Source organism: Acidovorax sp. SUPP2825, assembly GCF_030158995.1.
GTDB lineage: Bacteria > Pseudomonadota > Gammaproteobacteria > Burkholderiales > Burkholderiaceae_C > Paracidovorax.
Window position 1 is genome coordinate 1 of the sequence record NZ_BQXK01000018.1, and the last position, 57,215, is coordinate 57,215.

43 protein-coding genes and 1 riboswitch (1 of these 44 running past the window's edge) are annotated in these 57,215 nt (G+C 69.6%); of the genes, 21 read left to right on the top strand and 22 right to left on the bottom strand.

Annotation, left to right across the window (positions count from 1 at the left end; translation table 11 throughout):
* Positions 1-304: 304 nt before the first annotated feature.
* Positions 305-1,924: a methyl-accepting chemotaxis protein gene (locus AVAK2825_RS19350; RefSeq protein ID WP_284401912.1), complete on the bottom strand. Its 1,620-nt coding sequence runs from the start codon at positions 1,922-1,924 to the stop codon at positions 305-307.
* Positions 1,925-2,213: 289 nt separating this feature from the next.
* On the opposite strand from AVAK2825_RS19350, the gene AVAK2825_RS19355 reads away from it, so the two are divergent.
* Positions 2,214-4,139 (top strand): propionate--CoA ligase, encoded by a 1,926-nt coding sequence (locus AVAK2825_RS19355; RefSeq protein WP_284401914.1) that lies wholly within the window; start codon positions 2,214-2,216, stop codon positions 4,137-4,139.
* Positions 4,140-4,294: 155 nt separating this feature from the next.
* On the opposite strand, the gene AVAK2825_RS19360 is transcribed toward AVAK2825_RS19355, so the two are convergent.
* From AVAK2825_RS19360 to AVAK2825_RS19380, 5 genes are all read right to left on the bottom strand, one after another.
* Positions 4,295-8,143 carry an EAL domain-containing protein gene (locus AVAK2825_RS19360; protein ID WP_284402116.1) on the bottom strand — a complete coding sequence of 1,283 codons (3,849 nt, stop codon included), beginning with the start codon at positions 8,141-8,143 and terminating at the stop codon, positions 4,295-4,297.
* A gap of 207 nt (positions 8,144-8,350) precedes the next feature.
* Complete coding sequence (locus AVAK2825_RS19365; RefSeq protein ID WP_284401916.1) at positions 8,351-9,688, bottom strand: MmgE/PrpD family protein; 1,338 nt, start codon at positions 9,686-9,688, stop codon at positions 8,351-8,353.
* Between the two features lie 71 nt (positions 9,689-9,759).
* Positions 9,760-11,874 (bottom strand): acetate--CoA ligase family protein, encoded by a 2,115-nt coding sequence (locus AVAK2825_RS19370; protein ID WP_284401918.1) that lies wholly within the window; start codon positions 11,872-11,874, stop codon positions 9,760-9,762.
* A gap of 4 nt (positions 11,875-11,878) precedes the next feature.
* Positions 11,879-12,670 carry an enoyl-CoA hydratase/isomerase family protein gene (locus AVAK2825_RS19375; RefSeq protein WP_284401920.1) on the bottom strand — a complete coding sequence of 264 codons (792 nt, stop codon included), beginning with the start codon at positions 12,668-12,670 and terminating at the stop codon, positions 11,879-11,881.
* Between the two features lie 58 nt (positions 12,671-12,728).
* Positions 12,729-13,706, bottom strand: a complete 978-nt coding sequence (locus tag AVAK2825_RS19380) for a tripartite tricarboxylate transporter substrate binding protein (RefSeq protein WP_284401922.1) — start codon at positions 13,704-13,706, stop codon at positions 12,729-12,731.
* Positions 13,707-13,895: 189 nt separating this feature from the next.
* Here AVAK2825_RS19380 and AVAK2825_RS19385 point away from each other — a divergent pair, with 189 nt between their 5' ends.
* A complete protein-coding gene (locus AVAK2825_RS19385) occupies positions 13,896-14,687 on the top strand; it encodes an IclR family transcriptional regulator (protein ID WP_284401923.1) in 792 nt (263 codons plus the stop codon).
* 46 nt (positions 14,688-14,733) lie between these two features.
* Here the strand turns inward: AVAK2825_RS19385 and AVAK2825_RS19390 are convergent, their stop codons facing one another.
* From AVAK2825_RS19390 to AVAK2825_RS19400, 3 genes are all read right to left on the bottom strand, one after another.
* On the bottom strand, positions 14,734-15,669 hold the full coding sequence (locus AVAK2825_RS19390; RefSeq protein WP_284401925.1) for a DMT family transporter: 936 nt from the start codon (positions 15,667-15,669) through the stop codon (positions 14,734-14,736).
* A complete protein-coding gene (locus AVAK2825_RS19395; protein WP_284401927.1) occupies positions 15,666-16,262 on the bottom strand; it encodes a methylated-DNA--[protein]-cysteine S-methyltransferase in 597 nt (198 codons plus the stop codon). The genes AVAK2825_RS19390 and AVAK2825_RS19395 overlap by 4 nt, the downstream gene beginning before the upstream one ends.
* A gap of 71 nt (positions 16,263-16,333) precedes the next feature.
* Complete coding sequence (locus AVAK2825_RS19400; RefSeq protein ID WP_284401929.1) at positions 16,334-17,872, bottom strand: DNA-3-methyladenine glycosylase 2 family protein; 1,539 nt, start codon at positions 17,870-17,872, stop codon at positions 16,334-16,336.
* A 239-nt stretch (positions 17,873-18,111) separates the two neighbouring features.
* Here AVAK2825_RS19400 and AVAK2825_RS19405 point away from each other — a divergent pair, with 239 nt between their 5' ends.
* Genes AVAK2825_RS19405 through AVAK2825_RS19415 form a run of 3 tightly spaced genes read left to right on the top strand, consistent with a single transcriptional unit; the run spans position 18,112 to position 21,807 of the window.
* Complete coding sequence (locus AVAK2825_RS19405) at positions 18,112-19,500, top strand: phosphomannomutase/phosphoglucomutase (protein ID WP_284401932.1); 1,389 nt, start codon at positions 18,112-18,114, stop codon at positions 19,498-19,500.
* A 55-nt stretch (positions 19,501-19,555) separates the two neighbouring features.
* Entirely contained in the window at positions 19,556-20,392 is an 837-nt protein-coding gene (locus tag AVAK2825_RS19410) for a carbon-nitrogen hydrolase family protein (RefSeq protein WP_284401935.1), read from the top strand.
* Positions 20,389-21,807 (top strand): 3-deoxy-D-manno-octulosonic acid transferase, encoded by a 1,419-nt coding sequence (locus AVAK2825_RS19415; RefSeq protein ID WP_284401937.1) that lies wholly within the window; start codon positions 20,389-20,391, stop codon positions 21,805-21,807. Before AVAK2825_RS19410 ends, AVAK2825_RS19415 begins: the two co-directional genes overlap by 4 nt.
* Before the next feature lie 203 nt (positions 21,808-22,010).
* On the opposite strand, the gene AVAK2825_RS19420 is transcribed toward AVAK2825_RS19415, so the two are convergent.
* Positions 22,011-25,787 carry a hypothetical protein gene (locus AVAK2825_RS19420; RefSeq protein ID WP_284401939.1) on the bottom strand — a complete coding sequence of 1,259 codons (3,777 nt, stop codon included), beginning with the start codon at positions 25,785-25,787 and terminating at the stop codon, positions 22,011-22,013.
* A 752-nt stretch (positions 25,788-26,539) separates the two neighbouring features.
* Here AVAK2825_RS19420 and AVAK2825_RS19425 point away from each other — a divergent pair.
* The 3 genes from AVAK2825_RS19425 (at position 26,540) to AVAK2825_RS19435 (ending at position 30,831) form a co-directional block, all read left to right on the top strand.
* Positions 26,540-27,475: a hypothetical protein gene (locus tag AVAK2825_RS19425; RefSeq protein WP_284401941.1), complete on the top strand. Its 936-nt coding sequence runs from the start codon at positions 26,540-26,542 to the stop codon at positions 27,473-27,475.
* A complete protein-coding gene (locus AVAK2825_RS19430; RefSeq protein WP_284401943.1) occupies positions 27,472-27,957 on the top strand; it encodes a hypothetical protein in 486 nt (161 codons plus the stop codon). The genes AVAK2825_RS19425 and AVAK2825_RS19430 overlap by 4 nt, the downstream gene beginning before the upstream one ends.
* 180 nt (positions 27,958-28,137) lie before the next feature.
* Positions 28,138-30,831, top strand: a complete 2,694-nt coding sequence (locus AVAK2825_RS19435) for a bifunctional acetate--CoA ligase family protein/GNAT family N-acetyltransferase (protein WP_284401945.1) — start codon at positions 28,138-28,140, stop codon at positions 30,829-30,831.
* 18 nt (positions 30,832-30,849) lie between these two features.
* Here the strand turns inward: AVAK2825_RS19435 and AVAK2825_RS19440 are convergent, their stop codons facing one another.
* From AVAK2825_RS19440 to AVAK2825_RS19450, 3 genes are all read right to left on the bottom strand, one after another.
* Positions 30,850-31,422, bottom strand: coding sequence for a cytochrome b (locus AVAK2825_RS19440; protein ID WP_284401948.1), 573 nt, complete (start codon positions 31,420-31,422; stop codon positions 30,850-30,852).
* Positions 31,423-31,600: 178 nt separating this feature from the next.
* Positions 31,601-32,653: an ATP-binding protein gene (locus tag AVAK2825_RS19445; RefSeq protein WP_284401950.1), complete on the bottom strand. Its 1,053-nt coding sequence runs from the start codon at positions 32,651-32,653 to the stop codon at positions 31,601-31,603.
* Positions 32,650-33,387 (bottom strand): response regulator, encoded by a 738-nt coding sequence (locus tag AVAK2825_RS19450; RefSeq protein WP_284401952.1) that lies wholly within the window; start codon positions 33,385-33,387, stop codon positions 32,650-32,652. Before AVAK2825_RS19450 ends, AVAK2825_RS19445 begins: the two co-directional genes overlap by 4 nt.
* A gap of 147 nt (positions 33,388-33,534) precedes the next feature.
* Here AVAK2825_RS19450 and AVAK2825_RS19455 point away from each other — a divergent pair, with 147 nt between their 5' ends.
* The 3 genes from AVAK2825_RS19455 to xopAU all read left to right on the top strand — a co-directional run bounded on the left by AVAK2825_RS19455 (position 33,535) and on the right by xopAU (position 39,548).
* Entirely contained in the window at positions 33,535-34,671 is a 1,137-nt protein-coding gene (locus AVAK2825_RS19455) for an efflux RND transporter periplasmic adaptor subunit (protein ID WP_502870568.1), read from the top strand.
* An 18-nt stretch (positions 34,672-34,689) separates the two neighbouring features.
* On the top strand, positions 34,690-37,833 hold the full coding sequence (locus AVAK2825_RS19460; RefSeq protein ID WP_284401954.1) for a multidrug efflux RND transporter permease subunit: 3,144 nt from the start codon (positions 34,690-34,692) through the stop codon (positions 37,831-37,833).
* A gap of 176 nt (positions 37,834-38,009) precedes the next feature.
* Positions 38,010-39,548, top strand: a complete 1,539-nt coding sequence (gene xopAU / locus AVAK2825_RS19465; RefSeq protein WP_284401957.1) for a XopAU family type III secretion system effector serine/threonine kinase — start codon at positions 38,010-38,012, stop codon at positions 39,546-39,548.
* 54 nt (positions 39,549-39,602) lie between these two features.
* Here xopAU and AVAK2825_RS19470 read toward each other — a convergent pair whose 3' ends face one another.
* From AVAK2825_RS19470 to AVAK2825_RS19485, 4 genes are all read right to left on the bottom strand, one after another.
* Positions 39,603-40,934 carry a TolC family outer membrane protein gene (locus AVAK2825_RS19470; RefSeq protein ID WP_284401959.1) on the bottom strand — a complete coding sequence of 444 codons (1,332 nt, stop codon included), beginning with the start codon at positions 40,932-40,934 and terminating at the stop codon, positions 39,603-39,605.
* Positions 40,935-41,006: 72 nt separating this feature from the next.
* A complete protein-coding gene (locus AVAK2825_RS19475) occupies positions 41,007-41,351 on the bottom strand; it encodes a rhodanese-like domain-containing protein (RefSeq protein ID WP_284401961.1) in 345 nt (114 codons plus the stop codon).
* Between the two features lie 28 nt (positions 41,352-41,379).
* Positions 41,380-42,090, bottom strand: a complete 711-nt coding sequence (locus AVAK2825_RS19480; RefSeq protein ID WP_284401962.1) for a protein-L-isoaspartate O-methyltransferase family protein — start codon at positions 42,088-42,090, stop codon at positions 41,380-41,382.
* Positions 42,091-42,121: 31 nt separating this feature from the next.
* Positions 42,122-42,817 (bottom strand): TetR/AcrR family transcriptional regulator, encoded by a 696-nt coding sequence (locus AVAK2825_RS19485; RefSeq protein WP_284401964.1) that lies wholly within the window; start codon positions 42,815-42,817, stop codon positions 42,122-42,124.
* 107 nt (positions 42,818-42,924) lie between these two features.
* On the opposite strand from AVAK2825_RS19485, the gene msrA reads away from it, so the two are divergent.
* The 10 genes from msrA to AVAK2825_RS19535 all read left to right on the top strand — a co-directional run bounded on the left by msrA (position 42,925) and on the right by AVAK2825_RS19535 (position 50,694).
* Positions 42,925-43,464, top strand: a complete 540-nt coding sequence (gene msrA / locus AVAK2825_RS19490; RefSeq protein ID WP_284401966.1) for a peptide-methionine (S)-S-oxide reductase MsrA — start codon at positions 42,925-42,927, stop codon at positions 43,462-43,464.
* Positions 43,465-43,599: 135 nt separating this feature from the next.
* A complete protein-coding gene (locus tag AVAK2825_RS19495) occupies positions 43,600-44,058 on the top strand; it encodes a hypothetical protein (RefSeq protein ID WP_284401968.1) in 459 nt (152 codons plus the stop codon).
* A 5-nt stretch (positions 44,059-44,063) separates the two neighbouring features.
* Complete coding sequence (locus AVAK2825_RS19500) at positions 44,064-44,267, top strand: hypothetical protein (protein ID WP_284401970.1); 204 nt, start codon at positions 44,064-44,066, stop codon at positions 44,265-44,267.
* 137 nt (positions 44,268-44,404) lie between these two features.
* Positions 44,405-44,887, top strand: a complete 483-nt coding sequence (locus AVAK2825_RS19505; protein ID WP_284401971.1) for a Fur family transcriptional regulator — start codon at positions 44,405-44,407, stop codon at positions 44,885-44,887.
* Entirely contained in the window at positions 44,884-45,555 is a 672-nt protein-coding gene (locus AVAK2825_RS19510) for an ABC transporter ATP-binding protein (protein WP_284401974.1), read from the top strand. Before AVAK2825_RS19505 ends, AVAK2825_RS19510 begins: the two co-directional genes overlap by 4 nt.
* An 11-nt stretch (positions 45,556-45,566) precedes the next feature.
* On the top strand, positions 45,567-46,817 hold the full coding sequence (locus tag AVAK2825_RS19515; RefSeq protein ID WP_284401977.1) for an FtsX-like permease family protein: 1,251 nt from the start codon (positions 45,567-45,569) through the stop codon (positions 46,815-46,817).
* 80 nt (positions 46,818-46,897) lie between these two features.
* Positions 46,898-47,158 carry a hypothetical protein gene (locus AVAK2825_RS19520; protein WP_284401979.1) on the top strand — a complete coding sequence of 87 codons (261 nt, stop codon included), beginning with the start codon at positions 46,898-46,900 and terminating at the stop codon, positions 47,156-47,158.
* Positions 47,159-47,255: 97 nt separating this feature from the next.
* Positions 47,256-47,789 carry a DUF3299 domain-containing protein gene (locus AVAK2825_RS19525; protein WP_284401981.1) on the top strand — a complete coding sequence of 178 codons (534 nt, stop codon included), beginning with the start codon at positions 47,256-47,258 and terminating at the stop codon, positions 47,787-47,789.
* Between the two features lie 51 nt (positions 47,790-47,840).
* The gene (locus tag AVAK2825_RS19530; protein WP_284401982.1) at positions 47,841-48,260 is read left to right on the top strand and encodes a hypothetical protein; all 420 of its coding nucleotides are present in this window, start codon (positions 47,841-47,843) and stop codon (positions 48,258-48,260) included.
* 217 nt (positions 48,261-48,477) lie between these two features.
* A complete protein-coding gene (locus tag AVAK2825_RS19535) occupies positions 48,478-50,694 on the top strand; it encodes a TonB-dependent receptor (protein ID WP_284401984.1) in 2,217 nt (738 codons plus the stop codon).
* 260 nt (positions 50,695-50,954) lie between these two features.
* Here the strand turns inward: AVAK2825_RS19535 and AVAK2825_RS19540 are convergent, their stop codons facing one another.
* The 5 genes from AVAK2825_RS19540 to AVAK2825_RS19560 are packed head-to-tail and all read right to left on the bottom strand — an operon-like array spanning position 50,955 to position 56,913.
* Positions 50,955-51,734 (bottom strand): (2Fe-2S) ferredoxin domain-containing protein, encoded by a 780-nt coding sequence (locus tag AVAK2825_RS19540; RefSeq protein ID WP_284401985.1) that lies wholly within the window; start codon positions 51,732-51,734, stop codon positions 50,955-50,957.
* Positions 51,731-52,558, bottom strand: a complete 828-nt coding sequence (locus AVAK2825_RS19545; protein WP_284401987.1) for an ABC transporter ATP-binding protein — start codon at positions 52,556-52,558, stop codon at positions 51,731-51,733. The genes AVAK2825_RS19540 and AVAK2825_RS19545 overlap by 4 nt, the downstream gene beginning before the upstream one ends.
* Complete coding sequence (locus AVAK2825_RS19550; RefSeq protein ID WP_284401988.1) at positions 52,555-53,655, bottom strand: FecCD family ABC transporter permease; 1,101 nt, start codon at positions 53,653-53,655, stop codon at positions 52,555-52,557. Before AVAK2825_RS19550 ends, AVAK2825_RS19545 begins: the two co-directional genes overlap by 4 nt.
* Entirely contained in the window at positions 53,652-54,773 is a 1,122-nt protein-coding gene (locus tag AVAK2825_RS19555; RefSeq protein WP_284401990.1) for an ABC transporter substrate-binding protein, read from the bottom strand. Before AVAK2825_RS19555 ends, AVAK2825_RS19550 begins: the two co-directional genes overlap by 4 nt.
* A gap of 1 nt (position 54,774) precedes the next feature.
* Entirely contained in the window at positions 54,775-56,913 is a 2,139-nt protein-coding gene (locus AVAK2825_RS19560; RefSeq protein ID WP_284401992.1) for a TonB-dependent receptor, read from the bottom strand.
* A 105-nt stretch (positions 56,914-57,018) separates the two neighbouring features.
* Positions 57,019-57,215: riboswitch (cobalamin riboswitch) on the bottom strand; it runs 90 nt beyond the window's last position.

Genomic DNA, 57,215 nt, shown 5'->3' on the forward strand with positions numbered 1-57,215 from the left:
GGTCAGGTAAGGCGCAGCGAAGCTCCATTCTTCATCGCTGACGTCTGTTGGGTAGGGCTTGCGGGGCATCTGCAAACTCTACCCTTGGCTTCGCTCTCACGGAGCAAAGTTCATAACACGCTCTAGGCCCGGCGCCTCGATGGCGTGCGGTTTTGGCAAGGATGCTGTGACCAGGCCGGCATCGGCACCATGCGCCCCGAGCCGTGGAGAACCTTCACCGCAAGGAGGCCGACATTCCCTTGCCATGCGCTCCATCGCCGGCCGAGCGATTCGTGCGCCGATCTGAAACGGCCCCCGCGGTCCCTCATTGAAGCCGCGGCACGCCAGCCCCCGAGGGCGAACCAAGCGCCCCGCGCGCCACGCCCGCGCTGCCCATCGCATTGAGCCGGAACCGCGCCACCGTCGCCGCCAGGCGGCTGGCCTGGTCGTTCAGGCTTTCCGCGGCGGCTGCGGATTCCTCCACCAGGGCCGCGTTCTGCTGGGTCATCTGGTCGAGCTGGTTGACGGCGGTGTTCACCTGGCGGATGCCGTCCGACTGCTCGGAGGTGGCGGCGGTGATCTCGCCGATGATGTCGCTCACGCGCTGCACACTGTTCACGATCTCTTCCATGGTCGTGCCCGCGTCCTGCACCAGGCGGGAGCCGGCCGCCACCTTCTCGACCGAGTTGCCGATGAGGGCCTTGATCTCCTTGGCCGCGTCGGCCGAGCGGCCGGCCAGGCTGCGCACCTCGCTGGCCACCACCGCGAAGCCGCGGCCCTGCTCGCCGGCCCGTGCGGCCTCGACGGCGGCATTCAGCGCCAGGATGTTGGTCTGGAAGGCGATGCCGTCGATCACGCCGATGATGTCGCTGATCTTGCGCGAGCTCTGGTTGATCTCGTCCATGGTGGAAACGACCTGGGTCACCACCTGCCCGCCGCGCGCGGCCACTTCGGCAGCCGAGCTGGCGAGCTTGTTGGCGGTGGCGGCGGAGTCGGCAGACTGGCGGACGGTGGCGGTCAGCTCTTCCATGGAGCTGGCGGTTTCCTGCAGGTTGCTGGCGGTCTGTTCGGTGCGCTGGCTCAGGTCGGCGTTGCCGGTGGCGATCTCGCGCGTGGCGGTGGCGATGGAGTCGGCCACGTTGCGCACCTCCATCAGCGAGCCTTCGAGCGCGCCGCGCATGGAGGCCAGGGCGCGCAGCAGCAGGCCGGTTTCGTCGGTGGCGTGGCGGCCGTGGTCCTGGCCGGTAAGGTCCATGGCCGCGATCTGCTCGGCCACCTGGCGCGCTTCGGCCAGCGGCCGCGTGATGCTGACCGTCAGGCGCCAGGCCAGCAGCGCCGCCAGCAGCAGCGAGCCCACGCACAAGGCGGTCAGCAAGCCGGTGGCGGCCTGGCTGGCCGCGCGGATGCGCTCGCCCGCCGCGTCCAGTTCGCTGCGCTGCAGGTCAGCCATCCGGGCCATGGTCTTTTGCAGGTTGGCCGAAGCTGGCTCGTAGCGTTCGGTGAACGCTCGGGCCGTCGCATCGGCATTGCCTTCCTTCTTGAGCCGCGACACCTCGTCGCGGGTGGCAAGGTACGCCTTGCGGTTCTCTCCGATCTGCGCGAACAGCGCCCTCTCGGCGTCGCTGTCCAGCATCTTTTCGATCTGCTGCTGAAGCGCCGATGACTGCTTGCTCGACTCGGCCGCGGTGGCGGCGAAGAAGTCCGCCAGCGACGGGTCGCTGCTCTTGGCGATGGCGGCCACGCGCTGCGCGCCGTTGGTGATGTTGCGATACCAGTCGCTGGCGGCCCGCTCCTTCGCCAGCGACGTGTTGAGCATGGTGTTCATTTCCTGCGTGACGGCCCGGAGCTGGACGATGCCGTACAGGCAACTGACCAGAAACAGCACCAGGATGGTGCCGAGCACGAGTGCCAGGCGGCGGCCGATGGTGAAACGGGTGGGTGTCATGAAGGTGCCTTCCAAGACGCTGAGCCAGAGAAAAAATGGGAAAACAGGGCCTCGGGTGACTGGGGTGGATGCCCTTGCCCGATGTTTCAAAGTGTAGGTGGGCCATGCGCCAAGGTGGGGAGGGCAAACGAGAGCATGGCGCCTCGCATGGCGGAATTCGCTCCATTGCGACAGGGGTGGGGGGGCCGGTCAGTGGGCACGGCAAGCTGCAGCGCTGTCAGGGCGGCGTCGGGATCCCTGGGCAGAATGGCGCGGTCCCGGCAAAAGAACGATCCCAAGGAGACAAGCCATGCCCCGTTACGCCGACTTCCACCGCCGGTCCCTCGACGACCGCGACGCCTTCTGGGCCGAGCAGGCCCGCCTGATCGACTGGCGCACCCCGCCGCAGCAGATCTGCGACGACAGCGATCCGCCGTTCGCGCGGTGGTTCGTGGGGGGCACCACCAACCTGTGCCACAACGCGGTGGACCGCCACCTGGCCCACCGGGCCGGCCAGCCGGCGCTGATCGCCGTCTCCACCGAGACGAACACCGAGCGCACCTATTCCTTCGCCGAACTGCATGCCGAGGTGCAGCGCATGGCGGCCGCGCTGCGATCGCTGGGCGTGGGGCAGGGCGACCGCGTGCTGATCTACATGCCGATGGTGGCCGAGGCGGTGTTTGCCATGCTGGCCTGCGTGCGCATCGGCGCGCTGCACTCCGTGGTGTTCGGCGGTTTCGCGGCCGCGTCGCTCGCCACGCGCATCGACGACGCCGAGCCCGTGGCCATCGTGAGCGCCGACGCGGGATCGCGTGGCGGCAAGGTGGTGCCCTACAAGCCGCTGCTGGACGAGGCCATTGCCCAGTCGCGCCACCCGCCCGCCGCCGTGCTGCTGATCGACCGCGGCCTGGCGCCCATGGCCCGCCAGGCCGGCCGCGACCACGACTGGGCGGCGCTGCGCGAGCAGCACCTGCATGCCGAGGTGCCCTGCGAGTGGGTGGACTCCACGCACCCCAGCTACACGCTGTACACCAGCGGCACCACCGGCCGGCCGAAGGGCGTGCAGCGCGACACGGGCGGCTATGCGGTGGCGCTGGCGGCCAGCATGCGGCACATCTTCGGCGTGGGCGGTGCAGAGGGCGGTGCAGAAGTCGCCGCTGCGAACCCCGGCGTGTTCTTCGCCACCAGCGACATCGGCTGGGTGGTGGGCCACAGCTACATCGTCTATGGCCCGCTGATCGCCGGCATGGCCACGCTGGTGTACGAAGGCCTGCCCACCCGGCCCGATGCGGGCGTTTGGTGGGGTCTGGTGGAAAAGTACCGCGTCACGCACATGTTCTCCGCGCCGACGGCGGTGCGGGTGCTCAAGAAGCAGGACCCGGCCTTTCTGTGCCGGCACGACGTGTCCAGTCTGCAGGGCCTGTGGCTGGCAGGCGAGCCGCTGGACGCGCCAACGGCCGAGTGGATCGCCCAGGCACTGGGCGTGCCCGTGATCGACAACTACTGGCAGACCGAAACCGGCTGGCCCATCCTCACCCTGGCCCGCGGCGTGGAGCCGCAGGCGGCGCGCCTGGGCAGCCCGGGCCGGGCGATGTACGGCTACGACGTGAAGCTGATCGACGAGGCCACGGGCGAGGAGCTCACCGGGCCCGACCAGAAGGGCGTGCTGGCCATCGAAGGGCCGCTGCCCCCGGGTTGCCTGCAGACCGTGTGGCGCGACGACGAGCGCTTCGTGCAGACCTATTGGAAAAGCCTGCCCGGCCCCATGCGCTACAGCACCTTCGACTGGGGCATCCGCGACGCCGATGGCTACTACTTCATCCTGGGGCGCACCGACGACGTGATCAACGTGGCCGGCCACCGCCTGGGCACGCGCGAGATCGAGGAAAGCATCGCCGGCCACCCGCAGATCGCCGAGGTGGCGGTGGTGGGCGTGGCCGATGCGCTCAAGGGCCAGGTGGCCATGGCGTTCGCCGTGGTGCGCGATGCGGCGGTGCTTACCGATGAGGCGGCGCGCCTGCGGCTGGAGGGCGAGGTGATGCAGCAGGTGGCCCAGCGCCTGGGCGCCGTGGCGCGGCCGGCGCGCGTGCACTTCGTGGCGGCACTGCCCAAGACGCGCAGCGGCAAGCTGTTGCGCCGCGCCCTGCAGGCCGTGGCCGAGCGGCGCGACCCGGGCGACCTGACCACGATGGAAGACCCGGCGGCGCTGCAGCAAGTGAAAGAACTGGTGGGCTGACGGCCCGCAGCCGATGGCCGCTCAGGCGGCCAGGCCCCGATGATCGCGGGTTGCTACTTTTTTTGTAGCGCCATGCCCTAGTATTGATTGTGCTGGAGGCCGTTTTGACTCCAATGCGTTGCCGCTGACATGTTGGCGCCGGTGCGCGCCCGCCGCTACAGGCCCCGCGGCCGCCAGCCCTCGGGCGCGTGCCATTGCGCCAGCCACTGCGGCAGTTCATCCGCCGGCATGGGCCGGGCGATGCAGTAGCCCTGTGCCAGCGCGCATCCCATCTGCTGCAGCATCTGCCCTTGCTCCACGGTTTCCACGCCCTCGGCGACGATGGAGTAGCCGAACGACCGCGCCAGGCCGATCACGCCCTGCACGATGGCCAGGTCGCCCGAGTCGGTCATCATCCCGTGCACGAAGCTCTGGTCGAGCTTGAGCGTGTCCATGGGCAGGCGGCGCAGGTAGGTAAGCGACGAATATCCCGTGCCGAAGTCGTCCAGCGACACCGTCACCCCCAGGTCGCGCAACTGCTGCAGCTGCAGCGCGACGTGGCCGATGTCGTAGAGCGCCGCGCTTTCGGTGATCTCCATGTCCAGCAGGCTCGCGGGCACGTCGGGCCGCTGCGCCAGGCGTCCGGCCAGCCAGTCGGCAAAGCCTTCGCGCTGCAGGTGCTGGGCCGAGATGTTGACGCTCACAGGCAGCCGCAGGCCGGCGCGCAGCAGGGCGGCGATGCAGTCCAGCGCCGTGTCCACCACCCATTCGCCGAAGACCGTCTCCAGGTCGGTGCCGTCCATCAGGTGCAGGAAAGCGCCGGGCGACAGGGTGCCGCGTTGCGGGTGATGCCAGCGCGCCAGCGCCTCGGCGCCCACCACCGTGCCCTGGCGCATGTCCACCTTGGGCTGCAGGAAGAGGGCGAATTCGCCCGCCGCGATGGCATCGCGCACCTTCTCGCCCTGTTCGCGGTGGCTCTTCAGCGCGCGCTCCTGCGCGGCGTCGAAGGCGTGGAAACGGTTGCGCCCGGACTGTTTGGCCGCGTACATGGCCTGGTCGGCATGGCGCAGCAGGGCATCGGCGTCCGCGTCGTCGTCGGGGTAGATGGTGTAGCCCACGCTGGCTGTCACCGTCACCGCCACCCGCTCGGTGCCCAGCGTGTAGGGCGCGGCCACGCTTTCCATCACCCGGCGCAGCAGGCGCTCGCCGTCGGCGCGGGTCGCCAGATCGGGCAGCAGGATGACGAATTCGTCGCCGCCCAGCCGCGCCACGCAGTCCACGGGGCGCAGCGCCCGCGTGAGTCGGCCGGCCACGATCACCAGCAGGCGGTCGCCCGCGTCGTGGCCGAGCCGGTCGTTCACGGGTTTGAAGCCGTCCAGGTCGAGGTAGGCCACGCCCAGCAGCCGGCCCCGCTCGCGCGCCCGCGCCATGACCTGCTGCAGCCGCGTGGCCAGCAGCACCCGGTTGGGCAGGCCGGTGAGTGCATCGAAATGGGCGAGCTTTTGCAGCAGCTCTTCCTGCACGCGCTGGCTGCTCACGTCGATGCCCACGCCCAGCATGCGCTGCGGGCGGCCGGCCTCGTCGTGGTCCACGATCTTGCCCAGGTTGCGCACCCAGCGGCCGGGCCCCTGGGGCAGGGCGATCTGCCAGGTGGCGTCGAACGGCGTGGCGGGATGAGCGGTGTGGCGCGCCAGTTCGGTGGTCACCGCCTCGATGTCGTCGGGTGCCATGCCCGCCGTCCAGTGCACGGGCGGGGGGTCTCCGGCGGCAGGCGGCAGGCCCTGAAGGTCGCGCCAGCGGCGGTCGCCGGTGAGCGTGCCGGTCTGCAGGTTCCAGTCCCACAGGCCGATGGAGGCGGCTGAAATGGTGAGCGACAGCAGCGCCTCGCGTTCGCGCACCTGGTCTTCCATGCGCTTGCGCTCGGTGATGTCGTGCCCCGAGAACAGCCAGGCCTGCACGCCGTCGATCTCGGTGGCGTGCATGGACTGCAGCACCGTGCGCAAGCCGTCGCGGCGCGTGCGCATCGTGATTTCCAGCCCGTTGACGGCGGTGCGGTCCTGCACGGACTCCACCAGCGCCGCACGCACCTGCGGGGTGATGATGCCCAACTCGACGGCGGTGCGGCCGATGGCCTCGTCCCGTGGAAAGCCCAGCAAGGCCTCCCAGGCGGGGTTGACGTCGATGTAGGCGCCGTCCTCGCGGCGCGACAGGCCCATGGGGTAGGGCATGAGGCGGAACACGCGGGCGAAGCGGTCTTCCGACTGGCTCAGCCGCTCGCTGGCGCGCCGGGATTCGTCGATGTCCTGGATCACGCCCCGCACGCGGGTGACGTGTCCGTTTTCCAGCACGGGCTCGGCGGTGGCGGTCACCCAGATGTGCCGGCCGTCGTCGGCCCGCTGGATCTGCACCTGCATGCTCCATTCGGCCCGGTCCACCATGCATTGCCGAAAGCGCTCGCGCAGGGCTTCGCGAAAGGGCGGCACCACGAACCGCTCCAGGTAGTCGGTGCGCGGCAGCGGCGCGTCGGGCGGCAGGCCGTGGATGTCGTACGAGACATCGGACCAGTACACCAGCCCCTCCCCGACGATGTGCTCCCACGCGCCCATGCGGGCCATGCGGCCGGCCTGCTGCAGCAGGCGGTTGGCGTCCATCAGCCGGGCGCGGCTGTGTTCCTCGGCCGTCATGTCGTGGAACACGAAGACGATGCATTCCTGGCCCGATACCGTCACGGGCCGCGCCGACATCAGCCCGGGAATGGGCCGCTTGCCGCGCTGCGCCACCATCGGCATGCGGTCCACGTAGCCGTCGCGGCGGTGCAGCGCCACCATCTGCGCGCGCTGCTCGGGATGGGCCCAGATGTCCAGTTCGGTCGAGGTGCGGCCCACCGCCTGTTCGCGGGTGTAGCCCAGCAGCTCGGTGAAGGCCTCGTTCACATCCAGGTAGCAGCCGTCGGACAGGCGCGCCACGCCGGCGGGGTCGGGCAGCATCTGGTAGATGGTGGTGTACTTGACCTCCGACAGCCGCAGCGCCTCCTGCATCTCGTGCAGCGAGGTCACATCGAGGTCCATGCCCACCAGGCGCAGCGGCCGGCCGTGCGCGTCACGCTCGGCCACCTGCCCCCGGGCGATCACCCAGCGCCAGCGGCCATGGATGTCCTGCATGCGGAATTCGGCATTGAAGCTGTCTTCGTGCCCCTCCATCGTGCGCTGCAGGTAGGTGGCCAGGCGGGCGGCGTCGTCCGGGTGGCGGCGTTCGTTCCAGCGCTGCCAGTCGCTCGCGTCGCGCGCGGCTGCGCCAGCGCCACGGCGGGTGTCCCGGTCTTCCAGCCCGAAGGCCTGGTAGAAGCTGCCGCGGTAGGAAAACCGGCGTTGGGGCACATCCCACTCCCAGCGGCCGCCGCCGGTGGCATCCAGGGCCATGAGCAGTTCCTGCTCCTGCTGGCGCAGCGTCTGCAGTGCCCGGGCCCGGCCGCACAGCAGCTGCGTGCCCCCACCCAGGATCAAGAAGCCCATGCCATAGCGCCAGGGCAACTGCTGCAGCCAGGGCATCAGGTCGCCCTCCAGCAGGAAGCCCGCCGGCCCTTCGCGCCAGAACAGCATGCACGGCGGCAGGCAGGCGGCCACGGCCACGATCACCACCCACAGGTTCAGGCCCGTCGCCTGCCGCACCCCGCGCCACAGCAGGCCGATGGCGAACACGGAGCCGATCGCGCCCAGCCCGGCAGGCAGCGGCCCGGCCGACAGCCACCAGAAGCCGGCGGCCGTGACCCCGGCCGCCAGCGCCCCGGCCAGCGGGCCGAACATCACCGTGCACACCGCCGTCACCGTGGGATGGGGCAATTCGGCATACAGGGGGTCGAACGCCCGGGTGAACACCATGATCAGCACGGAGGCCAGGCCCCCGATCAGCCCAGCCTGCACCCGCGTGCGCCGCGATGGCTGCAGCAGTTCCGCGCCGGGCAACAGCGCCAGCACCGCGATCAGCAGAAGGTGCAGCCCGCCGAGGAAGAAGATTTCATAGCCCATCGTGCGGCGCCGAAGGGAGAACACCTTGGCGGCCCATGGCACGGACCCGGACAGGACAATCCATGCGGAAGTGGGGCGCGAGGGGCATGGGCCGAGTTTAGAACGGGTTCATGACCATGGCAGAGCAGCGCCCGCACGAAAGTTGGCGGCCGGGCGCCTCTCTCGGGTTTTTCCGGAAGGCGGACGGATCGGGCCGCCGCGCCCGGATCAGGCCGCGAGGCCGTGCAGGTCCGGCGCCCGGTCCAGCGCCCAGAGGTGACCGAGCAGGCGCCGTGCGCGCCCCGCACCGACGACCGGCGCTGCCAGTTCCAGGAATTTGCCCTCCAGCTCTTCGTCCGACAGCGGCAGTTCGGGGTCGCCCTTGCGGTCCGGCTGCAGCCACACCAGGCGGCGGCCGTCGTGGGTTTCGATGTCCACGCGGGCGGACCGCCGGCCCGGAAAGGCGGCGTCGATTTCGGGATCGACCACCGCGCCGATGCGGCCGACCATGGCCCGCAGCGCCGGGTCGGCCAGCCGCTCGGGCGTGTAGGCGGCCAGGCGCACGCTGCCATGTACCAGGGCGGTGGCCACGACGAAGCGCAGGCTGAACCGGGCCTCGTTTTCGGTTTGCGGGTTTTCGTAGCAGGCGATGTCCAGCGCCGGGCCATAGGTGGCGACCTGCACGTGGCGGATGTCGGCCGGCTGCAGCCCGTGCGCGGCGCGCAGCGCCAGTGCGCCGTCGATGGCCGCAAACGTGTGCCCGCAGCCGATGTGGTTCTTGAACGTGAGGCGCGTGATGTGGAAGTCGCGCCCCAGGGTGTCGCCGGCGTGCGACCAGTCCGGGCCGTCGCTCATGGCGCGGCCCAGGCCGGCCTCGCCATCCAGCACATCCAGCGAGCCGGTCACGCCCTGGCCGGCCAGTTGCGCGGCCAGCAGGCCGGCCTCGGCCGCGCGGCCGGCGTGCAGCGGGTTGGACATCGAGTCCATCCGGAAGGCCTGCTGCAGGCCGGCGGCGAAGGTGGCCGCCGTGGCCAGCGCATGGGCGAAGGGGGCGGCGTCCAACTGCAGCACCCCGCCGGCCGCCGCCGCGGCACCGAAGGCGCCCACGGTCCCGGTGTTGTGCCAGAAGCGGTAGTGCGGCCGGCCCATGACCACGCCGATGCGGGTCGAGACCTCATAGCCCAGCACCAGGGCGCGCAGGAACGCCAGCCCGCTGGCGCCGGCCTGCTGGCTGGCCGCGAGGGCCGCAGCGATGGTGGCCGCGCCGGGGTGGTACATGGCCTCGCGAAAACTGTCGTCCACCTCGGCCGCGTGCGCTGCCGCGCCGTTGTACAGCGCCGCCGCCCGGGCCGTGGCGGCGCGGCCGTTGCCCAGGCGGGCGGGGCCGCGGTCCAGGTCGTCGGCCAGCACCTGTTCCAGCTGGGCCAGCGGCGCAGTCGCCAGGCCCGGAAACAGCGAGGCATGCCAGTCGATGACGGCGCGCTTGGCGTGGTGGATCACCGGATCGGGCAGGGCGGTGTGGTGGAACGCGCGGGCGTATTGCCCGAAGACTTCGGTGGCATGCATGGTGGGCGGATGTCCTTTGCTTTCAAAACCCTGGGACGAAGCGAAGGCGCCGGCCTTGGAGGCGCTCGCACTCACGCCAGCACCAGCACGCCGTCCGCGGCGCACACGCCCTGGCCCCGGGGCAGGACGAACACCGGGTTGATCTCCGCCTCGACCACGCGGTCGCCCAGTTGCGCGGCCATGGCCGAGAAGGCCACCACCGCGTCCACCAGCGCCTGCACATCGGCGCAGGGCCGGCCCCGGAAGCCGTCCAGCAGCGGCCAGGTCTTGAGCTCCTGCGCCATGGACAGCGCCTCGGCCCGGCTCAGCGCGCCGAGCCGGCCGCCCTCGCAGGGCAGCAGGCGCAAGGCGGTGTCCTGGAACAGTTCGGCCGTCACGCCCCCCATGCCCAGCAGCACGGCGGTGCCCAGCGCATCGCGGTGCAGGCCGAGGATCAGCTCGGTGCCGCCCGCGACCATCTGCTGGACCAGAAACCGGTGCGGACGCTCGCCGGCCCGGGCCTCGACCTCATCGGCCATCCGGTCCAGCCGCGCGCCGATGGTCTGCGGCAGCAGGCCCACGGCCACGCCGCCCACGTCGCTCTTGTGCGTGATGCGCGAGGACAGGATCTTGAGCACCACCGGCCCGCCCAGTTCGAGCGCGGCGGCCTCGGCCTCGGCCGCCGTGCCCACCACGCGCTCGGCCGCGCAGGGCACGCCGAAGCGGCCGAACACCGCCTTCGCCTGCGCTTCGTCCAGCGGCCCACCGGGCAATGGCTCCAGCGCCAACGCGGCCGGGCCCGGGGCCAGGGCGGCGGCCCCGGGCTCCCCCGAGACCTCGAAGCGGCTCGCACGCAGCATGCCGGCCAGCGCGGCGGTGCAGCTTTCGGCTGCGGCGAAGGCCGGTACGCCGCGCTGGGTCAGCAGCGCCCCGATCTCCGGTGCGTGCGGGCTGACATAGGCCAGCACCGGCTTGTCGGAATCCGGCAGGCAGGCCTGGATCGCGCCGGCCAGCAGCTCCGGCATCGCCAGGCTGGAGGAGCCGACGATGATGACCAGCGCGTCGTAGCGCGGGCTGGCCAGCAGCGCCGTGATGGCGCCCCGCAGCAGGTCGGGCCTCAGCCCGGCGAGCGTGACGTCGATGGGGTTGCGGTCCAGCACCGCCTCGCTGCCGGTCTGCAGGGCCCGCAGCGCCTGGGCCGTGGCCGCATCGGGCGGGGGGGTCTCGAAGCCGGCCACGCCCAGGTCGTCGGACACCAGCGTGCCCGCGCCCCCGGTCGAGGTGAGGACGGCCACGCGGTTGCCGCGCAGGCGCCGCCCGGTGCACAGCGCGGCCGGCACGTCCAGCAGGTCGGCGAAGCGCTCCGCGCGGATCACGCCCACCTGCTTGAACAGCGCGTCGTACATGCGGTCGGCACCGGCCAGGGCGCCGGTGTGCGACACGGCGGCCTGCGCCCCGGCCTCGGAGCGCCCCACCTTGAAGGCCACCACCGGCTTGCCGGCGCGCGCGGCCTTGAGGCAGGCCGCCCGGAACCGGGCCGGGTGGCGCACCGCCTCGACATACAGCGCGATCACCTGGGTGGCCGGGTCGTCGGCCAGGTGGTCGATGAAATCGGCCAGTTCCAGATCGACCTCGTTGCTGGTGGAGATGAGCTTGGACAGTCCGATGCCCCGCGCCGCCGCGCGCGACAGCAGCGACCCCAGGATGCCGCCGCTTTGCGACACCACGCCGATGCCGCCCACCGGAAACGCATCCATCTCCAGCGCGCCGGAGAGCGAGAGCACGATGCCGTCGGTCAGGTTGACCAGCCCGATGGTGTTGGGCCCCAGGATGCGCATGCGGCCGGCCGCGTCCATGAGTTGCGCCTGGCGGTGCGCGCCTTCCTCGCCGGTTTCGGTATAGCCGCTGGCCAGCACGATGGCCGCCGCGCAGCCGCGCGCCGACAGCTCCCGGACCGTCTGGTGCGCGCGCTCGGCACCCAGCAACACCACGGCCACGTCCGGCACCTCGGGCAGCGAGGCCACGTCGGGATAGCAGGGCAGGTCGCCGATGCGCTCCACCTTGGGATTGACCGGCAGGATGCGGCCCGAGAACCCGTGCTTTTGCAGATAGGCCACCGGACGGCCCGTGGTCTTTTGCGGGTCGGCCGAGGCGCCGATGACGGCAACGCTGCGCGGCGACAGCAGCTTGGCGATGGCTTCGTTCATGGCATCACTCCGTGGCGGCCGAACGGGCCAGGAACGCCTCGACGGCGGCGCGGTGCTCGCTGCTCGTGTAGCAGATACCCTGCGCCTGGCTGCCCTGCGAGAACACGTCGTGCGAGGTCCGCTCGAAGCTCTGGTTGAGGATCGTCTTGGTGAGCGCGATCGCGGTGGGCGACGCACTGCCCAGCTCCCTGGCCCACGCCTGCGCGTCGGCCAGCAGCGAGGCGGCCGTGGTCCGGCGGTCCACGATGCCCAGGGCCAGGGCTTCGTCCGCGTCCACTTTGCGCCCGGTGAAGATGAGCTGCTTGGCCTGCGAGAGGCCGACCCGGCGCGGCAGGAAGTACATGCCGCCCCCGTCCGGCACGATGCCGCGCAGCACGTAGCTCCAGGTGAAGCTGGCCCATTCGCTGGCCAGGATGAAGTCGCAGGCGAGCGCCGTGTCGGCGCCCAGGCCCGAGGCCGCGCCGTTGACGGCGGCGATCACCGGCTTGGGCATGGTGTGCAGCAGCGCCTGCGTCTGGTGCACGCGCTGCTGGCGCTGCCAGCCGTTGAAGCCGACCTCGCCCGCCGGTGCGTTCATGCGCCGCTGCATGCCGGCGATGTCTCCGCCCGCGCAAAAGCCCTTGCCCGCGCCGGTGAGGACGAGGGCGCGGATGCTGCGGTCCGCAGCCACCTTTTCGAGCGCGTCGATGAACTCCGTGCGCATGTCGTCGCTCATGGCGTTGCGCTTGTCGGGGCGGTTGAGCGTGATGGTGGCCACCGCGTCGGTGGTGTGCAGTTCGATCAGGGTGTAGCGCATGGCTTGTTCTCTCTACAGGGGAATCGGGGTCGGTGCCGGCAGGGGGCGGGCAGGGCGTTCAGTCGGGCTTGATGCTGTTTTCCTGGATGATCCGGGCCCAGCGCTGCTCCTCGGCCTGCACGTAGGTGTCCAGCTCCGCTGGGGGGCCGGCGTTGATCACCAGGCCTTCGTGTTCGAGCTTGCGAACGAAGTCGGGCGAGCGGGCCGCCTTCTGCGCCGCCGCGTTGAGCCGCTCGACCACCGGAGCGGGCGTGCCGGCCGGCACGTACAGGCCGTACCAGCTCTCCACCCGATAGCCCGGCACCGTGGCCGCGACGGTCGGAATGCCCTTGAAGGCGTCGGAGGGCTGCGCGGTCGTCACGCCCAGGGCGCGCAGCTTGCCGGTGTCCACAAAGGTGGACACCGCCGCTGCGGTGGCGAACATCATGTCCACCTGCCCGCCCAGCAGGTCGGTCAGCGCCGGGCCCGCGCCGCGGTAGGGGATGTGCGTGAGCGATACCTTGGCGAGGTTGCCGAACATTTCGCCGGCCAGGTGCGCGGAGGTGCCCGCACCCTGCGATGCGTAAGTGAGCTTGCCCGGCTGGGCCTTGGCGGCGGCCACCACCTCGGCCACGGTCTTGTACGGGCTCTCGGGCCGCACCACCAGCACGTTGGGCCCGCGCCCGATCAGGATGACCGGCTGGAACGCCTTGTTGCTGCCGTAGGGCAGCTTGGGCTGCAGCGCCGGATTGATGGCATGCGCGAAGGACGCCACCACGGCCACGTAGCCGTCCGGCGGGCTCTTGGCCACGTTGTCCGTGCCGATCATGGTGCCGGCGCCGGGCTTGTTTTCGATGATGACCGGCTGGCCCAGGTCCTTGGACATTTCCGCGCCCAGCGTGCGCGCGATCAGGTCGGTGCCGCCGCCGGGGGCGAAGGGCACGACGAGCTTGAGGGGTTTGTCCGGAAACCCGGCCCAGGCCGGGGCGAGCGGGCAGGCCAGTGCGAGAAAGAGGGAAATCGCTCTCGCGCATCGGCGAGCGAAGGGGGTGGGCATTGCGTTGTCTCCTGTTGTGGTCTGGTCGCGTCCGGCATCCCATCGGTGTGCCATGCCGGGCTGCCCAAAGCTTAGGCAGTTCCTCCCGTCTTGTGACCCCCGCTGTTCCAACCAGTGAAACTAGACGAGGGTGCCGGCACGCTGGACAATCGGCGCTCGCCCAGGCCGGGCGCCAGGAAAACCCCTCTCATGACCCGCTCCGTCATCCTCCCGGACCTGCCCGGGCAGTCGCCATCCAACCGCTCGCTGGAGCGGGGCATCGAGATCCTTCGCGCCTTCCGCCCGGGCTCGGAACTGCTCGGCAACGGAGACTTGGTGGAGCGCACCGGCCTGTCCAAGGCCACGGTGAGCCGGCTCACACAGACGCTGGTGGGCGCGGGCATGCTGCAGTGGGACCCGGCCCGGCGCGCCTACCGGCTGGCACCCGCGGTGCTGAGCCTGGCGCATTCGATGCGCACCGGCTCGCGGGTGCTCTCGGCCGCCGCGCCGCTGATGCGGGCCCTGGCCGAATCGCGGCGCATCAACGTCGGGCTGGCCGCGCCGGACCGCGACGAGATGGTGTACCTCGAATCCATCCGGTACAACCGGCGGATCGTGCTGCGGCATGTCGTGTCCGGCCAGCGCGTGCCCATGGAGCTGACGTCGCTGGGCCGCGCCTACCTGGCCGTGGCGCCGGCCCCGCAGCGCAAGGCGCTTCTGGAGGTGTTCAAGGCGCGCCGGCGGGGCCAGTGGAAAGCGATCGAGCGGGAGATCGACGACGCCCGGGCCAGCGTCCATGCACGGAACTTCTGCGCCGCGGCGTGGCAGCCCGAGGTCGTGGCGCTGGCCACGCCGCTGCCCACGGCCGATGCCATCTACGTGCTCAACTGCAGCGTCTCGACCGGCGACCCGCTGGAGGCGGTGGTGGGCGAGCTGCACGCGCCCCTGCTGGCCCTGCGCGCCGACATCGTCCGGGCACTGCAAGCGCAGGCCGCGCAGTAGGCATGAGCCGGGGCCCTGGCGCCCCGACGGCCTTTTTTGTGGTTCGTCAGCCCGCGCCGGTGCGGCGCCGCGGCCCGATCAGCCCGGTGGACAGCATCGTGCCGCACACGATCACCAGCCCGCAGCCCACCATCCACGGCGTGACGGCCTCGTGCAGGAACACCGCACCGTAGAACACCGCGAACACCGGCGCCAGGAAGGTCACCGCCAGCGCCCGGCTGGGCCCGGCATGGGCGATCAGTCGAAAGTACAGGATGTAGGCGATGCCGGTGCACAGCACGGCCAGCGCCACCACCGCGGCCCAGGCGCGCAGGCCGGGCGTTTGCGCAGGCCAGAACCAGATCGCCGGCAGCGCCAGGCCCAGGGCGGCGCCCAGCTGGCTGCCCGTGGCCGTGGCCAGGGGCGGAATGCCCGTGAGGTAGCGGCGCGCGAAGCTCGCGGCCACCGCGTAGCACGACGAGGCCAGCAGGCAGGCCCCGAGCGCCCAGCCGGCGTGCCCCGTCTTCAGGCACACGCCCGCCGGCGCCCGCCAGGCCAGCAGCGCCACGCCGATGAACCCCAGCGCCAGCCCGAGCCAGCGCAGCCGCGTGATGCGGTCGCCCAGCCACACCCAGGCCACCAGCGCACCGAAGAGCGGCACCGTCGCGTTCAGGATGGACGTGAGCCCGGTCGCCAGGTGCATCACCGCCCAGGCGAACAGCGCGAACGGAATGGCGGAGTTGATCAGCCCGGCCAGCATGATCGGCCGCCAGTGCCGGCGCAGCGCCGGCCACTGGCCCTGGCGCAGCAGGATCGGCCACAGGAAGAGCGTGGCCAGGCCCACGCGCAGGCCGGCGGCGGGCAGCGCGCCGAACTCCGCCGCGCCCAGCCGCATGAACAGGAACGAGGCGCCCCACAGCGCCGACAGCACGATGAACTCGCCCAGCCACGCCTTGGGCGCTGCGCCCACGGCACCCGGCGCGCCGGCCGCCCGCGCGCTCATGCCGTGGCCCCTGCGGCGGCAGGTGCTTCGCCGGCAAAGAGCGGCAGCGTGCCCGGTCGGTTGTTGTGCCCCCCGCTGCCAGCTGGCACCGCGCCTTCGCGTTGCAGCAGCCAGGCCTTGCGCGGCAGCCCGCCGGCATAGCCCGTCAGGCTGCCCGCCGAGCCCACCACGCGGTGGCACGGCACGATCACGCTCACCGGGTTGCGGCCCACCGCCGCGCCCACGGCGCGCACGGCCAGCGGCCGCTCCAGCAGGCGGCTCAGGGCTCCGTAGCTGGTGGTGGCGCCGCAGGGAATGCCCAGCAGCGCCTGCCACACGGCCTGCTGGAACGGCGTGCCGCCCGACAGGTCCAGCGGCAGGTCGAAGCGGGTGCGCCGGCCGTCCAGGTATTCGTGGAACTGGGCCTTGGCGCGCAGCAGCACTGGATGGGCGTCGTCCACGGGCCAGGCGCCGGGGCCGTCGAGCAACGCTTCTGGCTGGTGGCGCTGCCCGTCGAACCACAGGCCCGACAGGCCCAGCGGCGAGGCGGACAGGCGCACGTCGCCCAGCGGGGTGGGCGTGCGGCTTTGCACGGTGAGGGGATGGAACTGCATGATCGAATCCAAGGTAAAAAGTGGCTCCAGCACAATGAATGCGCCGGCACATTGCTATGTTTTAATAGTGATTACGTGGTGGGCGCCCCCGAGGCCGCGGGCGTGCTCCCCAGCGTCCACGCCCGGATCACCGCATAGCTGCGCCACGGCCGCCACGCTTGCGACGCGGCCGTGGCCGCCTGGGCCGCGCGCGGTGCGCCCTGCACGCCCAGCGCCTTGTGCAGCGCCACGTCGCCCGCCGGAAACGCATCGGGCCAGCGCAGCGCCCGCATGGCGATGTACTGCGCCGTCCAGTCGCCGATGCCCGGCAGCTCGCACAGCGCCGCCGTGGTGGCTGCCACATCGGCCGCGCCGTGCAGCGCCAGGCGCCCGCTGTCCACCGCCTGCGCCAGCGCCACGATGGCGGCCTGCCGCTGGCGCACGATGCCCAACTGCCCCAGCGCATCGCCCGCCGCGCCGGCCAGCACCGCCGGCGAAGGGAACAGCCGCGTCAGCGCCGGCCAGGGCGTGTCGATGGGCTCGCCGAAGCGCTCCATCAGCCGCTGCGCCAGCGTGCGGGCCGCGGCCACCGTGATCTGCTGGCCCAGCACGGCGCGCACCGCCAGCTCGAACCCGTCGAACGCGCCGGGCACGCGCAGCCCGTCGCCCTCGGGGAAGGCACCGTGCAGCACGGCGTTGATGGCCTGCGGGTCGGCGTCCAGGTCGAGCAGGGCGCGCACCCGCGCGATCACCAGCGGCAGCACCGGGTGCAGGTTGTCGCTGGTCTGCAGCAGTACCTGGGGGCGGTCGGGGTCGAACCGGGCGCTCAGCCAGCCGGCATGCACCTGCCCGCCCGCCACCAGCCGCACCGTGCGGCGCAGGGCCTGCTCGCCCTCGGTGGACACCGACTCCACCGCATGGATCTGCCGCTTGGCGAAAAACGCCAGCAGGGCCGGCACGTCCAGCGGCGGCCGGTAGGCCAGGCGCACCGTGCTGCTGGCGCCACCCGCCGCCGTGCCCGCGCCGGTCTTGCGCAACTGCGTGGGATTGAGCCCGTAGTGCCCGGCAAACGCCGCATTGAAGCGCCGCACGCTGCCGAAGCCGCTGGCCAGCGCCACCTGCGTGACGGGCAGGTCGGTGTCGGTCAGCAACTGCTTGGCGGCCAGCAGGCGGCGCGTCTGCAGGTATTGCAGGGGCGACACGCCCAGGGCCGTCTCGAAGATGCGGCGCAGGTGCCGGTCGCTCACGCCCAGCCGGGCGGCCAGGCGCTGCAGGGGAGACGGGCCGGTGGCGGCGGCCTCCCAAGCGCCTTCGCCCTCCAGCAGGCGCAGCGCCTCGCGCACCAGGATGTCGGGCGCGTCCTGCACCGACCAGGCCAGCGCGCGCGGCGCCAGCTCGGGCCGGCAGCGCAGGCAGGGCCGAAAACCCGCGCTCTCGGCCTGGGCGGCCAGCGCGAAGAAGCGGCAGTTCTCGCGCCGCGGCGTGCGCACCGCGCACACCGGCCGGCAGTAGATGCCGGTGGAGGTCACGCCGGTGAAGAACCGGCCGTCGAAACGCGCATCCCGCGCCGTCATCGCCCGGTAGCGGGCATCGTCGGCATCGGTGGCCAGGGAGGTGCGGGAGGCAGTCATTGGAGGGCCATCATAGGCCGGCGATAGGGCAGCGCTGGCCGTTTCCGGACATGTGCCTGACGCGCCGGGGACGCGTCCGGCGCGGCCGAAGATGCGGCGCCGGCCTACGCGCCGCAGCCCCGGCGGCGCCCGACCCCGCGCCTACAATGCCGCGACCCCGTCCAACGAGAAGGGGCGCCGCAGCGCACCATGCGCCCGCCGCGCCCCGCGATTTCTCCCGAACCGCGAAGGAACCCCCTGTGCAGCCCACGCCCGCCATCTTCAAGGCCTACGACATCCGCGGCATCGTGCCGAGCACCCTGAACGGCGAAGTGGCCCGGGGCCTGGGGCGCGCCTTCGGCACCGCCGCGCGGGCCGAGGGGCAGACGGTGGTGGCCGTGGGGCGCGACGGCCGCCTGTCCGGCCCCTCGCTGGCCGCCGCGCTGATCGCCGGGCTGGTGGACGCCGGCATCGAGGTCATCGACATCGGCCCCGCCACCACCCCCATGCTCTACTTTGCCGCCCACACCCTGTGCCAGAGCGGCATCCAGGTCACCGGCAGCCACAACCCCAAGGACTACAACGGCTTCAAGATGGTGCTGGCCGGCCGCGCCATCTACGGCGAAGAGATCCAGGCCCTGCGCCGCACCATGGAAGAAGAAAGCTGGACGCTGGCCCAAGGCGGCAGCGTGCGCCAGGCCGACGTGCTGCCCGCCTATGTGCAGCGCATCACCTCCGACGTCAAGCTCGCCCGCCCCATGAAGATCGTGGTGGACAGCGGCAACGGCATTGCCGGCGCATCGGCCCCCGGCATCTTCCGCGCGCTGGGCTGCGAGGTGATCGAGCTGTTTTCCGAGGTGGACGGCAATTTCCCCAACCACCATCCCGACCCCAGCAAGCCCGAGAACCTGCGCGACCTGATCGCCACGCTGCAGTCGAGCGACGCCGAACTGGGCCTGGCCTTCGACGGCGACGGCGACCGGCTGGGCATCGTCACCAAGGACGGCCAGAACATCTTCCCCGACCGCCAGATGATGCTGTTCGCCCGCGACGTGCTCTCGCGCGTGCCCGGCGGCCACATCCTCTTCGACGTGAAGTGCACCCAGCGCCTGGCGCCCGCCATCACCGAGGCGGGCGGCCAACCCGTCATGTACAAGACCGGCCACTCGCTCATCAAGGCGCGCATGAAGGAACTCGACTCGCCCCTGGGCGGCGAGATGAGCGGGCACATCTTCTTCAAGGAACGCTGGTTCGGCTTCGACGACGGCACCTATGCCGGCTGCCGCCTGCTCGAAATTTTGAGCCGCGAAAGCGACCCCGGCGCCGTGCTCAACGGCCTGCCCACCAGCCATTCCACGCCCGAGCTGAACGTGTCGTGCGCCGAAGGCGAGCCGCACCGCCTGACCGCCGAACTGCAGGCCCTGGCCGCCGAAACCTTCGCCGCCCCGGCCGAGATCAACACCATCGACGGCCTGCGGGTGGACTGGCCGGACGGCTTCGGCCTGATCCGCGCCAGCAACACCACGCCCGTGCTGGTGCTGCGCTTCGAAGGCCACACGCCCGAGGCGCTGGCGCGCATCGAAGCGGCCATGCTCGCGCTGCTGCACCGGGTCAAGCCCGACGCGCACGTGGGTGCCGCGGCCCACTGATCTTTCGCCACCAGCCGCCTGCCATTCACAGCCCGCTTCACGGACCACCCGCCCCTTGAATCCCCCCGTGTTCCCACCGCTGTACACCGTGGCAGCGGCGCAGTCGATCTCCCTGCCCGGCGATATGCCGGCCAACGTGCAGGCGCACCTGGCCATGGTGCAGGCCGCCGCCCAGGAAGGCGTGCAACTGCTCGTCTTTCCCGAGCTGTCGCTCACGGGCTATGAGCCCGACCTGGCGGCCCGCCATGTGCTCGGCGCGGACGACGCCGTGCTGGCGCCTCTGCGCGAGGCCGCCCGCGCCCATGGCATGGCCGTGGTGGTCGGCGCGCCCGTGGCCCCCGCCGTGCCGGGCGGCCTGCCGGCCATCGGCGCCTGGGTGTTCGAGCCCGATGGCCGCGCCGCCCTGTACCGCAAGCGCCACCTGCACCCCGGCGAAAACACCTTCGCCAGCCCGGGCACCGAGGATTTCCATGTGCGCCCCCTGGCCGGCCAACCCACCGCGCTGGCCGTGTGCGCCGACACCACGCACCCCGAACACGCCCGCGCCGCACGCGGGGGCGGCGCGGCCCTGTACGCCTGCGGCTCGGTGATCTCCGAAGGCGCCTATTTGCGCGAGACCGCGCAGCTGCAGGGCTACGCGGCCGAGTGGGGCATGGCCGTGCTGCTGGCCAACCACGGCGGGCCCACCGGCGGCTACGCCTGCGCGGGCCGCAGCGCCTTCTGGGCGCCGGGCGGCGCCTGCGTGGTGGCCGCCCCGGGCACGGGCACCTGCCTGGTCATCGCGGAGCGCGATGGCGACGGCAACGGCGACGGCGACGGCGACGGGTGGCGTGGCCGCGTGGTCGACACAGAGCCCGGCCGGCCCGGCACCGCGGGCGTGGCAGGGCAGTGACCCCCGCCCGCGCCCTGTACTCGGCCATCACCTGGCTGGCCCAGCCGCTGCTGCGCGCCAAGCTGCGCCGCCGCGCCGCCATCGAACCCGGCTACGGTGTGTCCGTGGAAGAACGCTTCGGCCACTACCCGCAGGCGATGGACAGCCTGGCCCCCATCAGCACCACCGGCCTGGGCAATCCCTTCGTCTGGGTGCATGCCGTCTCGCTGGGCGAGACCCGGGCCGCCGCCATCCTGCTGGCCGAGCTGCGCCAGTTGCTGCCCGGCATGCGCCTGCTGCTCACCCATGGCACCGCCACCGGCCGCGCCGAAGGCGAAAAACTGCTGCAACCCGGCGACGTGCAGGTCTGGCAGCCGTGGGACACGCCCGGCGCGGTGCGGCGCTTTCTGCAGCAGTTTCGCCCCGAGATCGGCATCCTCATGGAAACCGAGATCTGGCCCAACCTGCTGGCCGGCTGCCGCCAGCGCGGCATTCCCGTGGTGCTGGCCAACGCCCGCCTCAACGCAAAATCGCTCGCCGGCGCACGCCGCCTGTCATGGCTGTCCCGCCCCGCCTACGCGGGCCTGGCCGCCGCCTGGGCCCAGACCGAGGCCGACGCCGAGCGCCTGCGCGCGGCCGGCGCCCGCGTGCAGGGCGTGTTCGGTAACCTCAAGTTCGACGTGGTGCCCGACGCCGCCCAACTGGCGCAAGGCCGCGAATGGCGCGACGCCACCGGCCGCCGCGTGGTCCTATTGGCCAGCAGCCGCGAGGGCGAGGAAGCGATGTGGCTGGAGGCCTTGCAGTCAAAACGGCCTCCAGTGCAAATAGCACTAGGGCATTATGCTATCAATTCGGGAGCATCCGTCGCAGAAGCATCGGCAGCAGCCCTGCCCGTGCAGTGGCTGGTGGTGCCACGCCACCCCCAGCGCTTCGCCCAGGTGCGGGAGCTGATCGAGGCCGCCGGCCTGACCGTGTCGCCCCGCAGCACCTGGGGCGCCGCACCCGGCACCGCCGACGTGTGGCTGGGCGACTCGCTGGGTGAGATGGCGCTGTACTACGGCCTCTCGCACGCGGCCCTGCTGGGCGGCAGCTATGCGCCGCTGGGAGGGCAGAACCTGATCGAAGCGGCGGCCTGCGGCTGCCCGGTGGTGACGGGGCCGCACACGTTCAACTTTGCCGAGGCGGCACGGTTGGCTTGCGAAGCGGGGGCGGCGCTGCGGGTGAAGGACATGGCCGAGGCTGTGGGTGTGGCGGAGGCGCTGGTGGGGGATGCGCCGAGGCTGGAGGAGGCGCAGGGCAGGGCGGTGGCGTTTACCAGCGCGCACCGGGGGGCGGCGTTGGCGACGGCGCTGGCTGTGGCGCAGATGTTGCGGGTGCAGGTGGGGGGCTCGGGGGACTTCAGGCCATCAAGTCCGTCGGGCGCTGTGGATCCCTAATGACTGGTTATTAACGTGATTTCTACCGATCAATTTGGAGGCTGCGAAAGTCGGCTATCGGCCATAAGCGGCCATTCGGGAAGCGAAATTCGACGAATGCTTCAGGCTGGGAGCGGTCTGTCAGATCTAAGGGCCGAGAGACTGCTCTCCGCGAAACGTGACGTTGAATGCTGGCCAGGGCTTGCAACGATGGACCGCATATATCACTCGAAGCGATCACGCTCTTCGTTGATTTCTTCTCTTTGAATCTCCCGGTCGAGTAGTTCGATCTCGGTTTCTATCCATTGCGCGACCTGGAAATCGAATCCCGCTGCAAGCCAGCGCCGCAGGATGTCTCTATGGTGCTTTAGATGTTGGCTCGTCGGGCCTACCCATGACCCGGAGTGAAATGAGGCGCTTATCCCGGAACGTACGCCATCGATGTGCCCATACCGTGTCAACAATTGCCGAGTCAGTCTGCCGCCGCCTTCGTCATCAAGCGTGGGAATCGCCGCATGTGCGATCAGAGCAGCTCGGCCGTCGGGATCAGACTCGATCCAACCCAAAATGCTGCTCTCCGGCAAGCCCACAATGGGGCCGCGCTGCACTCTGTCCCCAAACGAACGGATGCCACCCTTCAGCCAGTTGCGCACGTCACTCCTCCATTTCGGCAACGTAGCCTCGAAGTGCTTTGCAGTGACCTGCCAAGCGCCTTCATTGTCGATATTGACCAACTCATAGCTTAGCGCTTCGATGTCATCGTCATAGCTCAGCCGGTAATCCTCGCCCGTGGAAGTAAGGATCGCATCGAGCAAGGGCGCTGCAAACTCACCATTGGACTTGACCAACCTTGAGCAAACGCGCTTCCAATTGAACCCTAAGGATTGTTTTGGGTGTTGTAAAAAGGGAATCGCATGTCGCGCTACATCGAAGGCGAAGTCTGGGCCGCAGGGCATGGGTCGATCCGACGAAATGGAGCTCATCAACCCGATCAACAGCTGCAGAGCTTCCGGGGTCTTTCGCTGCCGAATCAAACAGAATAGGCGCTCCACTTGTTCTGTCGGCACTGAATCCAACGCCATGCCGAACTGCAACGCCCCAAACGGAATAGGCTCGATCCATTTCATCTCAAGTGCATCGAGACAGCGGTTGAATGCGGTTTCGCTGTAATCAGATCGCAGAGTCATCTCCGCGCCCACGCTAGCCGTGTCGCGGCTGTTCAGCATTTCCAGAAGCAACAACTCAAACTGCTTGAAGGACTGTGCTTTGACGCCAGTCAAGTAGCCGTGCAGACAGGTGCCGTGACCGGAACTTCGAGCGATGCCTGTGAGCAAAGGAAGCAGAGCGTGATCCACGTCGCTGGCAGCTAGTTGCTCCCCAAAATGCCAAAGCGCCGGTCCATGACTCGATGGGGTCAGAAGGTGAGAAAGCTCAATTAAGCGATGCGGGTTCGCGGCAACTCGCCGCGCTAGCGCTGCAACCAACGCTTTCGCATGGGAAGCCGGCCTATCGCGCCGATCGCGATACTCTTCTTCCCACTCAAGCCAATCCACGTCAAGGACGTATCTCTGGAACCGACTGCTCAGATCCCGGCGTGTGTACCGGCGGGCGAGGCGCCTGATTCGAACCCCCACCTTACCGTGCTGTTCATCCTCTCGATCTCCCATCCAATGCCAAAAGAACTTGTTCAGCTCACTCGGGGTCATTGCGCTTTCGGAGGCTAGCTGCTCCAGTACTTGGAGCGCAAGCTCAGTGCATGGCGGAGTGCGGATCTGGTGTTTGACCGCTTTGAGCAGCGCCGAGCAGACTTGCCGTCGGAGGACTGCAGGCCAACTCGAAGTCTCGTTGATCAGGGTTTGGAAGTACAAAAGGTGTGCCTGCCACCTGTCACCGTGAGTTGCTGGAATCCAAAGCTTGGCTCGCTCTCGGAGCCCCTGATATTCCGGCCCCACAATTCGAAAGCCCGTGCCGCGCGAGCCCAAGACTGATTCCAATATCTTCAAACCCAGCAGACGTTCAGCATCGGTGCGTCCTCTCAGGAGCGCAAGCAAGGCAGGTAGCCTTTGTTCCGGGCTCGCCTCGGTCGCAGCAGCTTCGGGACCAATGCGAAACAGGCTCACCAGTGTGCCAGTCGAGTTATTGGAAAAGTCGGCATTCTCATTGATAGCAAGCCGCGCCAGCAGGCTTAAGGCCCGCACGGTAAGCAGTGGCCAAACAGCAATCTTCTCAAGTGCCCAGACGATGTTCTGGCGGTCTGACTCGAACTCCGCAAGATCCGCGTCGGGCCAGTTGCCAATTGTGGTCTCAAGCAGGCGTAAGACTGCAGAGGGATTGGCCTCAGCGAGGATCGACAGGAATCGCGACCCGGTCGACGAGGTCAGCATGTCGCGAGTGGAAAAGACGCCGTCTGGCTTGAGAATCTCCTCGACAACGAATTCTGTATCTTTGCCGTCGGCGAATCTGAATTTGTTCAAAAACCACGCATGGAGCGATGGAGGCATGGATTCGAAGGTGGCGACAAAGTCGAACCCACGCCCATAGCGCGTCCAGAACTGCTTCCAAAGGAAGATGTGAAGCGCCTTGGGTACAAAAAATAGCGTCCTGCTGCCTTGCAGGACGCGTCGAGCCCTAAGGCTCTGGACAATCTCTTGAAAGCGTGCCCAGCCGATTGTTGGATCAACCTTGTGAATCAACTGCGCGACATAGGTAGCCTCATCTGATACAGGATCTTCAAATCCGAACCGACTGAACAAGGCGAGGTAGTGAGCCACACAGTCAACTTGCCGTGACGCCGCACCCTCCTGGGTGCCATATCCGTGCAAGAACCGGGACCACAACGGAACCGTCGCCGGCGGTCGCAGCAAATCAGTAGGATTTGCATGAAGATTCTCTGCAACGGCATACGCTACTCGTGGCGAGCCCTCGCAGATGGTGACCCAACGATCAAGGCCTTGGGACTCTCCGACCCGGTCTTCCAGGATACTCCTGATGGTTTCGTCTGGAAGACGGGGGGCATGCAGGCGGAGTATTTCGTCGTCATGACTTTCATCACGCCCATGATCGAGAGTGACAAGTTTCATCGCGCCACAGCGGGTCTTCAGATGCCGCCAGACGTCGGACATCTCCGATTCGGATAGGTCATCGAGCACTAGCACCAGAGGCTTCGTCCAGCCGGCCCGAAGCAGTTGCCTAAACAACGCCGTCTGACCGAACTTGGAGCCATGACACAAGTAGAGCACTGAGGGGGCAATATGCGGTGCCCTCAACGCCTCCAGGACCATGCGCGTCTTGCCCAAGCCAGGCTCCCCTAGCACCCGAATATGCTTGGCATCGCCTTCGATGCCTGCTCGAATTAGGTTGATCAGCTCAGTTTGAGCTGGCGCGGGCTTGAATGAACTGGCCATGTGGGCATCGCGATCCCATTCGTCGAGCACCCAAGCCTCTTGAATAGAGTCGTAGGTCAACTGTGCCGCGATGCCAGGGTAGCGCTCTGCAAAGTTGGAGAGTTGGCTTGCACCCAACACGTCAACAAGGTTGCAATAGTCCGCGACACCTAATGATTCCAGCACTCTGACAATTTGTTCGCAGGCGTCATTCCGTTGTTGGGGTGTGAGATCGTGTCCCGTGCAGACAACGACATAGCGCCCCCTTCTCTCGATCAGACGCGCCACCTCCGGAAACAGCGTCCCTTTGCTGTTAACCAATTCGCCACGGATGGAACCGTTGGCCCAAGGCCTGAACGATGTACCGGACTTCAACTGAATACCTGTCAAACCGGCAGCAAAGAAACAATCTGCTGGAATTTGAGTATCAGGAGGCACATCGATTTCGGCATCGATTCCACCGTCCGCGACGGTCAGCCGGCTAGAAATCGTGACGACTGCCGGATTGAGCTTGGCGTAGTTTGACTCCGCCTTCAATATTCCAGTCATCAGTTCCACAGCACGCTCGGCAGTGAGTGAAACGACCGTTGAAACAGGAACAGGGATCAATCGGCTCATTCAGAGGAAATCATTTGGGAATATCTCGGCATTCTCTGGCAATCTTGCGAAGCCAACAATTTCAGTGTCGCCGGACGATAGGAGCCACGCACTCGTAGCGAAACGATGGCTGGCAAGCCCTAGGGGGAGGGCACTAGCCGCTGACTTGCCAAACCAGACCGACCTTGCAAGCGACAGGCCGGTTGGCGGCAGTTTCCGGTTGATTGCACAAACCCAGCGTGAGACCGCACCCGCTGCAAAGCGGTCACTCAGGTTGGCTGACGCAAAGTCGGCTCAGGGCCCAAAGCGGAAGTTCACAGAGCCTAATTCCGGAAGTTGAATTGGCGAGAAACGCTTGGTAGCTCACCGACGCGCCACTTGCCTCTGCACCTGCTGATCTGCATCTGCTTTCCAGCGGCAGCGAACTAGGCGAGGCCCAGAACCTCATCCGAGATGCGCGCTGATTCATTCCTCCACTGGTGCTCGGGGATTTTCAGGTTGTCCGAAACACTGTTTTTAAGTACAGTCTTTCAAGTTCTCACCCATCCTTCCTGGAGTGCTGACGATCTGGGCGGCGCATGAAGCCAACTCGTAGTGAGACACCCCACCGTATCTCGGCCAACCCAGGCCATGCACGGGCCGAAGCACGTTTTCCACTCCACCGCGAAGCCAACTGTCCCACCCCTTGGCTTCGCATCCATCGCCTGCCGCCTCACACCTTTTTCCAAGGAGGTACGCACGCTGGCCAGGCAACCCTTTCAGGAGGCAAAGCAATGCGAGTCAAATTCATGGGATTCCGGTTTGTCCTTAAACCGCAAGGCCCCCTGTCGCTGGAGACCTTCGCGCAGGCCCTTTCCGCCCGGGGCTACGATCCCAGCGCGCCCGCGGATGGGCAGCGCCTGTTCTTCCTGAACGATTCGGCGGACACCGACTACCACGTGGGCGTGGTCATCACCGTCAAGGACCACAAGACCTATTGCGAACTCGTCCGGGCGCCCACCAACATCCTGGTGCGCGTGGCGCAGGTGCGCCGCGACGCCAGCCTGATGGATTTCAACTTCTTCGTGCTGCACAAGCGCACGGGGGCGGGCATGTACCAGTACTACCACCACTCCTGCAGCGTGAGCACCTTCTGCCACCTGGCCGGCACCCATTTCAAGCAGTACAAGGAGCTGGCGATCGCCGAGAAAATCGCGGCGGCTGGTGGCAGTGAGTTGACCGAGGCGCGGCGCGTCAAAATCCGACGCGAGCACAATGCCCGCTTCTCCTGGGAAGTGCTGGTGCGACAAGAGGCGCTGCAGTCCATGATCGAAGAACTGGAGAAGGTGAAGAGTTTCGAATACGTGGTCGCCACGCCCGAGGTGCCGCAGGCGCAGTTCAAGGCCCACACGGCCTACATCAAGAACCGCGCGAGCAAGATCACCTTCGTGGCGGGCACGCCCGGCAAAATGCTGGCGGCGGCCATCCAGGCGTGCGTGAGGGCGGAGCGCCCCCAGCGCGGCCGCATCGAAGGGGTGGATGCCCATGGCGTCGAGAAAGTGATTTCCATCTTGGACAACCCGGAAAATTTCGGCGAATACGACTACGACCAGCTGGCTTCCAGGCTCGACCAGCTGGACGTGACACGCTTTTCCACCGCCTGGGTGGTCGAGGAACTGCTGCGGCAGTGCCGCGAGCACCGCCACATTTTCGAGATGCCGATGCGATGAGGCGGTATGTGCTCCAGGCGCTGCTGTTCTCGGCCGCCGTGGTGGCCGGTGTGGTCTATGGGGTGCCCGACGCCGATGGGGCCATGCAGTTCTATGGCGAGAAGATCCGGGCCAGCCTGTTCACGGGCCTGCTCACCACGGGCAGCTTCTTGCTGTCGCTCAAGATCTTCATCGTGGTCAAGTTCAAGGAGACGGTGTTCGACACGCTGGGCTACCGCGAGCTGTTCGCGCAGCTGAAAAAGATCGACCCGCGCATCCGGCGCTATGCGCAGGTGCGCAATGTGAGCAACCTGATTTTTGCGTCCATCGTCTCGGCGCTCATCGGGGCGGCGGCGCAGGTCACGCTGGGCCTGGTGGACGTTTTTGCCTGCTTTCTGGCCTGCGTGGCCATCGCCGCGTTCGCGGGGGCCATGCTCTTCCAGACGCTGTGGCTGGTGCACGCGATCATCTCGGACTGGCTGGACCGCACCGAGGACCTGTAACGGCCGTCTGAAGTCTCCCAGCAGCCACGGAGCGTGCCTGGCGGCGCACATCGCCCGGCGCCGGGGCGCCCACGGTGGCCGCGATGCCGCAAAATGCCAGCCACTGGGGCCCATTCGTCCGTCCTGGCCGACCGATGCGATGGATTGCCTGCCTGTCTGCTTGCCCGCTGCCTGCCTGCCATGATCGAAAAACACTACCTCACCCCGCTCTTCGCCCCCAGCTCCATCGTGGTGCTGGCCGGCCGGGCCGATGCGCCCGAGTCGCTCACGCCGTGCGCCCGCGCACTGCACACCGCGCTGCGGGCACAGCGCTTCACCGGGACGCTGCAGTTCCTGGACATCCACACCAGCGGCACGCTGGCCGATCTGGCGCAGACGCGGGCGGACCTGGCCCTGATCGCGCTGCCGCCCGAGGATGTGGTGGCGGCGCTGGAGGTGGCCGGGCGCATCGGCTGCCGCGCCGCGCTGGTGATGTCGCACGGCATGGACGCGGACCAGGCGGCGCGGCTCAAGCACATCGCCCGGCGCGAGGGCATGCACCTGCTGGGCCCCAACTCGCTGGGCCTGCAGCGCCCGCACCTGCAGCTCAATGCCAGCGCGGCCGGGCCGCTGGCGCGGGAGGGGTCGCTGGCGCTGGTGTGCCAGTCGGGGGCGCTCACCGCGTCCATCCTCGATTGGGGCACCAAGAACGCGGTGGGCTTTTCCACGGTGGTATCGCTGGGACCGAACACCGACGTGGACATCGCCCAGGTGCTGGACTTTCTGGCCAACGACGCGCGCACGCAGAGCATCGTGGTGTACATGGAAGGCATCTCCAGCGCGCGCCGCTTCATGAGTGCGCTGCGCTCGGCGGCCAACGCCAAGCCGGTGGTGGTGCTCAAGGCCGGGCGCAAGCCGGCGGGCAACGAGGCGGCGCACACGCACAGCGGCGCCATCGTGGGCAGCGACGACGTGTTCGACGCGGCCCTGCGCCGCGCGGGCGCGGTGCGGGTGCGGTCGTTCGTGGAGCTGTTCTCCGCCGCCAAGTGCCTGGCCTCGCGCTACCGGCCGGTGGGCCGGCGGCTGGCCATCGTCACCAATGGCGGCGGGCCGGGCGTGCTGGCGGCCGACTGGGTGAACGAGATCCTGCTGCAGCTGGGCCGCCTGTCCCCGGCCTCGGCCGAGGCGCTGGCCCCGCAGCTGCCGCCGCTGGCGTCCCTGGCCGATCTGATCGACGTGTCGGAAGAGGCGGGACCGGAGCATTTTCGGCGCGCGGTCGAGGCGGCCGAGAAGGACCGCCAGATCGACGGCGTGCTGGCCATCTATTCGCCCAAGCCGGGCACCGATGCCGCAGCGGTCGCCACCGCGCTGGCCGAGACCAAGCGCCTGATGGGCAAGCCGCTACTGGCGTGCTGGATGGGTGATGCCTCGGTGGGCCCGGCGCGCGAGGTGCTGCGCGCGGCCGCCATTCCCAGCTTCCGCACGCCCGAGGCGGCCGTGGGGGCCTTCGGCAACATCGCTTCGTTCTACCAGAACCAGCAGTTGCTGCAGCAGACGCCGCCGCCGCTCACCTCGCTGGCCAAGCCCGACATCGAGGGCGCGCGGCTGATGATCGAAAGCGTGCTGGCCGAGCGCCGGCATGTGCTGACCGAGATGGAGTCCAAGACGCTGCTGGCTGCGTTCAACGTGCCGGTCACCAAGACGCTGCTGGCGCGCAGCGCGCACGAGGCGATGATGATCGCCACGCAGTTGGGCTTTCCGGTGGCGCTCAAGATCGATTCGCCCGATGTGAGCCACAAGTCCGACGTGGGCGGCGTGGCGCTCGACATCCACACCGGGGCGGCGGCGCGCGATGCCTATACCGACATGGTGCAGCGAGTGGCCCGCCTGCAGCCGGGCGCGCGCATCCAGGGCGTGACGGTGCAGAAGATGGCGCGCGCCCGGCGCGGGCGCGAGATCTGCATCGGCCTGGTGACGGACGACCCGTTCGGCCCGGTGATCACCTTCGGCGCGGGCGGCACGATGATCGAGTTGATCGACGACCGCGCCATGGAACTGCCGCCACTCAACCAGTTCCTGGCGCGCCGGCTCATCGAGCGCTCGCGCGTGGCCGAAACGCTGGGCGAGTGGCGAGGCGCCAGCGCGGCCAACCGCGAGGCGCTGGAGCAGGTGCTGCTGCGCGTGTCCGAAATGGTGTGCGCGCTGCCGCAATTGCGCGAGATGGACATCAACCCGCTGATCGTGGACGAGCAGGGCGCCGTCGCCGTGGACGCCCGCATCGTGGTCGGCCACGCCGCGCAGTCCATGGGCGGGCGCAGCGAGCATTACAGCCACCTGTCCATCCTGCCGTACCCGGCGCGCTACGAGCAGGTGTGGCCCCTGCGCGGTGGTGGCGAATACCTGGTGCGCCCGGTGCGGCCCGACGATGCGCAGATGCTGCAGAAGCTGGTCAAGGAGCTGTCGCCCGAGAGCCGGTACTTTCGCTTCATCTCGCAGATCGCCGAGCTGCCGGCCTCGATGCTGGCGCGCTTCACGCTCATCGACTACGACCGCGAGATGGCGCTGGTGGCGGTGTACCGCGAACGCAGCGCGGGCGAGGACGGCGAGATCATCGGCACCGAACGCATCGTGGGCGTGTCGCGCTACGTGACCAACCCCGACCAGTCCAGCTGCGAGTTCGCGCTGGTGGTGGCCGACGACTTCAACGGCCGCGGCCTGGGATCGCGCCTGATGCTCAGCATCATGGACGTGGCCCGCGACCGCGGCCTGTCGGAGGTCGACGGGCTGGTGCTGGCCAACAACCCCAGCATGCTCAAGCTGATGCGGCGCCTGGGCTTCGAGGTGAAGGCGTACCCGGACGATCCGGATTTCAAGCTGGTGACGCACCAGCTTTGAGGCGGGCGCGCGCCTCTCTCAAGGCAGCATGCGCTTGAGCACGTCGTCGCGCCGGACGTGGTGGTGAAACAGCGCCGCGGCGACATGCAGCACCACCACGATCCAGGCGACCCCTTGGCCCAGGAAATGGTGCACCGCGTCGACCGGTGGCTCGAATGCGTCCCAGTCCACGCCCAAGGCACGGCTCAGCCACTCGAACATGGCTGTCTCGCGAAAACTGGGCACGCTGAAAAGGCCGAAGTCGGTGGGTGCGTCGGTGCCGATGTAGCCGGTGAGCGGCATGGCGATCAGCAACCCGTAAAGGCCCCAGTGCGCCCATTGGGCCAACCGGTGTTCCAGCGGCGAGCCGGGCGGGTGATCGGGCTGCACGGTCGACAGCCGCCACAGCAGGCGCGGCAACACCAGCGTGCCGACCAGCAAGCCCAGGGCCCAGTGAACGTTCAGCACAGGCCAGGATTCGGGCAGGGTGTCATCCATGAACCAAATCACGTAATAGACCACTGCGTAGGCGGCGATGAAGGCCGCGGCGCTTGTCCAGTGAAAGAACTTGGCGATCGCGCCAAATCGGGTGGGCGTGTTTTTCCATGGCATGGGCAGGTTTCCTGTGTGGGGCCGCGAGGGCATTGAAGCGATGGCGCCGGTGGCGATGCCCACCGAAGCGCCGCAGGGGCGAACAAGTCGAATTCGTCGGGATGATCGGCGGCGTGAATGGGAAATGCATCGGGGCGCCTGGTATTTCCGGGGCGGGGCGTGCAGGCCGGTCCGGGTGTCAAACAGGCCACTGCAATGCAAAGGCCGATCCGCCCAGGCGAGAGGGCGCCCAGCTTGCCTGCCCCTCATGGGCCTGGGCGATGGCCTGCACCACGGCCAGCCCGAGGCCGCTGCCGGAAGATGGGCCGCGCGATGCCTCTCCGCGCTGGAAGGCATCGAACAGGCGGGCTGCGTCGTCGGCATTCAGGCCGGGGCCGCTGTCTTCCACGCACAAATGGCACATCTCGCCCTCCACCCAGTGGCGGATGCGCATGGCCCCGGGCGTGGCATGGCGCAGCGCATTCTCCAGCAAGGCCAACAGCGCCTGGCGGATTCGCACCGGGTCGCACAGCACCTCCTGGGGGTTCAGATCCAGGGTCAGCGCGAAGCCGGCCGCGCGCAACTGCGGCTCGAAGGCCTGTGCCACCGCGCCGACCTCGGCCGCCAGATCGGCCAGCTCCAGGTGCAGTTCCAGGTGGCCGCTGTCCTTGAGGCCGAGCAGTCGCAGGTCTTCGATCAGCCGGCCCAGGCCCTCGACGTTTTTCAGCAAGCCCTGAAACTGCGTCGGCGTGGGCTCGAACACCCCTTCCGTCATGCCCTGAAGGCGGCCGCGAAGGATCGTCACCGGGGTACGCAGTTCATGGGCGATGGCGGCGTTCCAGAAGGCCCGCTGCTGCGCCATGTGCTGCAGCCTTTCCGCCATGCTGTTGAAGTCCCGCACCAGTTGCGCCGTTTCGCCCAGCGAGTGGTCGTCGGTGGTCGCCCGGGCCGACAGGTCGCCTTCGGCAATCCGGCGCAGGCTCTCGGCCACCGAGTTCAGCGGCACCACGATGCGGCGCGAGAGCTTGACCGCGGTGACCACCGCCAGCACGAGGGCGACGAGCACGGTGCAGAGCATCCACATCGCTTCGATGGGCGAGGGCGTGAGGTCATCCGAAATGCTGGAAGGCGAGAACGCCATCAACAGGGCGAAGAGCGCGTAGGAGCCCAGCAGGAACAGCAGGGCGATGCCGATCGCCATCACCGCCAGGGAGACGACCAGTTGGCGGCGCAGGCCGTATGCCGCGGTCATGCCGCGATCCCCAGCCGATAGCCGACGCCCCGCACGCTTGCCGGCACGCCTTCCAGCGAGATCAGCTCCAGCTTCTTTCGCAGTTTGCTGATGTGGCTGTCCACCGTGCGCTCCAGCGCATCGCTTTCCGGCAGGCAGGCCGCGAGCAGTTCCGCGCGGCTGAACACTCGCTTGGGTGCACGCGCCATGTGCGCCAACAGATTGAATTCGGTCAGCGTCAGGTCCAGGGACTGCCGCTGGCCGTCCACCAGCACGCTGGCCTCCAGGGTCTCCGGATCGATCTGGAACGTGCCCACCCGCAGGATCTTCTGGGCCCGGCGTCCGTCCTGGTGGGCCGTGCGGCGCAGCACGGCCTGTACACGCGCCACCACCTCCGCCGGGTTGAACGGCTTGACGACGTAATCGTCCGCTCCCAGGCGCAGGCCCATGAGCTTGTCGATGTCCTGGTCCATGGCGGTGAGCATGATCACGGGCGTGTCGCCCCGGTGGCGCAGCTCCGACAGGATCTGCCAGCCGCTCACCCGCGGCATCTGCACGTCCAGCAGCACCAGATCCGGCTTGAGCGACAGGTGCAGGTCCAGCGCGCTGCGGCCGTTCATGGCATGCACGACCCGCAAGCCGCTGCGACGCAGGTAGGCGCACAGGATCTCGGCGATTTCCGTTTCGTCTTCCGCCACCAGGACGAGTGCGCCTGCGCTCGCGGGATCGGCGGGTGACGGGTGGGTGTCGGTCATGGCCCGGATTGTGCCGGCTTCGCCCGGTGTTTTTTCTCTCCATTTTGGTTCCATGTTTCGTCCAGAAAAAACGGACTCGGCTTGTCCAGAATCGCGTCCCTGCTGGCGCTGCCGCGTCTGCCATGAATGCAAGTGAAGGACCGAAAGATGACGATGCGAGGATGGGGCGCCCTGGGAATGGGTTGCGCGCTGGCCGCCGGGTTGGTGGCGTGCAAGCCGGCCGAGAAGAGGGCGACGGCAGAGCCTGTACAGGTCACGGTGCTGGCCTTGAAGCCCGAGGCGGTCACCGTGCGCGAGGCGCTTGCCGGCCGCGTGGCGGCCGTCCGCTCGGCGGAGATCCGTGCGCAGGTGGGTGGCATCGTCCAGCGCCGGCTTTTCGAGCAAGGCGCGGATATCGCGGCCGGCCAGCCGCTCTTTCAGATCAATCCGGCCCCGTTCCAGGCCGATGCGGACATGGCCGCGGCCGCCTTGCAGCGCACCCAGGCCGCATGGCGGCGTGCGCAGGCCCAGACGGCCCGGCTGGAGCCGCTGATGCGCGAGGGCGCGGTCAGCCGCCAGGATTACGACGACGCCGCCTCGCAGCGCGACCAGGCCGCCGCAGAGGTTGCCCAGGCCGAGGCAGTGCTGGCGCGCCGTCGCCTGGACCTGCGGTTCGCCCGGATCGATGCGCCCATTGCGGGCCGCATCGACCAGGCGCTCGTCACCGAAGGCGCGCTGGTGGGGGCGACCGACGCCACGCCCATGGCCCGCATCCAGCAGATCGACAAGGTCTATGTGGATGTGCGCCAGTCGGCGTCGGCACTGGAGGCATTGCGGGCCGGTGGCGCGCGCCTGCCCGTCCGCATCCTGCGGACCGACGGGCAGCCCTATGCCCTGCACGGCCGGATCCTGTTTTCCGCCCTCCAGGTGGACCCGGGCACGGGCGACGTGCTGCTGCGCATCCAGGTGGACAACCCCGAGCGCCAATTGCTGCCGGGCATGTTCGTGCGGGCGGAAGTCGTGAAAAGCCAGTACGCCGATGCCTTGCTGGTGCCCCAGCAGGCCGTGCAGCGCGTGGAGGGCAGGGCGCAGGTATGGCGGGTGCAAGAGGGCGATGTCGCCCAGCCTGCCGAGGTGCAGCTGGCAGAGGCCATCGGGCCGGACTACCGCGTTCGAAGCGGGCTGGAGCCCGGCCAGCGCGTGGTGGTCGAAGGCATCGAGCGACTCACCGCCGGTGCGCAGGTCGCACCGAAGCCTTGGCAGCCGTCGGTGTCGGCATCGGCCCTGCGTGCCGGCGCGCATTGAGCGGGCAGGGAGTCACAGATGCCCCAATTTTTCATTCGGCGACCGGTGTTCGCCTGGGTGGTGGCCGCGTTCATCGTCCTGCTGGGCCTGATCGCGCTGCCGCAACTGCCGATCGCCCGCTACCCCTCGGTGGCGCCGCCCGCGGTCACCGTGTATGCCACGTACCCGGGTGCGACACCGCAGGCCATGAACGACTCGGTCGTCAGCCTGATCGAGCGTGAGCTTTCCAGCGTCAAGAACCTGCTGTATTTCGAGTCGTCGGTGGACACCTCGGGTTCGGCGCAGATCTCGGCCACCTTCAAGCCGGGCACGAACCCGGAGCTGGCGCAGGTCGATGTGCAGAACCGGCTCAAGGCGATCGAGTCGCGCCTGCCCCAGACGGTGCGCCAGAACGGCGTGACCGTCGAATCGGCCACGTCCAGCTTTCTGCTGATCGTGAGCCTCGTGTCCGAGGACGGCCGCCATGGCGAGCTGGCGCTGAGCGACTATCTCGCGCGCAGCGGCGTGGAGGAGCTGCGCCGCATCGAAGGCGTGGGCCGGGTCCAGCTTTTCGGGGCGGAGCAGGCCATGCGCATCTGGGTGGATCCGGACAAGCTCATTTCATATGGGCTGTCGATGAACGACCTGTCCACCGCGCTGTCCCAGCAGAACGCACAGATCGCACCCGGCCGCGTGGGCGATTCACCCAGCCTTCCCGGCCAGCGCGTGACCATTCCGCTGACGGTGCAGGGACAGTTGTCCACGCCCGAGCAGTTCGCCGCCGTGGTGCTGCGTTCGAACCGCGACGGCTCCAGGGTGGTCCTGGGCGATGTGGCGCGTGTCGAGCTGGGGGCGCAGTCGTACGGCTTCGCCACCCGCGACGACGGCAGGGCGTCGGCCGGGGCCGCGGTGCAGCTTTCGCCGGGCGCCAACGCCGTGCGCACTGCCGAAGCCGTGCACCAACGCCTGGCGGAGCTGGGCCGTGCGCTGCCGGCCGGCATGCGCTACACGACGCCCTTCGACACGGCGCCCTTCGTGAAGATCTCGATCGAGAAAGTGCTGCACACGCTGCTGGAGGCCATGGCGCTGGTGTTCATCGTGATGTTCGTGTTCCTGCAGGACGTCCGCTACACGCTCATTCCGGCCATCGTGGCACCCATCGCCTTGCTGGGCACCTTCGCGGTCATGCAGGTGGCGGGCTTTTCCATCAACGTGCTGACGATGTTCGGCATGGTGCTGGCCATCGGCATCATCGTGGACGACGCTATCGTGGTGGTGGAGAACGTGGAGCGGCTGATGGCGGCCGAGGGCCTCGGCCCCCGGGAGGCCACCGCCAAGGCCATGCGAGAGATTACGGGCGCCGTGGTGGGCATCACCCTGGTGCTGACGGCCGTGTTCATTCCCATGGCGTTCGCCAGCGGCTCCGTGGGGGCCATCTACCAGCAGTTCGCGCTGTCGATGGCGACCTCCATCCTTATCTCCGCATTCCTTGCGCTGAGCCTGACGCCTGCCCTGTGCGCCACGCTGCTCAAGCCTGTGCAGGCCGGGCACCACGAAAAGCGCGGCTTCTTCGGCGGCTTCAACCGGCGTTTCGCCCGCCTGACCGATGCCTACGGCAGACAGGTCGGCGGGCTGCTGCGCCGGCCGGCCCGCGTGATGGTGGGCTTCCTGGCCATCGTGGCCCTGTTGGGCTGGGCGTTCGTGCGGCTGCCTTCGGCCTTCCTGCCAGAGGAGGACCAGGGGTACTTCATGACCTCCTTCCAGTTGCCGGCCGACGCCACCATGGAGCGCACGCTGGACGTGGTCAAGGACTACGAGGCGCATGTCGCCGCGCGGCCCGGCATTGCCACCAACCAGACGGTGATCGGCTTCGGCTTCTCCGGCTCGGGGCCCAATTCAGCACTGGCGTTCACCATGCTCAAGGACTGGCCCCAGCGGGACGGAACCACCGCTCAGGACGAGGTCTCGCGCGCCCAGCAGGCCATGGCCCACACCAGGGAGGGCACGGTGATGAGCCTGATGCCGCCGGCCATCGACGAGCTGGGCACGTCGTCCGGCTTCACGATGCGGCTGCTGGACCGCTCCCACCAGGGGCATGCGGCCCTCAAGGCGGCCGAAGCGCGGCTCATCGCGCTGGCCTCCGAAAGCCCGCTGCTGGCCAGCGTGTATGCCGACGGATTGCCCCCGGGCGCGAGCGTGCGCCTGGACATCGACCGCCAGAAGGCCGCGGCGCTGGGCGTGCCGTTTTCCGCGATCAGTGACACCCTCTCGGCGGCCTTGGGCTCGCTGTATGTGAACGACTTTCCCAACCGGGGGCGCATGCAGCAGGTGATCGTGCAAGCCGATGCCAAGGCGCGCATGCAGCTCGGCGACGTGTTGAAACTGCCCGTGCCCAGCGCCGGCGGTGGCATGGCACGGCTGGGCGAGGTGGTGACGCCGGTGTGGACCGAAACGCCGCTGCAACTGGCCCGCTACCAGGGCTACCCTGCCGCGCGCCTGTCGGGTAGCGCCGCGCCGGGTGTCTCCAGCGGCGCTGCGATGGCGGAAATGGAGCGCCTGGCCCGGCAGCTGCCGCCCGGATTCGCCATCGCCTGGACCGGTCAATCCCTGCAGGAGCGCCAGTCGGCCGCGCAGGCGCCGCTGCTGATGGCGTTGTCGATGCTGGTGGTGTTCCTGGTGCTGGCCGCGCTGTACGAAAGCTGGTCGATTCCTGCGGCCGTGATGCTGGTGGTGCCGCTGGGCCTGATCGGCGCTGTGGCGGCGGTGCTGCTGCGCGGGCTGCCCAACGACGTGTTCTTCAAGGTGGGACTGATCACGGTGATCGGGCTGTCGGCGAAGAATGCCATCCTGATCGTCGAGTTCGCCAAGCAGTTGCGCGAGCAGGGCCACGGGCTGGTCGATGCGGCCGTGACGGCGGCGCGGCTGCGGCTGCGGCCCATCCTGATGACCTCGCTGGCGTTCGCGCTGGGCGTCGTTCCGCTGATGCTGGCGACCGGCGCCAGCCAGGAAACCCAGCACGCCATCGGCACCGGGGTGTTCGGCGGCATCGTCACCGCCACGGTGCTGGCCGTGCTTTTCGTGCCGGTCTTCTTCGTGCTGGTCGTGGGCTTGCAGGAACGCTGGCAGCGCCGGCGGCCCGCGTTGCCCGCTCCGCCGCAGGCCGATACCGAAGGGCGGGCCTGACTGCCCGCCAAACACGCCTGGCGCTTCGGCCGGCCCTTTTGCGTCTGAGGCGCAATGGCACATGGAGGGGTGGATTCGGCCATCTGCGCATGGCTTCGCACCAGCGCACCTGACAGTTCACCGGCTGGGATTTAGTGGTGCCCTCTGCCGCATCCAACTTCCAGCACGCGCCCAGCATGATCACCCCACCCTCAACGGGAAGCGCCCCCAAGGGCGTGGAGGACACCCGGAGATCCGACAACCAGACGCCACAGCCGCCAACGAACCGCAGTCTTCCTGCCCCCGAGGCCGGCCACGCGTCGCTCCTGCTGGAGCGACGACGGCTGAAGCTGGGCGAGCGGGCCGGGGAGGGGTTGCGGTTCAATGCGCAGCTTCCCGCGCTCGGCGACCGCATGGCCGGGGGGTTCAGCCCCCGCTCGTTGCCGGGGAGCGGCAGCCCGTTGTCGACGCCTCGGTCCAGCCCGGGGGCGAAGGCTTTTCCCAGTCCGTCGTCGAGCCTCGCGGCCCTGCTGGATCCGCCCACGCCGGTGGCGCGGCACCGGTCGTCAGACTCCTGGAACGCCGCCCTGGCCCTAGGCCAGGAGCGGCGTCTCCAGAGCGTGATGCGCTCGACCAGCCCGGGCGTGGTGCTCAGCCCGCGCCTGGTGCGCAAGCTCAGCCAGCAGTGCAGCGCGCCGGACCTGATGGACCGGCTGGCCGCGCTGAAACCGGGCGCGGCGGACATCGGCAACGGGTTCACCGTCGTCGCGCTGGAGCCTTCCAGCGACGACACATCCCGGCCCGCGCATAGCTTGCGGCGCTTGGGCACAGGCGCCGCAGGCACCGCGTATGCGGTGCGGCTGTCCGAGAACTTCTGGCGCGATGGCAGGGACTGCGGACGCGACTTCGTGTTCAAGGCCATGCTGTGCACCGATCCTGCCAACCCGACCTCGCGCAAGCTGTACGACACGCTGGAGGAGGGCGCTGACCCGGCCGATGCCATAGAGCAGGAGAAGGCCAAGATCCACAAGGAATACCAGGTGGCGGCGGCGCTCGGCGACACCGCCCAGGTCATGCGGGTCTACGGCCTGGTCCAGATCGGCAGCCTGTTCGGGATCCTGGCGGAGAAGATCGAAGGCCCCAAGGTCAGCCAGGTGATCGACCGGTCCCGCCAGGCGCTCAATCAGGGGGACATCGAGCCGCTGGAGTACCTGGCCCTGGCCTGGGAGATGGTGGCCGACGTGCTCATCGGCGCCTCGCGTTTCGCCGACGAGGGGGTGGTGCACCAGGACATTTCGCACAACAACGTGCTCTACGACGAACGCCAGAAGATGTTCCGGCTGATCGACATGGGCCTGGGGGGCGAGAAGGGGGAGCCCCTGCGCATGGGTACCTGGGGATACGTCGAAATGCGTGCCTCTGCCAGCCACCACAAGCGCGACGTCTACAGCGTGGCCCAGTTGCTCGTGCATTTCCTGAAACCGCCGGACTACCCCATGGGCCTGGTCGGCATCAGCAGGGCGTCTTCGGCGGAGACCTTTCCGTTCATGGACGCGTTGAAGGCGCTGCCGTCGGACAGCAAGGCCGATGTCGTCCGCCTTCTCAACCGCATGATCGCGCAGGACCCTGACGAGCGCGCCAGCGCCCAGGAATTGCTTCAGGACCCGTTCTTTGGCGAGATGCCGCCCCGCGACGGCATCCACGCGATCTACGAGCGGCTGAGCGGCCCGCCTTAGCCGCTGCTTAGCCGCGGCTCTCCTTCCGACCGCCGCGCCCGGGCGGAGAAGGCCTCAGCGCACCGTCAGCGCATCAATGGCCAGCAGATCGTCCTGCGACAGCGTGCCCGCGGCCTGGCGCAGCTTGAGCGTGCCCAGCAGCACGTTGTAGCGGGCCTGGGCGAGGTCGCGCTTGGTCTGGTAGAGCTGGCTCTGGGAGTTGAGCACGTCGATGTTGATGCGCACGCCCACCTGGTAGCCCAGCTGGTTGGCCTCCAGCGCGCTCTGGCTGGAGGCTTCGGCCGCCTCCAGGGCGCGCACCTGGCCCTGGCCGGACTGCACGCCGTAGAACGCGGCGCGCGTGGCCTGCGCCACGGTGCGGCGGGCGTTGTCCAGGTCGGCCAGCGCCTTGTCTTCGAGCGACAGGGTTTCCTTCACGCGGTTCTGTACCGAAAAGCCCGCGAACAGCGGCAGCGTGAGCTGAACGCCCACGGTGGTGTTGTTGGTGCGGGAGTTGACGTTGGGAATCGTCGGCGTGCCCTTGGGGTTGCGCGAGACGCTGTAGCCGGCCTGCAGGTCCACGGTGGGCAGGTGGCCGGTTTCGGCCTTCTTCGTCTCCAGGCGGGCCACGTCGAGCGCGATGGCGGCCTGGCGCACCTGCGGCTGCAGTTCTTCGGCCGAGCGCACCCAGGTGCCCACGTCGGCGGGGGCGACCTCGGGCAACTGCACCGGCTGGGCCAGCGGCTGCGGCGCCACGCCGGGGCGGCCCACCACCTGGTCGAGCGCCAGTTGCTTCACGCGCAGGTCGTTGTCGGCGGCGATCTCCTGGGCGACGACCAGATCGAAGCGCGCCTGCGCCTCGCGTGAATCGGTCACGGTGGAGGTGCCCACCTCGAAGTTGCGCTTGGCCGATGCCAGCTGCTCGGCCACCGCGGCTTTCTGGGCCTGCACGAAAGTGAGGGTGTCGCGCGCGGCCAGTACGTCGAAATACGCCTGGCTGACCCGCACGATGAGGTCCTGCGCCACGCCTTCGAGTTGGGCCTGCGCGATGTCGATGCCGCGCTGGCCCTGCTCGAAGGTGATGCGGTTGGCCGGGCGGTACAGCGGCTGCGAGGCGGTGAGGCCCACACTCTGGCTGGGGGCGCTCAGGTCCACCGGCGGGCGATTGACCTCCGTCTTGGCGTAGTTGGCCCCGGCGGAGAGGCCGGCGCTGGGCAGCAACCCGGCCCGGGCCTGCTCGGCGCGGCTGCCGGCGGCGTCGTACTGCGCCTTGGCGGCCTGGAAGGGCGCGTCATAGCCGCGCGCCATCTCCACCAGCTGGGACAGGCTCTGGGCCTGCGCGCCGAAACTGGCGAGCGCAGCGGCCACGGCCAGGGACAAGGGAATGCACCGAAGCAAGGTCGTCATGAACGTCTTTCAGGAAAAGGAAGGCGTGGCGCCCCACGCTGCCGGGCCCGATGCCGCGGCCACGGGGATCGATCAGTACCGGGGGACCGCCGCGTCGCGCTCGTGCGACCAGGCATCGATGCCGCCGCTGATGTTGGCCACGTGGTCGAAGCCCTGCTGGTCGAGGTAGTTCGCCACGCGCAGGCTGCGCACGCCGTGGTGGCACAGGCAGGCGGTGGGGCGATCGCGGTCCAGTTCGGCCAGGCGCGAGGGCAACTCGCCCATCGGGATGGCGGCCACATCGAACCCGTCCTCGGCGGCGACGCTCGCGGTCTGCAGCTCCCACGGCTCGCGCACGTCCAGCACCAGCGGGCGGGCACCGACGGGGGTGGCGGCGAGCCACTCGGTGAGCTGGGCGGGGCGGACGTGGTCGATCATGCGGATTCCTGAGAAAGACGAAAGGGGATCAGAAGGTGAAGCGCGATGGCTCGGGAAAGTGCAGCAGGCGCGGGGCGATGGTGTCCCACGGCTGCGTGGTCTCGAAACGGTCGCCGGTGCGGCGGATGAACGTGGCGCGCATCATCGGCTCCTGGCCCACGACGGCGGCGAGCCGGCCGCCTTCGCTCAGTTGCGACAGCAGGGCCTGCGGCACGTCGCTCACCGAGCCGCTGAGCACGATCACGTCGAAGGGGCCTTGCTCCACCGCACCCTGGGCGCCATCGGCCTGTCGCACCTCGGCATTCAGCACGCCGGCGCTGCGCAGGTTTTCGCGGGCGAATTCGACCAGATCGGGTTCGATCTCCAGCGCCAGGACCTGCGCGGCGCGGTGGGCCAGCAGGGCCGCCATGTAGCCCGAGCCGGCGCCGATCTCCAGCACCCGGTCGGTCGGCTTGACCTGCAGGTCCTGCAGCAGGCGGGCTTCCACGCGCGGGGCCAGCATGCACTGGCCCAGGCGCTGGGCCAGCTCGTTGGAGGCATTGAGAGGGATCTCCATGTCCATGAACGCCATGCTGCGGTAGGCGGGCGGCACGAATTCCTCGCGGCGCACCACGGACAGCAGGTCCAGCACGTCGGTGTCCAGCACGTTCCAAGGGCGGATCTGCTGCTCGATCATGTTGTAGCGGGCCTGCAGGATGGGATCGCTGATGTTGGCGGACGTGTTCAGGGGCATGTTCATGGGGTTACTCCGGGCGGGATCGTGGATCGGGTCAACCCTCGATTTTAGGGGCCGCGGGCGGCGCGGCCACCGGCACGCAGAGCCCGCACAGGAGGTTGTCCACCTGCGCGGCGATGAAGCGCTCGGGTGTGAGCCGCTCCAGGTCGGGCATGCAGGCCGTGGAGTGCTTCCACATCGTCATGAAGATGAGCGGCGCCAGCACGACGTGGATGCCGCAATCCATGTCGGGCACGCGGAACTCGCCCCGGTCCACGCCGCGCTTCAGGATGCGGCCGATGAGCCTCTGGCCGGGCTCGACCACTTCATTGCGGTAGAACGCCACGATGTCGGGAAAGTTGTTGGATTCGCCGAGCATCAGCTTGGTGATGCCGGAGGCGGGCGTGGCGCCGATGCGTTCCCACCACAGCTGGTAGGCGTAGCGCAGCAGCTCGGCGGTGCTGTGGGGGTACTGGTCGATCTCCAGGTCCCATTCGGGGAAATGGCGGCCGATGTTCTGGCGCACCACCTCCTTGAAAAGGTCTTCCTTGCTCGGGAAGTACAGGAACAGCGTGCCCTTGGACACCCCGGCGCGGGCCGCGACCTCGTCCACCTTGGTGGCGGCGTAGCCCTTCTCGACGAAGAGTTCCAGCGCGGCGTCCAGCAGTTCGCCCGGCCGTGCCTCCTTGCGGCGCTCGCGCTTGGAGGCCTCGGTGGACGGCTGGGGGGCGGGGGAGGGGGACGAATTCATAATTAATGACTGACTGGTTAGTAATGTAGCAATCCCGCAGAGCAGCGTCAACGCGGTGGGACTTCCATAATGGCCCGATCGCCACTCCTACCCTGTAAGACCATCCCATGACACTGCAAACCATCACCCTGGGCGGCGGCTGCTTCTGGTGCACCGAAGCCGTGTTCGACCGCGTTCGCGGCGTGATCGACGTTGAGAGCGGCTACGCCAACGGCCGCGAACCCAACCCCACGTACGAGGACGTCTGCACCGGCACCACCGGCCATGCCGAGGTGGTGCGGCTGACCTTCGACCCCGCGGTGATCGCGCTGCGCGACCTGCTGGAGATCTTCTTCGCCACGCACGACCCCACCACGCTGAACCGCCAGGGCAACGACGTGGGCACGCAGTACCGCAGCGGCATCTACACCGAGACCCCCGAGCACCAAAGCGAAGCCGAGGCGATGGTGCGGCAGATGTCGCAGGACAAGCTCTTCGGCGCCCCCATCGTGACCGAGGTGGTGCCGCTCAAGGGCTACTGGCCGGCCGAGGATTACCACCAGGACTACTTTCTGAACCACCCCGGCCAGGGCTACTGTGCCTACGTGGTGGGGCCCAAGGTGGAGAAATTCCGCAAGACGTTCACCCGGTTCCTGAAGCCGGACTGAGCCGGCGGCGCCCCGGTGGCCTGCGGTCGCGGGCCATTGATTCGACCAATGGTTACGTAATTCATCGGCAAAATCCTTCGGTTTTTGTCTAGACTTGCGCCCTGTCAAAACAAGGACTCAGGCGGAGGTCGAACCGTGTCGGCAGGTGCAGAGAATGAACCCCGGTGGCTGGACTATTGGCGGGAGAACATGGAGGCGCTCGGGATTCCCGTGCCGGCCACCGCGTTCCCGAATTACGCGTTGATCGTGGGCACCATCAAGACCCTGGTGGACGCCGCCCGTGTGCACGGGCCGCGGGTGACGGTGGGCGAGCTGGTTGTCGCCGGCACGCTGCCCGAGCGCCTGGCCATGCTGGGGGCATTGGGCGTGGCCTACTTCGCCGGGGCGGCGGTGGGCAGCGCGGCCGTGGCCACCGGGCGGGTGATCTCGGGCGGCACCGGGCTGTCGGACGTGCTGTTCTACGCGTCGCGCCACGGCTTTCTCAACCCGCAGGTGGGCACGGTGCTGCAGACCCACCCGCAGATCTACCAGCGCCGGCATGCGGGGCGCATGACCCTGGCGCTGTCCCCCCAGAGCCTGTCGCGGGCGAGGTGATCTCCATGGCCCCATCTTCTTCTTTCAAGGACGGCGCGTACCTGCTGGTGACGGCATTGGCGTGCGCGGGTGCGTCCTGGCTGGCCTTCACATTTTTCGGGGAGGCGGTGTTCTACGGACTCTTCGGCCTCTCCTGGCTGGCCCTCAGCCTGGACAACGTGCGGCTGCGGCGCCAGCTCCGGAAACTGCAGGACGGGCAGGCGCCGTAGCGGCCGGGTCAGGCCAGCGGGCCACCCGCCAGACGGCCGAACGGAAAGGGTGGCCTGGGGCAAAGCTGCCATAATGCAACCCGTTTGCGTTACCAAGCCATCCCCGGCGCCTTTGCGCGCGCCGCTGGCCGCCCGCCATGCCCCGTTCTCCCCACCCCGATCCGTCCGCGCCCCGCGCCCTGCCGCCCGGCCTGCGTTCCACCCGCGCCACGCGCGCGCTGCTGGCGCTGATGTCCTCGCAGCCCTCCGTCGCGGTGTCCGGCGCGGAGGTGGAATCCGCCCTGGCCCGGCGGGGCGTGGTGGTCAACCGCGTCACGGTCTACCGGCTGCTGGACCGGCTGGCCAGCGCCGGGCTGATGCGCCGGCACATCGATGCCCAGCGCGTGGCCCGCTACACCCTGGTGGGCCACAAGAGCGAGCCTGCCGCGCCGCATTTCGAGTGCAACGACTGCCACCGGCAGTTTCCCGTCACCGAAGGGGGTGCCCCGCTGCAGGCGGCCGCGCGCCAGATGCTGAAGGCCCTGGCCTCGGCCGGCCACGACCGCCTGGCGCTGGACGTCGCCGTGCGCGGCCGGTGCGCCGTGTGCGCGCAAACCGCGCACCCCGGGGACGGCGAGTGATCCGCACGCAGGCGCTGGCCTTCGCCCACGCCGGCACCGCACCGCTACAGTTTCCTGATGTGGACCTGCCGCAGGGCGGCTGTCTGCTGCTGCAGGGGCGCTCGGGCTCGGGCAAATCGACCTGGCTGGCCCTGGTGGCCGGGCTGCGCCGCGCCAGCGCCGGCACGGTGGAGGTGGCGGGCCAGGCGCTGGACCGCCTGGGTGGCGCGGCGCGCGATGCCTGGCGGGCGCGCCACATCGGCTTCGTGCCGCAGACCCTGCACCTGAGCGCCGCGCTCACCGTGGCCGAGAACCTCGCGCTGCCGTACTTCGCCGCCGGGCTGCCGCGCGATGCCGCCGCCATCCACGCCGCGCTCGACCGCCTGGGCGTGGCCGACCTGGCGGGCCGCCGGCCGCATCAACTGTCGGGCGGGCAGGCGCAGCGCGTGGCCCTGGCGCGCGCCGTGCTGCTGTCGCCCCGGGTGCTGCTGGCCGACGAGCCGACCGCCAGCCTGGACGACGAGGCGGCCGCCGATGCGCTGGCGCTGCTCACGGCCTGCGCCGAGGCGTGCGGCGCCAGCCTGGTGGTCGCCACGCACGACCGGCGCGCAGCGCAGGCCCTGGCGGACCGGCCGGGCGCCCAGCGCCTGGATCTGAATGAAATCGGCCTGCAGGGCAATCAACCCTAGGGCATATCGCTATGAAAAATATAGCAAACGTCCTGGGCCTTTCGTGGCGTTACCTGTGGTCGCGCCCGCTGCCGGCCGCGCTCAACCTGCTGCTGCTCGCGCTCGGCCTCGCCGCGGTCACGCTGGTGCTGCTGGTCAGCCGCCAGATCGACCAGGCGTTCGAGCGCGACGTGCAGGGCATCGACCTGGTGGTGGGGGCCAAGGGCAGCCCGCTGCAGCTGATCCTGGCGGGCGTGTTCCACATCGACGTGCCGCCCGGCAACATCGCCCTGGCCGACTTCGAGGCGCTGGCCCGCCAGCCGCTGGTGGCCGAGGCCATTCCGCTGAGCCTGGGCGACAGCTTCTCCGGCTACCGCATCGTGGGCACCACGCCGCAGTACCCCGCGCACTACGGCGCCGCGCTGTCCCAGGGCCGCCTGTGGCAGCAGCCCATGGAGGCCGTGCTGGGCGCCGCGGTGGCGCGCGCCATGGCCAGCGCCGCGCAGGATGCCGCGCCGGGGCAGGGCGACGCGCTGCTGGGCCGGCGGTTCGTGGGCAGCCATGGCCTGGCCGGCGGGGGGCACGCGCACGGCGACCACCCCTACACCGTGGCGGGCGTGCTCGCGCCCTGCGGCTGCGTGCTGGACCGGCTGGTGCTCACCGCCACCGAATCCGTGTGGAAGGTGCACGAAAGCGCGCAGGCCGACGACCCCGACGATCTGGAGGCGCTGCGCCAGGAGCGCGAGGTAACGCTGGCGCTGGTGCGCTACCGCAGCCCGCTCGCGGCCGTGACCCTGCCGCGCTACATCAATGCCAACACCCCCATGCAGGCCGCCGCGCCCGCCGTCGAGGTGACGCGCCTGCTGCGCCTGCTGGGCGTGGGCGCCGACGTGCTGCAGGCCTTCGGCGCGGTGCTGCTGGGCGTGGCGGCGTTGAGCGTCTTCATCGCGCTGTGGAACGCCGTGCGCGAGCGCCGCGCCGACCTGGCCATGCTGCGCATGCTGGGCGCCTCGCCCGCGCGTGTGGGCGGCCTGCTGCTCGCCGAGGCGCTGTGGCTGGCGCTGATCGCCTCGGCCCTGGGCCTGGCCGCCGGCCATGCGCTGGCGGCGGTGGTGGGCTGGATGCTGCAGGCGCAGAACGCCATGCCCGTCACCGGCGCGCTGTGGCTGCCCGAGGAATGGGCGGTGCCCGGCCTCGCGGTGGCCGTGGCGGCGGTGGCGGCGCTGCTGCCGGCCGTGCAGGCGTACCGGGTGGACGTGGCCGACCTGCTGGCGCGGCCCTGACCTGGAATGCCGCGATGCCTGGACGGCCCCGAACCCTTCCCCCTGTTTTTGTCACTCACCTCCCTGAAAGGACTTTTTCCATGACCGCCACCTCCCGACTCCGCGCCCTGGCGCTCGCGCCGCTCTTTCTGCTGGCCGCCGTTGCCGCCCAGGCGCAGCAGCATTCCGACGCCGATACCAAGGCCGACATCCAGCGCCACCGCGCCATGGCCGCCGCGCACGAGGCCGCCGCCAAGTGCCTGGAATCCGGCAAGGGCCACGACACCTGCGAGAAGGAACTGCAGGCGGCGTGCAAGGGCCTGGCCATCGGCAAGTTCTGCGGCATGAAGCACCAGCATTGATCCGTCCCCGGGCCCGCCCCGGCCGGGCGCCTGCGACAATCGCTCAGGCCGGGCAGGGCGCCCGGCCGCCGTTCGCCGCCTTTTTGAGGACCCCCGCATGAAAGCCATCCCCCTCGCATTCGCCTGCCTGCTGGCCTGCGGCGTGGCCGGCGCGCAGGTGCCGGACGGTGCCGGCGCGGCGCTGTCGTCCCCGCTGGGCGGCGGTGGGCTGCCCCCGGGCAACGGCGCGGGCTACCACAGCCCGCAAAGCCCGATCAAGCCGCTGCCCACGCGCAGCGACGTGGTCCCCTGGTCCACGCTGACCAACTTGCAGAAGAAAACCCTCAAGACCCGCATCGAGCCGGTCTTCAACCCCGAGCAGAAGGCGCTGAACCAAACCGTGCAGCGCGTGCAGGGCTTCATGGTGCCCATGACGGCCAAGCCGCAGCAGCGGCACTTTTTGCTCACCTCGGTGCCGCTGACCTGCGCCTTCTGCATTCCCGGCGGGCCGGAGAGCATGGTCGAGGTGAAGGCCTCGTCCCCCGTCACGTATTCGCTCGAACCCGTGGTGGTCGAGGGCCGCTTCGAGACGCTGCGCAACGACGAGTACGGCCTGTTCTACCGCATGGTCGACGCCAGGCCCGTCCAGTGATGCGAGTGTTTCGCTGACACAGCGCCCAGCCCCACCGCCCCCACGTTCCCCATGACACCCGCGCGCCCGCAGCCACTGCCGCACCGCCGACGCATCGCCGTCTGGTGGATCGCGTTCGCGCTGCTGCTGGCGCCATTGCTCGGCCGCATGCACCAGGTGGTGCACGGCGGGGCGCCGGGCCTCGCCTCGGCCTCCGTCTCCTGGCCGGCGGGCGTGGCGCACCATGCCACGGCGCCCACGGCGCCCGATGCGCGGCCAGGGCAGGGCGGCGACGCACTCCACGCGTTGTTCGCCGGCCACCACGGCGCCGACTGCCAGCTGCTGGACCAGCTCCTGCTCGGCGGCGCGCTGCTGGCGGCCCTGGTGCTGCCGACGGTGCACGGCGCCGCGCAGGCACCGCTGCCGGAACACGCCTCGCACACCGGCACGCGCCAGCGGTCGGCCTTTCTCGCCCGCGCGCCCCCCGCATAGGGCTGAAGCGCGCCCCCCTGCGGCCACCGGCCGCCATACGGGGCTACTCCTTTTTTGATAGCTACCTGCCCTAGATGAATATGCGCTGGTGGCACTTTTTGGCCTGACTGCCTGCACAGCGATGGGGCCGTCCCGCCAGCCTGGGCGTGGTCCGGGCGGGCGCGGATGGAGCCGCGCGTGCGGGCCGCCGCTCTCTTTTTTCGTGAAGCCTTTGTCCATGAACTCCCACACCTCCACCGTGCGCGCCCCCCGCACCGCCGCTTCGCGCCGTGCCACGTTGCGCCCCCTGGCCTGGGCCGCACTCCTTGCGCTGGGTGGCCCCGGCCTGGTGCCGGCCGTGCATGCCCAGTCGGCCGCCGCCATCGCCCAGGCACCTGCCGAACCCGCACCCACGGGCATCCCGGCTGCCAGCGCATCCACGCCCACGCCTACCGCGCGCCTGCCCGAGGTGACCGTCACCGGCAACCCGCTGGGTGCCGCCACCGTGGTCGCGCCGGCCGCGCAGCTGTCGGGCGATGCGCTCACCCTGCGCACCCAGTCCACCCTGGGCGAGACGCTGGACGGCCTGCCGGGCGTGAGCAGCACCTACTTCGGCCCCAACGCCAGCCGCCCCATCATCCGGGGCCTGGACGGCGACCGCATCCGCATCCTGCAAAACAGCGGCGCCACGCTGGACGCCTCGGCCCTGAGCTTCGACCATGCCGTGCCCACCGAGGCGCTGGTGACCGAGCGCATCGAGGTCCTGCGCGGCCCGGCGGCACTGCTGTACGGCGGCAGCGCCGTGGGCGGCGTGGTCAACGTGATCGACAACCGCATTCCCCGCGAGCCCATCAACGGCGTGGCCGGCAAGGCCGAGGCGGCGGCCGCCACGGGCAACGGCGAGCGCTCGGGCGGCGCGATGGTGGAGGGCGGCAACGACCGCTATGCGCTGCACGTGGACGTGTTCGACCGCGACACCGACGACGTGCGCGCCCCGGCCGACCTGGCCTGCGAAAAGCCCGGCTCGCCGGGCCTGGCGCGCCGCATCTGCAACTCCGCCAGCCACACGCGCGGCGGCGCGGTGGGCGGCACGGTGTTCTTCGACCGCGGCTACCTGGGCGCCTCGGCCAGCACCTACCGCAACGACTACGGCACCGTGGCCGAGGACGACGTGACCATCGGCATGCGCTCCAACCGCTACGCGCTGGACGGCGAGTGGCGCATCGACGCGGGCCCGCTGCAGAGCATCAAGATGCAGGCCAGCCACACCGACTACGTGCACACCGAATTCGAGGGCGGCGAGGCCGGCACCACCTTCCGCAACCGGGGCAACGACCTGCGGCTGGAGGCCAAGCACGCGCCGCTGGGCGCGCTGCAGGGCGTGATCGGCCTGCAGGCCGAGTCGTCGCGCTTCTCGGCGGTGGGCGAAGAGGCCTTCGCGCCCTACAGCCGCAGCCGGTCCACCGCGCTGTTCGCGCACGAGGAACTGGCCACCGGCTGGGGCAAGCTGACCTTCGGCGCCCGCACCGAGCAGGTGAGCGTGGAGTCGTTCGGCAGCGCCGACACCGACCGCTTCGACACCGGCAAGCACACCTTCCACCCGCACAGCGCGGCAGTGGGCGCGCTCGTGAACCTGGCGCCCGACTGGCAGCTGACCTCCAACCTGTCGTACACCCAGCGCGCGCCCAAGGACTACGAGCTGTTCGCCAACGGCCCGCACATCGCCACCGGCGCCTGGGAGACGGGCGACAGCCGCCTGGGCCTGGAGAAGGCGACCAGCATCGACGTGGGCGCCGCGTGGAAGAGCGGGCCCCAGCGATTCGCCGTCACCGCGTTCTACAGCCGGTTCTCCAACTACATCGGCCTCACGCCCACGGGCGCCAGCCTGACGGAAGAGGGCGAGCGCGTGCCCGCCGGCACGGATGGTGCGCTGCCCGAGTACCGCTACCAGGGCGTGCGCGCCAAGTTCTACGGCCTGGAAGCGAGCGGCAGCGTGCGCCTGGTGGGCGAGAGCGGCCTGGCCGGCGCCACGCTGTTCGGCGACACGGCATCGACGCTCGACCTGCAGTTGCGCGGCGACCTCGTGCGCGCCACCAACGAGGACACGGGCGAGCCGCTGCCGCGCATCGCGCCGCTGCGCCTCGGAAGCACGCTGGCCTGGGCGAGTGGCCCGTGGCGCGCCGGCGTGGGCTTTGACCACCTGGCCGCCCAGGACCGCGTGCCCAGCGACGGCACCCGCACCACCGGCGCCTACACGCTGTGGAACGCCTCGGTGGGCTACCACCAGCAGGTGCAGTTCGGCGCCACGCGCAGCAACCTGCTGTGGTATGCGCGCCTCGACAACATCACCGACAAGCTGGCCTACAGCGCCACGTCGATCCTGACCACCACGGCGTTTCCGAAGTCGCCGCTGCCGGGCCGCAGCCTGAAGGTGGGCGTGAAGGCGACGTTCTGAGCGGGCGCCGGGGGCGGGCGGCTCGGCGCCGTCCGCCCCCCGGCGAATGGGGTCAGGATAATTTGCTATTAATTTAATAGCACAATGCCTTAGATTTGATTGTGCTGGAACCCATTTCGATGGGGATTTCTCCGGTGGCAGACGCCAGACATGGAGAGTGTCGCCCGGCACCGTCTTGCAAACGGGGTGGATGCGTTCAGGCGCTCCGGCGGCTACAGAAGGCCGTCGGCGGGGCGCTGCCCGAGCGCAGCGCCCGTCTCTCAGCGCAGGGTCTGCTTGCCGGGCACCTGCGGGTAGGCCAGCTCGGCCACGGGCTCGCCGCGCAGCAGGTGGGATTCGACGATGCGGTCGATGCCGGCCTCGTCCACGCCGCCGTACCACGTGCCCTCCGGGAACACCTGCACCACCGGCGCGAGGTTGCAGGGCCCCAGGCAGCTGGTGCGGGCGCTCATCATGCCCTCGCCGGTGTTGCGCAAGTCCAGGCGCTTTTGCTCGTTGCGCAGGTGGCCCCAGACGAGCGCGGCGCCCGCGTGGTTGCAGGGGCCGCCCTGGCAGACGAGCACTCGGCGCTTTTGCGGCGGAATCACCGAACCGGCCGAAGGGGCCGCGGCGGGCGCGTCGATGGGGACCGTGGTGGATTGCAGCAGGCCGTGCACCAGCGCATCGACGGCCAGGGTGTCGCCAGGTGGCATGCACAGCGTCACGCCGGGCCGCCGCGGCGCCTGCGCATCGCGCATCCAGCGCTGCACCGCGCCGGTGATCCAGGTGCGAAAGCCCGGCTCCATCGGCAGGAGCAGCGGGACGATGGCGATTTCGTCCGCAACGTTCCCAGCGGCCAGGGCGTCCAGCGCTTCGCGCAGGCTCGGGCTGCCCTGTTCGCTGAAGGCAGGCACCACCGCCGCGAAGCAGCCCGCCATCGCGGCCTGGGCGCGCTGGGCGAGTTCTTCCATCTCGCGAACGGCCGCGCCGGTGATGGAGGCCTTGGCCAGAAGGATGGCCGCGCGCCGTAGGGGAGGGCGGATCGGGTCGCTGGGGTTCATGGGAAAGCGCTTTCGTCGGGTGTCGGGTCCATCGGGATCACATAGGGCAGCCCGCCATCGGTGCCGATGCGCGCACCGACGCCGAACAGCGCCTTCACGTTGGTGGGCGTGAGCACCTGCGCGGGCGCGCCGGCATCGAGCACGCGGCCGCCGCGCAGCATCAGCAGCCGGTCGCAAAAGCGCGCGGCCAGGGCCAGGTCGTGGATGGCGATGACGGCCCCCGCGCCGCGCTGGCGCGACAGCTCGCGCACGGTCTGCAGCGTGGCGAGCTGGTGGCGCAAGTCCAGGTCGCTGGTGGGCTCGTCCAGCAGCAGCAGGCGGCCTTGCTGGGCCCAGGCGCGGGCCATCAGCACGCGCTGGCGCTCGCCGCCGCTGAGGTCGCTGAAGTGGCGCAGGGCCAGCGCCTCCAGTGCCAGGCGCTCGATCGCGGCCAGGCAGATGGCCTCGTCCTGCTGCGGCGAGCTGCGGCCCCGGTGCGGCAGCCGGCCCAGCCGCACCATGTCCAGCACCCGCAGCGACATGCCGGGGCCGGTGTGCTGGGGCACGTAGGCGACGGCACGGGCGATCTCCTGGCGCGTGCAGCCGGCCAGCGCACGGCCCTCGAGCTGCAATTGGCCGCCGCTCAGCGGCCGCAGGCCGGCCAGGCACTTGAGCAGCGAACTCTTGCCCGAACCGTTGGGGCCGACCAGGCCCAGCACTTCGCCGGGCTGCAGCACCAGGTCGATGCCCTGCAGCACCTCGGGCGAGGCGCGCCCGCCGTAGCGGCTGCGCAGGCCCTCGGCGCGCACCAGGGCAGGTGGCGCGGTGGCCGATGCGCCGCTCATGCCGACATCTCGTTGCGCCGCGTGAGCAGCAGGTGCAGGAACAGCGGCACGCCCAGGAAGGCGACGACGATGCCGACCGGCACCACCACCGGCGCGAAGAGCAGGCGGCCCGCCATGTCGGCCAGCAGCACCAGCAACCCGCCCACCACGGCCGCGAAGGGCAGCAGCGCGCGGTGGTCGCCGCCGATCAGCAGGCGCGCGATGTGCGGCGCCACCAGCCCGACGAAGCCGATCACGCCGGTGAAGCTGACGATGGCCGCGCTGCACAGCACGGCGGCCAGCGTGATCGCGATGCGGGCCCGGGCGACGGGCACCCCCAGCGACGCGGCCACATCGTCGCCGCCGGCGCTGAAGGCGTTGAGCGCGCCCGCATGGGCGAGCAGCACCGGCGCGCACACCAGGCAGATGCCGCCGGCCACCCCCACCTCGTTCCAGGAGCGGCCGTTGAGCGACCCGAAGGTCCAGTGCACGATGGCCGCGAGCTGCTGCTCGCTGGCGAAGAACTGGAGCGCCGCGGTGAGCGCGCCGAAGAGGTAGGTGAAGGCCACGCCGGCCAGCACCAGCACCATGGCATGCACGCCGCGCAGCGAGGCCAGGCCCAGCACCCCGGCCGCGCACACCATGGCCGAGGCGAAGGCCAGCGCCACTGTCCACCAGGCGCCGGTGGCGGGCAGGCTGTTCCAGCCCAGCAGGATGGCGATGGACGCGCCGAACGCCGCGGCCGGCGAGATGCCCAGCGTGTACGGGCTGACCAGCGGGTTGCGGGTGATGCCCTGCATGGCCACGCCGGCCATGGACAGCCCGGCCCCGCAGACCAGCGCCATGGCGGTGCGCGGCAGGCGCAGTTGCAGCAGCACGTTGCGCTGCGGTCCGTCGTGGGCCCAGGCCTCCAGGCCCGGCAGCAGCGACAGCAGCTGGCGCAGCACCGTGCCGACCGGCTGGGACTGCACGCCCAGGCTGAGCGAGGCCAGCACGGCCAGGCCCAGGGCGAACACCGCCAGGGCCGCGATGCGCCAGCGGCTGGCCCGCAGGCGGCCCACGGCGTGCTGCAGCGCCGCGATGGCGGGGGAGGCCGGTCCGGCATCGGTCGGGTTCATTCGCCGCCCTTCATGCGGTCCAGCGACCAGGCGTAGCCGCGCTGCGCCGGCACGCCCTGGAATGTCTGCAGCCAGGTGCCCATGACCGCCTCCGGGTCGATGCCGGCCATGCGCCCGGGGTGCAGCCACTGCGCGATCTGCAGGGCACCGGTGATCTTGGAACAGCCCGATGCGAGGTAGTAGCTCAGGTGGTGGATCTGCCGGTGGCGCACGGCCGGCGTACCCTCCCAGCCCGGCCGCGCGGCCAGTTGGCCGAGCACGTCGGCCGAGAAGGCCCGCGGGTGCGGCAGGTACTGGCCGGGCTGCAGCTTGACGACGACCTCGGGCCGGCGGGCCGCCACCTCTTCGGGGTCCACCTCGAAGTTCTGCACGTTGCCGCGCGGCGACACGCCGCCGGGCAGCCGGATGTCGCCGAACACGTTGGTGCCGCCGCCGGCCTCGATCATGTCGTGCCAGCCCGAGCCCTGCAGCACGGTCTTGTAGGGGCCGACCTCCTCGAAATACACGCGCCGGGGCGTGGCCCCCTGCAGGCGGTCCCGCAGCGTGTCGCGCCAGTGGCGGTAGAAGGCGTTGAGCCGCGCGGCCCCCTCGGTCCGGTGGAACAGCCGGCCCAGCAGCGCGACGTTCCACTCGTGCTTGAGCAGATCCCAGCCGGTGACCACGATGACTGGAATGCCGAAGGGCTTGAGCACCCGCTCGGCCTGCTTCCAGTCGCTGTTGCGCGGCATGAAGACGGCATCGGCCTGCATGCCGACGATGGCCTCGTAGTGGACGCTGGACTGTCCGCTGCCGGCGAGCATGCCGGAGGTCACGCCCGGCCAGTAGTCGGGGTGCTTGCTGCCGTCGAAGTCCACGCCAACCACGGCCGGCATGGCCCCGATGGCGCGGATGAACTCCGTCGTGTAGCGGTTGAACACGACCACGCGCCGCAGGGGCAGCGAAACGGACACGCTGCGGCCCAGGTCGTCGGTGATGGCCGTGGCCTCCCTGGCCTGGGCCGGCGCGCGGCCCGGCAGCCAGGCCGCGCCGGCGATGCCCGCCGCACCGGCCGCACCCCAGGCCCGAAGCAGGGCCCGCCGGCTGCCCTGGCCCTGCGGGACGGGGGCATCGGAACGCATGTCAGAACGCATGGGTGCCGGTCAGCCAGACGGTGCGGGGCCGGCCGAGAATCCACTGCACTTCCGAGCCCTGCGTGGCATAGCGCTTGTCCAAGAGGTTGTCCACCCGCAGGTCCAGCGTCATCCCCGCCATGGCCCGCCAGTTCACGCCGGCCTGGACCACGGTGTACGAGGGCAGCGAGGCGGTGTTGGTGTTGTTCACGAAGCGCTGGCCCACGTACTGCAGGGCCGTGCGCGCGGTCCACCGAGGGGCGAATTCCCAGAAGGCGCTCAGGTTGGCGCTGCGCCTGGGCACGGTCATCGGCACCTTGCCCGCCAGTTGCTGCGTGCCGCTGCCGACCTGGGCCCGGAAGTCGTCGAACTTCGGATCGAGCACCGTGCCGTTGACCTCCACCCGCCAGGCGCCCAGCCGGGCGGATGCCGAGGCCTCGATGCCGCGCGAGGACTGCTGGCCCACCTGTTCCTGGAGGGTGGGGTTGGCCAGGTTGGCGGTCAGCAGGTCCTTCTTGACGAGGTGGTAGGCCGCCAGCGTCCAGTCGAAGCGGCCGCCCCAGAGGCTTTGCTTGAGGCCGAATTCGATCTGCCGGCCCTGGGACAGGCCGAAGCCCTGCTGGTTGGCGCCGATGCTCGCCAGCGAGGTGACCGGGTCCTGCGCCGTGGCGATCTGGCCGTACAGCGCTACTTCCGGCACCGGGTTGAAGACCACGCCCAGGCTGCCGCTGGTGCCGCTGACCTTGCCGCGGGTGGTGTTGCGCAACTGGCGGTCTTCGCGTTCGGCGCGGTAGCTGTCGCTGCGCAGGCCGGCCACCACGGACCAGCGCTGGCTCAGCGTCAGGTGGTTTTCGAAGAAGACGCCGACGCGGTCGAGGTCCAGGTAGTACATGGGGATCGACTCGCCCCGCCACGCATCGCGGTAGAGGCCCGGCACCGGGTGCAGCGCATCGACGGTGGAGGTGCCGCCCCGGACGTTGTCGAAGCGATCGTAGAAGCTGCGCTCGAGCTGGAAGCCGGCGAGGAACGTGTTCTTCATGCCGGCGATCCGGCCCTGGAACCTGGCGTAGGTGTTGACGCCTTCCTGCGTCTGCCGCGAGTAGGAAATGTCCCGGTAGCTGCTGCGGCGCACCGACGCGGTGGCGGGCAGGTAGGTGAACACGGTGGCATCGCGGTAGCGGCGGTTGTGGGTCAGCCGGTAGAGCGTGTTGTGCACCGTGACATCGGCCGAGGGCTTCCACTCGGTGTCCAGCGTGGTCCACTGGTCCTGGAAAAACAGGTCGCTGTCGGCGATGTTGTAGTTCAGCGTCTCGGTGCCCGGCACGGGCGCGCCATTGAACACCGGGGTGCCGAGGTAGTGCATGGGCTTTTGGCGGCCGTAGTCGGCGGCCAGGATGAAGTTCAGCTGGGGCGACCGGTCGTAGCGCAGCGAGGCCGACGCGGCCAGGGTGTCGGACGCTCCGCGGTCCACCCAGTTGTCCGCGCTGCGGTGGCTCAGGTCCAGCCGGTAGGACAGGCCGTTGCCCATCGGGCCGGTGCTGCTGAAGGCTTCGTGCCGCGCGTTGTCGGAGCCCACGCCCAGGCCGATCTCGTGCGAGGCCTGCGCCGGGTCGGGCCGCTTGCTCACCACGTTGACCGCGCCGCCGATGGCACCGGCGCCGTAGAGCACCGAAGCCGGGCCGTACAGCGCCTCGATGCGCTCGACGCTCCACGGATCGAAGGGGAAGCTCACCACGCCGCCGGCGTTGGAGAGTTCCAGGCCGTTGTAGAGCTGCTTGACGGAGTTGACGCCGGTGAAGCCGCGGGCGCTGAGCACATTGCCGCCGTTGCCCGGGCTGTTGGCCGAACTCATGCCGGGCGCGAGCGTCTTGGCGTCGATGACCGACGTGGTGCCCAGGGCGCGGATCAGCTCGCCCGGCACGATGGCCACGCTGGCGGGCGTCTCGAAGGGCGTGAGTTCCAGCCGGCTGCCGGCGGTCGAGGGCAGCACCAGCGGTGTGGCGACGCCGCGGTCTTCGGTGACGGTGACCGGGGCCAGGGTGGCGGGGGCCGCGCTGCCTTCGGCCTGGGCATGGGCGCAAAGGCCGGGATAGGCGGCCGCGAGGGCGAACGGGAGCGCAGCGGCGCGCGCACGAAGGACGGGCTTCATGGGAAGGGAGGGGCGATCAAAAAAGCAACCCTGGCCGGCATCCCCGCCGGCGTCTGGGCGATACGAATGCGCCGCCCGTTCATTCACTCATGTATGCAGGCAGGCAGCGCACTCACCTCGTTGGCCGGTATCCGGGCTGACGGCGCTGCATTCCTCGCCTTCCCAGCGCTTGTTCAAGGCGTCCAGTGGCTGTGTAGAGGGATGCTGAAGGCACCTCGGCGGGGATGGCCGGTGTGCATTCGTCCGTTTGACCGTTGCGGGGGCAGCGCAGGCGGGACGGGTCGGCAGGCCGGCGCTGCGCA

Excerpts from the sequence above, each read along its gene's own strand:
- AVAK2825_RS19350 (WP_284401912.1), bottom strand. The coding sequence starts at position 1,924 with ATGACACCCACCCGTTTCACCATCGGCCGCCGCCTGGCACTCGTGCTC.
- AVAK2825_RS19355 (WP_284401914.1), top strand. The coding sequence starts at position 2,214 with ATGCCCCGTTACGCCGACTTCCACCGCCGGTCCCTCGACGACCGCGAC.
- AVAK2825_RS19360 (WP_284402116.1), bottom strand. The coding sequence starts at position 8,143 with ATGGGCTATGAAATCTTCTTCCTCGGCGGGCTGCACCTTCTGCTGATC.
- AVAK2825_RS19365 (WP_284401916.1), bottom strand. The coding sequence starts at position 9,688 with ATGCATGCCACCGAAGTCTTCGGGCAATACGCCCGCGCGTTCCACCAC.
- AVAK2825_RS19370 (WP_284401918.1), bottom strand. The coding sequence starts at position 11,874 with ATGAACGAAGCCATCGCCAAGCTGCTGTCGCCGCGCAGCGTTGCCGTC.
- AVAK2825_RS19375 (WP_284401920.1), bottom strand. The coding sequence starts at position 12,670 with ATGCGCTACACCCTGATCGAACTGCACACCACCGACGCGGTGGCCACC.
- AVAK2825_RS19380 (WP_284401922.1), bottom strand. The coding sequence starts at position 13,706 with ATGCCCACCCCCTTCGCTCGCCGATGCGCGAGAGCGATTTCCCTCTTT.
- AVAK2825_RS19385 (WP_284401923.1), top strand. The coding sequence starts at position 13,896 with ATGACCCGCTCCGTCATCCTCCCGGACCTGCCCGGGCAGTCGCCATCC.
- AVAK2825_RS19390 (WP_284401925.1), bottom strand. The coding sequence starts at position 15,669 with ATGAGCGCGCGGGCGGCCGGCGCGCCGGGTGCCGTGGGCGCAGCGCCC.
- AVAK2825_RS19395 (WP_284401927.1), bottom strand. The coding sequence starts at position 16,262 with ATGCAGTTCCATCCCCTCACCGTGCAAAGCCGCACGCCCACCCCGCTG.
- AVAK2825_RS19400 (WP_284401929.1), bottom strand. The coding sequence starts at position 17,872 with ATGACTGCCTCCCGCACCTCCCTGGCCACCGATGCCGACGATGCCCGC.
- AVAK2825_RS19420 (WP_284401939.1), bottom strand. The coding sequence starts at position 25,787 with ATGAGCCGATTGATCCCTGTTCCTGTTTCAACGGTCGTTTCACTCACT.
- AVAK2825_RS19425 (WP_284401941.1), top strand. The coding sequence starts at position 26,540 with ATGCGAGTCAAATTCATGGGATTCCGGTTTGTCCTTAAACCGCAAGGC.
- AVAK2825_RS19430 (WP_284401943.1), top strand. The coding sequence starts at position 27,472 with ATGAGGCGGTATGTGCTCCAGGCGCTGCTGTTCTCGGCCGCCGTGGTG.
- AVAK2825_RS19435 (WP_284401945.1), top strand. The coding sequence starts at position 28,138 with ATGATCGAAAAACACTACCTCACCCCGCTCTTCGCCCCCAGCTCCATC.
- AVAK2825_RS19440 (WP_284401948.1), bottom strand. The coding sequence starts at position 31,422 with ATGCCATGGAAAAACACGCCCACCCGATTTGGCGCGATCGCCAAGTTC.
- AVAK2825_RS19445 (WP_284401950.1), bottom strand. The coding sequence starts at position 32,653 with ATGACCGCGGCATACGGCCTGCGCCGCCAACTGGTCGTCTCCCTGGCG.
- AVAK2825_RS19450 (WP_284401952.1), bottom strand. The coding sequence starts at position 33,387 with ATGACCGACACCCACCCGTCACCCGCCGATCCCGCGAGCGCAGGCGCA.
- AVAK2825_RS19455 (WP_502870568.1), top strand. The coding sequence starts at position 33,535 with ATGACGATGCGAGGATGGGGCGCCCTGGGAATGGGTTGCGCGCTGGCC.
- AVAK2825_RS19460 (WP_284401954.1), top strand. The coding sequence starts at position 34,690 with ATGCCCCAATTTTTCATTCGGCGACCGGTGTTCGCCTGGGTGGTGGCC.
- xopAU (WP_284401957.1), top strand. The coding sequence starts at position 38,010 with ATGATCACCCCACCCTCAACGGGAAGCGCCCCCAAGGGCGTGGAGGAC.
- AVAK2825_RS19470 (WP_284401959.1), bottom strand. The coding sequence starts at position 40,934 with ATGACGACCTTGCTTCGGTGCATTCCCTTGTCCCTGGCCGTGGCCGCT.
- AVAK2825_RS19475 (WP_284401961.1), bottom strand. The coding sequence starts at position 41,351 with ATGATCGACCACGTCCGCCCCGCCCAGCTCACCGAGTGGCTCGCCGCC.
- AVAK2825_RS19480 (WP_284401962.1), bottom strand. The coding sequence starts at position 42,090 with ATGAACATGCCCCTGAACACGTCCGCCAACATCAGCGATCCCATCCTG.
- AVAK2825_RS19485 (WP_284401964.1), bottom strand. The coding sequence starts at position 42,817 with ATGAATTCGTCCCCCTCCCCCGCCCCCCAGCCGTCCACCGAGGCCTCC.
- msrA (WP_284401966.1), top strand. The coding sequence starts at position 42,925 with ATGACACTGCAAACCATCACCCTGGGCGGCGGCTGCTTCTGGTGCACC.
- AVAK2825_RS19500 (WP_284401970.1), top strand. The coding sequence starts at position 44,064 with ATGGCCCCATCTTCTTCTTTCAAGGACGGCGCGTACCTGCTGGTGACG.
- AVAK2825_RS19505 (WP_284401971.1), top strand. The coding sequence starts at position 44,405 with ATGCCCCGTTCTCCCCACCCCGATCCGTCCGCGCCCCGCGCCCTGCCG.
- AVAK2825_RS19515 (WP_284401977.1), top strand. The coding sequence starts at position 45,567 with ATGAAAAATATAGCAAACGTCCTGGGCCTTTCGTGGCGTTACCTGTGG.
- AVAK2825_RS19520 (WP_284401979.1), top strand. The coding sequence starts at position 46,898 with ATGACCGCCACCTCCCGACTCCGCGCCCTGGCGCTCGCGCCGCTCTTT.
- AVAK2825_RS19525 (WP_284401981.1), top strand. The coding sequence starts at position 47,256 with ATGAAAGCCATCCCCCTCGCATTCGCCTGCCTGCTGGCCTGCGGCGTG.
- AVAK2825_RS19530 (WP_284401982.1), top strand. The coding sequence starts at position 47,841 with ATGACACCCGCGCGCCCGCAGCCACTGCCGCACCGCCGACGCATCGCC.
- AVAK2825_RS19535 (WP_284401984.1), top strand. The coding sequence starts at position 48,478 with ATGAACTCCCACACCTCCACCGTGCGCGCCCCCCGCACCGCCGCTTCG.
- AVAK2825_RS19540 (WP_284401985.1), bottom strand. The coding sequence starts at position 51,734 with ATGAACCCCAGCGACCCGATCCGCCCTCCCCTACGGCGCGCGGCCATC.
- AVAK2825_RS19545 (WP_284401987.1), bottom strand. The coding sequence starts at position 52,558 with ATGAGCGGCGCATCGGCCACCGCGCCACCTGCCCTGGTGCGCGCCGAG.
- AVAK2825_RS19550 (WP_284401988.1), bottom strand. The coding sequence starts at position 53,655 with ATGAACCCGACCGATGCCGGACCGGCCTCCCCCGCCATCGCGGCGCTG.
- AVAK2825_RS19555 (WP_284401990.1), bottom strand. The coding sequence starts at position 54,773 with ATGCGTTCCGATGCCCCCGTCCCGCAGGGCCAGGGCAGCCGGCGGGCC.
- AVAK2825_RS19560 (WP_284401992.1), bottom strand. The coding sequence starts at position 56,913 with ATGAAGCCCGTCCTTCGTGCGCGCGCCGCTGCGCTCCCGTTCGCCCTC.